The sequence below is a fragment of the Halomonas sp. MMSF_3323 genome, assembly GCF_030733595.1.
Taxonomy (GTDB): domain Bacteria; phylum Pseudomonadota; class Gammaproteobacteria; order Pseudomonadales; family Halomonadaceae; genus Halomonas; species Halomonas litopenaei.
On record NZ_JASHIT010000029.1, the window covers coordinates 1 to 57,671 of the forward strand.

General features: G+C 66.0%; 48 protein-coding genes (1 of these 48 running past the window's edge). 32 read left to right on the forward strand and 16 right to left on the reverse strand.

The window, feature by feature from the left end; all coding sequences use genetic code 11:
• Positions 1 to 16: 16 nt before the first annotated feature.
• The 3 genes from nosZ to RBB39_RS14880 are packed head-to-tail and all read right to left on the reverse strand — an operon-like array spanning position 17 to position 4,473.
• On the reverse strand, positions 17 to 1,903 hold the full coding sequence (nosZ, locus tag RBB39_RS14870) for a TAT-dependent nitrous-oxide reductase (protein ID WP_239452571.1): 1,887 nt from the start codon (positions 1,901 to 1,903) through the stop codon (positions 17 to 19).
• A 1-nt stretch (position 1,904) separates the two neighbouring features.
• A complete protein-coding gene (locus RBB39_RS14875; protein ID WP_306169176.1) occupies positions 1,905 to 4,100 on the reverse strand; it encodes a NosR/NirI family protein in 2,196 nt (731 codons plus the stop codon).
• Between the two features lie 55 nt (positions 4,101 to 4,155).
• Positions 4,156 to 4,473, reverse strand: a complete 318-nt coding sequence (locus tag RBB39_RS14880) for a cytochrome c (RefSeq protein ID WP_045993538.1) — start codon at positions 4,471 to 4,473, stop codon at positions 4,156 to 4,158.
• 398 nt (positions 4,474 to 4,871) lie between these two features.
• Between RBB39_RS14880 and hemN the strand changes: the two genes are divergently transcribed.
• The 3 genes from hemN (at position 4,872) to RBB39_RS14895 (ending at position 9,461) form a co-directional block, all read left to right on the forward strand.
• Positions 4,872 to 6,257: an oxygen-independent coproporphyrinogen III oxidase gene (gene hemN, locus RBB39_RS14885; protein ID WP_045993537.1), complete on the forward strand. Its 1,386-nt coding sequence runs from the start codon at positions 4,872 to 4,874 to the stop codon at positions 6,255 to 6,257.
• 234 nt (positions 6,258 to 6,491) lie between these two features.
• Positions 6,492 to 8,603 carry an adenosylcobalamin-dependent ribonucleoside-diphosphate reductase gene (locus RBB39_RS14890; RefSeq protein ID WP_045993536.1) on the forward strand — a complete coding sequence of 704 codons (2,112 nt, stop codon included), beginning with the start codon at positions 6,492 to 6,494 and terminating at the stop codon, positions 8,601 to 8,603.
• A gap of 81 nt (positions 8,604 to 8,684) precedes the next feature.
• Positions 8,685 to 9,461: a hypothetical protein gene (locus RBB39_RS14895; RefSeq protein ID WP_045993535.1), complete on the forward strand. Its 777-nt coding sequence runs from the start codon at positions 8,685 to 8,687 to the stop codon at positions 9,459 to 9,461.
• A 152-nt stretch (positions 9,462 to 9,613) separates the two neighbouring features.
• Here the strand turns inward: RBB39_RS14895 and RBB39_RS14900 are convergent, their stop codons facing one another.
• Positions 9,614 to 10,525, reverse strand: coding sequence for a hypothetical protein (locus RBB39_RS14900; RefSeq protein ID WP_045993534.1), 912 nt, complete (start codon positions 10,523 to 10,525; stop codon positions 9,614 to 9,616).
• On the reverse strand, positions 10,522 to 10,710 hold the full coding sequence (locus RBB39_RS14905) for a hypothetical protein (RefSeq protein WP_045993533.1): 189 nt from the start codon (positions 10,708 to 10,710) through the stop codon (positions 10,522 to 10,524). Before RBB39_RS14905 ends, RBB39_RS14900 begins: the two co-directional genes overlap by 4 nt.
• A gap of 235 nt (positions 10,711 to 10,945) precedes the next feature.
• Here RBB39_RS14905 and RBB39_RS14910 point away from each other — a divergent pair, with 235 nt between their 5' ends.
• On the forward strand, positions 10,946 to 11,506 hold the full coding sequence (locus RBB39_RS14910; protein WP_083970484.1) for an SCP2 domain-containing protein: 561 nt from the start codon (positions 10,946 to 10,948) through the stop codon (positions 11,504 to 11,506).
• A gap of 100 nt (positions 11,507 to 11,606) precedes the next feature.
• Here the strand turns inward: RBB39_RS14910 and RBB39_RS14915 are convergent, their stop codons facing one another.
• The 4 genes from RBB39_RS14915 to RBB39_RS14930 form a co-directional block, all read right to left on the reverse strand.
• Complete coding sequence (locus RBB39_RS14915; protein ID WP_045993532.1) at positions 11,607 to 12,524, reverse strand: U32 family peptidase; 918 nt, start codon at positions 12,522 to 12,524, stop codon at positions 11,607 to 11,609.
• Between the two features lie 11 nt (positions 12,525 to 12,535).
• Entirely contained in the window at positions 12,536 to 13,531 is a 996-nt protein-coding gene (locus RBB39_RS14920; RefSeq protein ID WP_045993531.1) for a peptidase U32 family protein, read from the reverse strand.
• A gap of 370 nt (positions 13,532 to 13,901) precedes the next feature.
• On the reverse strand, positions 13,902 to 15,398 hold the full coding sequence (locus RBB39_RS14925; RefSeq protein WP_045993530.1) for a CoA-acylating methylmalonate-semialdehyde dehydrogenase: 1,497 nt from the start codon (positions 15,396 to 15,398) through the stop codon (positions 13,902 to 13,904).
• Between the two features lie 184 nt (positions 15,399 to 15,582).
• Positions 15,583 to 16,863 (reverse strand): aminotransferase class III-fold pyridoxal phosphate-dependent enzyme, encoded by a 1,281-nt coding sequence (locus tag RBB39_RS14930; RefSeq protein ID WP_239452573.1) that lies wholly within the window; start codon positions 16,861 to 16,863, stop codon positions 15,583 to 15,585.
• A gap of 670 nt (positions 16,864 to 17,533) precedes the next feature.
• Here RBB39_RS14930 and RBB39_RS14935 point away from each other — a divergent pair.
• The 3 genes from RBB39_RS14935 to RBB39_RS14945 are packed head-to-tail and all read left to right on the forward strand — an operon-like array spanning position 17,534 to position 20,609.
• Positions 17,534 to 18,505, forward strand: coding sequence for a tripartite tricarboxylate transporter substrate binding protein (locus tag RBB39_RS14935; protein ID WP_045993528.1), 972 nt, complete (start codon positions 17,534 to 17,536; stop codon positions 18,503 to 18,505).
• Between the two features lie 46 nt (positions 18,506 to 18,551).
• The gene (locus RBB39_RS14940; RefSeq protein ID WP_045993527.1) at positions 18,552 to 19,091 is read left to right on the forward strand and encodes a tripartite tricarboxylate transporter TctB family protein; all 540 of its coding nucleotides are present in this window, start codon (positions 18,552 to 18,554) and stop codon (positions 19,089 to 19,091) included.
• Between the two features lie 3 nt (positions 19,092 to 19,094).
• The gene (locus RBB39_RS14945) at positions 19,095 to 20,609 is read left to right on the forward strand and encodes a tripartite tricarboxylate transporter permease (RefSeq protein ID WP_045993526.1); all 1,515 of its coding nucleotides are present in this window, start codon (positions 19,095 to 19,097) and stop codon (positions 20,607 to 20,609) included.
• Between the two features lie 204 nt (positions 20,610 to 20,813).
• Here RBB39_RS14945 and hmpA read toward each other — a convergent pair whose 3' ends face one another.
• A complete protein-coding gene (gene hmpA, locus RBB39_RS14950; protein WP_124805204.1) occupies positions 20,814 to 21,998 on the reverse strand; it encodes an NO-inducible flavohemoprotein in 1,185 nt (394 codons plus the stop codon).
• Positions 21,999 to 22,488: 490 nt separating this feature from the next.
• Between hmpA and norR the strand changes: the two genes are divergently transcribed.
• From norR to RBB39_RS14990, 8 genes are all read left to right on the forward strand, one after another.
• Complete coding sequence (gene norR, locus RBB39_RS14955) at positions 22,489 to 24,078, forward strand: nitric oxide reductase transcriptional regulator NorR (RefSeq protein ID WP_221621218.1); 1,590 nt, start codon at positions 22,489 to 22,491, stop codon at positions 24,076 to 24,078.
• Between the two features lie 186 nt (positions 24,079 to 24,264).
• On the forward strand, positions 24,265 to 25,449 hold the full coding sequence (locus RBB39_RS14960; protein WP_045993524.1) for an NnrS family protein: 1,185 nt from the start codon (positions 24,265 to 24,267) through the stop codon (positions 25,447 to 25,449).
• A 6-nt stretch (positions 25,450 to 25,455) separates the two neighbouring features.
• On the forward strand, positions 25,456 to 25,845 hold the full coding sequence (locus RBB39_RS14965; RefSeq protein WP_045993523.1) for a SirB2 family protein: 390 nt from the start codon (positions 25,456 to 25,458) through the stop codon (positions 25,843 to 25,845).
• 286 nt (positions 25,846 to 26,131) lie between these two features.
• Positions 26,132 to 26,584 carry a cytochrome c gene (locus RBB39_RS14970; RefSeq protein WP_045993522.1) on the forward strand — a complete coding sequence of 151 codons (453 nt, stop codon included), beginning with the start codon at positions 26,132 to 26,134 and terminating at the stop codon, positions 26,582 to 26,584.
• An 82-nt stretch (positions 26,585 to 26,666) separates the two neighbouring features.
• A complete protein-coding gene (locus RBB39_RS14975) occupies positions 26,667 to 28,007 on the forward strand; it encodes a cbb3-type cytochrome c oxidase subunit I (protein ID WP_045993521.1) in 1,341 nt (446 codons plus the stop codon).
• Between the two features lie 52 nt (positions 28,008 to 28,059).
• Positions 28,060 to 28,887: a CbbQ/NirQ/NorQ/GpvN family protein gene (locus tag RBB39_RS14980; RefSeq protein ID WP_045993520.1), complete on the forward strand. Its 828-nt coding sequence runs from the start codon at positions 28,060 to 28,062 to the stop codon at positions 28,885 to 28,887.
• A gap of 8 nt (positions 28,888 to 28,895) precedes the next feature.
• Positions 28,896 to 30,881, forward strand: a complete 1,986-nt coding sequence (locus RBB39_RS14985; RefSeq protein WP_045993519.1) for a nitric oxide reductase activation protein NorD — start codon at positions 28,896 to 28,898, stop codon at positions 30,879 to 30,881.
• Between the two features lie 5 nt (positions 30,882 to 30,886).
• Positions 30,887 to 31,087: a hypothetical protein gene (locus tag RBB39_RS14990; RefSeq protein ID WP_052704412.1), complete on the forward strand. Its 201-nt coding sequence runs from the start codon at positions 30,887 to 30,889 to the stop codon at positions 31,085 to 31,087.
• 40 nt (positions 31,088 to 31,127) lie between these two features.
• Here RBB39_RS14990 and RBB39_RS14995 read toward each other — a convergent pair whose 3' ends face one another.
• The 6 genes from RBB39_RS14995 to RBB39_RS15020 all read right to left on the reverse strand — a co-directional run bounded on the left by RBB39_RS14995 (position 31,128) and on the right by RBB39_RS15020 (position 34,721).
• A complete protein-coding gene (locus RBB39_RS14995) occupies positions 31,128 to 31,475 on the reverse strand; it encodes a hypothetical protein (RefSeq protein WP_045993517.1) in 348 nt (115 codons plus the stop codon).
• Positions 31,472 to 31,891 (reverse strand): hypothetical protein, encoded by a 420-nt coding sequence (locus RBB39_RS15000; protein ID WP_052704407.1) that lies wholly within the window; start codon positions 31,889 to 31,891, stop codon positions 31,472 to 31,474. Before RBB39_RS15000 ends, RBB39_RS14995 begins: the two co-directional genes overlap by 4 nt.
• Positions 31,892 to 31,896: 5 nt before the next feature.
• Positions 31,897 to 32,463: a cytochrome c oxidase subunit 3 gene (locus RBB39_RS15005; RefSeq protein ID WP_045993557.1), complete on the reverse strand. Its 567-nt coding sequence runs from the start codon at positions 32,461 to 32,463 to the stop codon at positions 31,897 to 31,899.
• Positions 32,464 to 32,561: 98 nt separating this feature from the next.
• On the reverse strand, positions 32,562 to 33,032 hold the full coding sequence (locus RBB39_RS15010; RefSeq protein WP_052704406.1) for a hypothetical protein: 471 nt from the start codon (positions 33,030 to 33,032) through the stop codon (positions 32,562 to 32,564).
• Positions 33,033 to 33,048: 16 nt separating this feature from the next.
• On the reverse strand, positions 33,049 to 34,374 hold the full coding sequence (locus RBB39_RS15015; protein ID WP_275041605.1) for a cytochrome D1 domain-containing protein: 1,326 nt from the start codon (positions 34,372 to 34,374) through the stop codon (positions 33,049 to 33,051).
• On the reverse strand, positions 34,371 to 34,721 hold the full coding sequence (locus RBB39_RS15020; protein WP_052704405.1) for a cytochrome c: 351 nt from the start codon (positions 34,719 to 34,721) through the stop codon (positions 34,371 to 34,373). The genes RBB39_RS15015 and RBB39_RS15020 overlap by 4 nt, the downstream gene beginning before the upstream one ends.
• A gap of 663 nt (positions 34,722 to 35,384) precedes the next feature.
• Between RBB39_RS15020 and RBB39_RS15025 the strand changes: the two genes are divergently transcribed.
• The 17 genes from RBB39_RS15025 to RBB39_RS15105 all read left to right on the forward strand — a co-directional run.
• The gene (locus tag RBB39_RS15025; protein ID WP_083970485.1) at positions 35,385 to 37,109 is read left to right on the forward strand and encodes a nitrite reductase; all 1,725 of its coding nucleotides are present in this window, start codon (positions 35,385 to 35,387) and stop codon (positions 37,107 to 37,109) included.
• A 62-nt stretch (positions 37,110 to 37,171) separates the two neighbouring features.
• Positions 37,172 to 37,663 carry an Lrp/AsnC family transcriptional regulator gene (locus RBB39_RS15030; protein ID WP_045993516.1) on the forward strand — a complete coding sequence of 164 codons (492 nt, stop codon included), beginning with the start codon at positions 37,172 to 37,174 and terminating at the stop codon, positions 37,661 to 37,663.
• Entirely contained in the window at positions 37,660 to 38,196 is a 537-nt protein-coding gene (locus RBB39_RS15035) for an Lrp/AsnC family transcriptional regulator (RefSeq protein WP_045993515.1), read from the forward strand. The genes RBB39_RS15030 and RBB39_RS15035 overlap by 4 nt, the downstream gene beginning before the upstream one ends.
• Before the next feature lie 16 nt (positions 38,197 to 38,212).
• Entirely contained in the window at positions 38,213 to 38,749 is a 537-nt protein-coding gene (locus tag RBB39_RS15040) for an Lrp/AsnC family transcriptional regulator (RefSeq protein WP_239452570.1), read from the forward strand.
• Positions 38,724 to 39,272, forward strand: coding sequence for an AsnC family transcriptional regulator (locus RBB39_RS15045; protein ID WP_045993514.1), 549 nt, complete (start codon positions 38,724 to 38,726; stop codon positions 39,270 to 39,272). The genes RBB39_RS15040 and RBB39_RS15045 overlap by 26 nt, the downstream gene beginning before the upstream one ends.
• On the forward strand, positions 39,260 to 40,438 hold the full coding sequence (gene nirJ, locus RBB39_RS15050) for a heme d1 biosynthesis radical SAM protein NirJ (RefSeq protein WP_045993513.1): 1,179 nt from the start codon (positions 39,260 to 39,262) through the stop codon (positions 40,436 to 40,438). The genes RBB39_RS15045 and nirJ overlap by 13 nt, the downstream gene beginning before the upstream one ends.
• Before the next feature lie 13 nt (positions 40,439 to 40,451).
• Entirely contained in the window at positions 40,452 to 41,255 is an 804-nt protein-coding gene (gene cobA, locus RBB39_RS15055) for a uroporphyrinogen-III C-methyltransferase (protein ID WP_045993512.1), read from the forward strand.
• Positions 41,252 to 42,859 (forward strand): nitrite reductase, encoded by a 1,608-nt coding sequence (locus RBB39_RS15060; RefSeq protein ID WP_083970483.1) that lies wholly within the window; start codon positions 41,252 to 41,254, stop codon positions 42,857 to 42,859. The genes cobA and RBB39_RS15060 overlap by 4 nt, the downstream gene beginning before the upstream one ends.
• Before the next feature lie 282 nt (positions 42,860 to 43,141).
• Complete coding sequence (locus RBB39_RS15065; RefSeq protein ID WP_045993511.1) at positions 43,142 to 44,179, forward strand: amino acid ABC transporter substrate-binding protein; 1,038 nt, start codon at positions 43,142 to 43,144, stop codon at positions 44,177 to 44,179.
• Between the two features lie 155 nt (positions 44,180 to 44,334).
• The gene (locus RBB39_RS15070) at positions 44,335 to 45,510 is read left to right on the forward strand and encodes an amino acid ABC transporter permease (protein ID WP_157033075.1); all 1,176 of its coding nucleotides are present in this window, start codon (positions 44,335 to 44,337) and stop codon (positions 45,508 to 45,510) included.
• Between the two features lie 159 nt (positions 45,511 to 45,669).
• Positions 45,670 to 46,746: an amino acid ABC transporter permease gene (locus tag RBB39_RS15075; protein WP_045993550.1), complete on the forward strand. Its 1,077-nt coding sequence runs from the start codon at positions 45,670 to 45,672 to the stop codon at positions 46,744 to 46,746.
• A 77-nt stretch (positions 46,747 to 46,823) separates the two neighbouring features.
• Positions 46,824 to 47,552 (forward strand): amino acid ABC transporter ATP-binding protein, encoded by a 729-nt coding sequence (locus RBB39_RS15080; RefSeq protein WP_045993549.1) that lies wholly within the window; start codon positions 46,824 to 46,826, stop codon positions 47,550 to 47,552.
• A gap of 283 nt (positions 47,553 to 47,835) precedes the next feature.
• Positions 47,836 to 49,173: a VOC family protein gene (locus RBB39_RS15085; RefSeq protein ID WP_045993509.1), complete on the forward strand. Its 1,338-nt coding sequence runs from the start codon at positions 47,836 to 47,838 to the stop codon at positions 49,171 to 49,173.
• Positions 49,174 to 49,422: 249 nt separating this feature from the next.
• Positions 49,423 to 50,184: a sulfite exporter TauE/SafE family protein gene (locus RBB39_RS15090; protein ID WP_045993508.1), complete on the forward strand. Its 762-nt coding sequence runs from the start codon at positions 49,423 to 49,425 to the stop codon at positions 50,182 to 50,184.
• 160 nt (positions 50,185 to 50,344) lie between these two features.
• The gene (locus tag RBB39_RS15095) at positions 50,345 to 53,194 is read left to right on the forward strand and encodes an HD domain-containing phosphohydrolase (protein ID WP_045993507.1); all 2,850 of its coding nucleotides are present in this window, start codon (positions 50,345 to 50,347) and stop codon (positions 53,192 to 53,194) included.
• 140 nt (positions 53,195 to 53,334) lie between these two features.
• Entirely contained in the window at positions 53,335 to 56,205 is a 2,871-nt protein-coding gene (locus tag RBB39_RS15100; protein ID WP_045993506.1) for an HD domain-containing phosphohydrolase, read from the forward strand.
• A 208-nt stretch (positions 56,206 to 56,413) separates the two neighbouring features.
• Positions 56,414 to 57,671, forward strand: the 5' portion of a protein-coding gene (locus RBB39_RS15105) for a D-alanyl-D-alanine carboxypeptidase (protein WP_045993505.1). Its footprint extends 287 nt past the window's final position; 1,258 of the gene's 1,545 nt are visible here — the first part of the coding sequence; it begins with the start codon at positions 56,414 to 56,416; the stop codon falls past the right edge of the window.

Consider the following 57,671-nt stretch of genomic DNA (forward strand, 5'->3'; position numbering starts at 1 on the left):
TCGGCACGGCCGCTCCTCAGGCCTTCTCCACCAGCATGCGACCGAACATTTCCATGTGCATCGCGTGGCAGAACCAGTTGCAGTAGTACCAGTGCACACCGGCGCGTTCGGCGGTGAAGGTGACGCTGGACGTCTGTTGCGGACCGATCTCCATGGACACGCCATGGTTGACCATGCAGAAGCCGTGGGTCAGGTCTTCGACGGTATCCAGGTTGGTGATCACCACCGTGACCTCGTCACCCTGCTTCACCCTGAATTCGGTGATGCCGTACTGGGGCGCGACAGAGGTCATGTAGACGCGCACCTTGTTGCCGTCGCGGATGACCTTGTTGTCGCTCTCCAGGGTGATGCCGTCGGCCGCGGCCATGGCGCGGGTGGGTGCGAAGAACGGATCCTGGCGATCCCACACCTGGATCGGGTTGAGCTGGTCGGCGCGCATCATGATGGCGTCATGGGGCTCGGCGTAGGTCGGGCCGTCGTGGACCAGCTTCATGGTGTCGCCGGAGATGTCGATCAGCTGATCGTTTTCCGGGTGCAGCGGTCCCACCGGCAGGAAGCGGTCCTTGGAGAACTTGCACAGCACCACCAGCCACTTGCCGTCGGCATCGCGGGTCTCGCACAGGCTGGCGTGGTTGTGGCCCGGCTGATAGTGCACGTCGAGCTTCTGGTGGATGTAGTTGACGTCCTCGCCGTTGTAGGCGCGGATCGCCTCCTCGATGTTCCACTTGGCCACCTGGCTGTCGATGAACAGGGTGGTGTAGGCGAAGCCGCGACCGTCGAAGGTGGTGTGCAGCGGCCCCAGGCCCAGCTCCGGCTCGGCGACCACGCTGTCGCGGGGCTCGATCTCGTCGGCGAACAGCGCCGGCAGCTTGTCGATGGCGATGATCGACACCGTCGGCGACAGCTTGCCGTTGGCGATGAAGTACTTGCCGTCGGGTGAGGTATTCAGGCCATGGGGATTCTTGGGCACCGGAATGTAGCGCGTCAGCGGTGAGCCCTTGCGTCCGTCCAGCACCGGCACCGGGGAGTCGCCCAGGGTCTCGAACTGGCCTTTCTCGACGGCGGCCTCGATGGCTTCGACGTCGTACACCACCACCCAGTCACGCTCGGCACGCATGCTGTCGGCCAGGGTCATGCCCTTCTCGGAGTTGTAGCAGGTCGAGGCAACGAAGCGGCCGGTGTAGTCGGCGTCGGTGTTGTCCAGGTTGCCATCGACGATCACCTGCCAGGCCACTTCCATGGTCTCGGCGTCGATGGCGTTGAACATGGTGTAGTAGTTCTCGGGATGCTCCAGGTCGCGACCGTCGTTGACCTGGGGGATCGGGAACTCGGCGTTGGCGAAGACGTACTTGGTGAAGGGCACCTTCTGCAGACGCAGGCCGTGGATGGCCTGGACGTTGGGAATAGTGGTGACCTTGTCGGTCTTCATGATGTCGAGGCGGATCCGCGCCACCCGGGTATTGGCCTTGTCGTTGATGAACAGGTACTTGCCGTCATAACGACCGTCGGTGAGCGAGGCGTGGGGGTGGTGGGCGTCACCGTTGTGGAAACGCGCGGACTCGCCGAGGATATGCCGGGACTCGTTGGTGATGCCCCAGCCGGTGGCGCTCTCGGTGTTGAACACCGGAATGCGCATCAACTCGCGCATGGAGGGGATGCCCAGCACCCTCACTTCGCCGGAGTGGCCGCCGCTCCAGAAGCCGTAGTATTCGTCGAGTTCACCGGGGGCCACCATGGCATCGCCTTCACTGGCGCGGGCACTGCGGCTGCCGAGCAGGGCGCTGGTGCCAACACCGCCGACCACTCCGCTGGCAAGGCCGGCGCCGGCGACGCCGGTCACCGCACTGTTGCGTAGAAAGTGGCGTCGGGCCAGATTCTGGATACTGCGGGAATCGTCACTCACTTCAGTTCTCCTCAAGGCAGGGTATACGCCGCGGGTCGCCGTCCTGGCTTGATCCGCGGGGTTCTGCGTCACCCACGTCGCCGTGCGTCCTCGCCGCATTCCGTTCCAGGCGCTTTCTGCGCTTGACCCGGGGCGGACAGCGACGGTCGTCGTCGTAGGTGATCTGGCAGTCCAGGCAGTAGTGGCACTCCGAGGCCTCGATGCGACCGTCGGGATGGATGGCCACCAGCTCGCAGTCGTTGGCGCAGATCTGGCAGGGGGTGCCGCACTGGCCATGGTGCCGCCTTAGCCAGTCGTAAAGGCGCAGGCGACCGGCGATGGCCAGGCTCGCACCCAGCGGGCAGACGTAGCGGCAGTAGGCCTTGTGCATGAAGGCCGAGCTTGCGATCAGTGCCACGGCGTAGAGCACATAGCCCCAGTCGCGCAGGAAGTGCAGGGTGATGGCGGTCTTGAACGGCTCGACCTCGGCCAGCCGCTCCGCCTGTCCCAGGTCGTAGAAGGACACCCCGACCAGGCCAAACAGGATCAGGTACTTCACCACCCACAGCCGCCGGTGCACGGCGAAGGGCAGCGTCAGTTGCGGCACCTTCAGGTGACGGGCGAGCTGGTTGACCAGGTCCTGCAGCGCGCCGAAGGGACACAGCCAGCCGCAGAAGATGCTGCGGCCCCACAGCACCAGAGTGACCGCCACGAAGACCCACAGCACGAACATCAGCGGATCGATCAGGAAGGCCGACCAGCTGAAGCCATGGATGACGGAATGGATCAGCGCCAGCACATTGACCACCGAGAGCTGGGCCAGCGAGACCCAGCCGATATAGACCAGGGTGTAGAGCAGGAAGGCCTTGCGCAGCGGGCGCAGCAGGCGCGGACGACGCGCCAGGGCGTCCTGGAACGCCAGGATCAGTGACAGCGTCACCAGTCCAGCACCAAGCCCGATCAGCTCTAGCCGACTCTGCTGCCACATCTCGAGCCACAGCGGGGCGGGCTCCACCGGCTCGGGACGCTCGATAAAGGCCTCGGGCAGCGCCTGGTCGAGATGAAAGCGGGTGAACTCCTGGGTCAGCGGCCCCGAGGCCCGGCGCACCAGCAGGTTTAGCCGCCAGGGCGTGCCCGGGTCGAAGTGGGCGTCCTCGTGGATCACGAAGATGTCGCGTTCGCTGAGTGCGGGGGCTCCGTCGATGGCCAGGCGCGGCAGGCGGCGCTGGTCGCTGTCGTGGAAGCTGATCGAGGCGTTGCCCTGGACCAGCTCGATACGATCGAAGATGCCGCCGCGCACGTAGCCCGACCCCTTGTAGGAAAAGCTGCCGTCGGCGAGCAGGGCAACGGCGTGTTCGCCGGGGGCGAGGCTCGCCATCAACTGGTCGTAGCCGCGCTCGCCGAGCAGATTGCGGCCAACGCTCGGCGCATTGAGGTAGCCCAGGTAAAGATCGATGAAGGTGGCGTCGCGGGGCGAACGCTGGCCGCTCAGGTAGTGCTCCGCAGGGGTGCCGACGAAGGCGTCATCGACCTCTCCCTGGCGCAGGGTCAGGTGGCCCAGTGCCCCCTGGTCGAGCAGGCCCTGCCAGTCGGCGGGCGCGTAGATCTCGTCGCGCACGCGGGCGATTGGCGCTGCCGCGGGGTCCTCGATCAGCCCCAGGGCGGCGGCGACCAGGCGTCCTGCCCGCATGATGGTGTCGTTGACCACGATGACGGTCACGGTGGCGCCGGAGATGGCATCGACGTCCTCTCCCACCTCCAGGCGCGACGTCACCGAGGTACCCAGGTGCTGGCCGGCGAAGTCGTCCAGGCGCTCTGACGGGATACCGACCAGCATGATCGGCTCGGAATGATTGAGTACCTTGGCCAGGCGCAGGCTGGCGGAAGGATCGATGGCGATCAGCAGGTTGACCGGCTTGCCCGAGTAGGCGGGGATCGGCGCGACCTCGGCGCTCTCGAAGGCGTAGCCGACCAGTTCGTCGCCACGGTAGAGCGCATTGACCGGCCACGGCAGGTCGGTCACCGGCTCGACCCTGTCGGTGCCGGGAAAGGCCTGCTGAAACAGCGCGAGGTCACCCTTGGCGCTGCCAAGGTCACCGAGATACTGATCGAATTCCAGCGCCAGGGCGGGCAGGCTCAAGCACATCGCCAACAGCACGACAAGCAGGCGCAGGGGAGAAGACCAGTGGCGGGGAAAATGGCGGGGGGCTTGGGTCATGGCATGACCTCGAGGCGCAAAGCGCCCCGAGGACGCTTCGCGCACCAGGGTGGGATCAGGGCGTCAGCGACGAGAAGTAGGCGGCGATGTCGGCGATATCCTGATCCGACAGGGCCGCCGCCTGGGGCGCCATGATGGCGGACATGCCACCACCGCGCTGACCCTCGCGGTAGGCCTTGAGCGCGCTTTCCAGGTACGGAGCGTTCTGACCCGCCAGGTTGGGATAGATCGGTCCGGTGGCCTTGCCGTCAGTGCCATGGCAGGCGGCGCAGGCGCCGATCTTGGTTTCACCGGCGGCGGCGTCGCCGGCGGCCTGGGCGTTGAGACTGAACAGACAGGCGGCGCCAAGCGCGGCCAGGGGGATCCATTTCATGATGAGCGCTCCTCGGTCTTGGGGCGTGATACCTGACGCAAGCGGCGTGCGGCTTGGGTCAGGCATCACGGTTTGTGCGGGATGTCCCTTGGGACTCTCGAGTATTGGAGCGCTCAGCGACAATACCCTATGACGTTGGTCAACTTTAGGCGGGGAGAGGTACGTCTTCCGTACTATGCTTGATCGGGATCACTGGGATGGCAGGGGCATCATTGCGGTTGGCTCGCGTTTGCACTACCTCGGGCGAGAACACGCCACAGGGGCAAGCGCCGTGATGCCGCTGCCGTGATTTGATGCAGATCATGTCTGGCTTCGTCTTGCCGGGACGGGCGGATTCGACGTGCGACAATGCCGACAGATGCCGCCGTCGGGCGGTCGTGTCACGAGGGGCCTTGTCGATGTCATCCGATGTTTTGCCGTTTCAGCGTGCGCTGGTCGAGAAGTACGACCGTCCAGGGCCGCGCTACACCTCCTATCCCACCGCGCCGCACTTCCACGACGGTTTCGGTGTCGCCGACTATCGCCAGGCGGTCGAGCGCAGCCAGCAGGGGGAGCCGAAGCCGCTGTCGGTCTACGTCCATGTGCCCTTCTGCGAAAGCCTCTGCTACTACTGTGCCTGCTCCAAGATCATTACCCACAATCGCGAGCGTGCCGCTGAGTACCTGGCGCTGCTCAAGCGCGAGATCGCCCTGCAGGCGGCGCTGTTCGACGAGACCCGGGAGCTCAACCAGCTGCACCTGGGTGGGGGCACCCCGACCTTTCTGTCCAATGACCAGCTCAAGGGGCTGATCGACGCCCTGGCGCGCCACTTCCGGTTCGCCCCGGAGCAGCGCCGGGAATTCTCGCTGGAGGTGGATCCGCGTACGGTGACCCCCGCCCAGATCCATGAACTGCGCGAGATGGGCTTCAATCGTCTGAGCTTCGGCGTCCAGGACTTCGATCCGCTGGTGCAGAAGGCGGTCAACCGCGTGCAGAGCGAGGCCCAGGTGGCAGCCCTGGTGGACGCCGCCCGGGACGCCGGCTTCGCCTCGGTGTCGGTGGACCTGATCTATGGGCTGCCGCTGCAGACCCGCGACAGCTTCGACGCCACCCTGGCCAAGGTGGTGGCGCTGAGACCCGACCGCATCGCCGCCTACAGCTACGCCCACCTGCCGTCGCTGTTCAAGGCCCAGCGGCTGATCCGCGACGAGGACATGCCGCCGCCCGGGCGCAAGCTCGAGTTGCTCGAGCTGACCATCGAGCGGCTGACCCAGGCGGGCTACGTCTATATCGGCATGGACCACTTCGCCCTGCCCGAGGACGAACTCAGCAGAGCCCGTCACGACGGTACCCTGCAGCGCAATTTCCAGGGCTACTCGACCCACGCTCAGTGCGACATGATCGGGCTCGGGGTCACCTCCATCGGCAAGGTCGGCGACGCCTACAGCCAGAACGTCAAGACCACCGCCGAGTACGCCGAGCACCTCGAGGCCGGGCGGCTGCCGGTGTTGCGGGGCTATCGGTTGAGCGACGAAGACCAGCTGCGTGCCGAACTGATCACCTCGCTGATGTGTCACGGCGAGGTGCGCTTCGCCGAGTTCGAAGCCCGTCACGCTATCGACTTTCGCACGCATTTCGCCAGCGCCCTCGACCAGCTCGACGAGATGCAGGCCGACGGCTTGATCGAGATCAAGCAGCAAGCGCTCAGGGTACTGCCGGCAGGACGCCTGATGATGCGCAACGTGGCCATGGCCTTCGATGCCTACCTGGTCCCCGGCAGCGGGCGCTTCTCGCGCACCGTCTAGCCGGCTCTATCGCGGCTGCCCCGGGGCGAGACGCCCGGGGTAGGCCGCGCTACCTTTCATGCGCCAAAGCCGAATTAACGATCGGGTCTTCCATGGCCCGATTTTTCGTTTATATTGTGCCGCCGGTCGAAAATTTTACTATATCTGGTAGGGTGCCCGAGCTTATCCGGAGCGCGCATCCGCCCCTTTACGACCCCGTTTATTTGCCGGTAACTTCATCGGAGACAAGCTTTCATGACCACATCCGCCAAGGCCGCCGCCCTGTCGCAGGAGGTTCCCATGCAGGGCCCCTCGTATGACATCTGGGACGCCAAGTATCGCTTGAAGGACCGCCACGGCCAGCCCGTCGACGCCGACCTTCAGGCCACCTGGGACCGCGTGGCCAAGGCGCTGGCCGCCGTCGAGGGCGACGCCGCCGACAAGTGGCTGCCGAAGTTTCGCTGGGCGCTGGAAAACGGCGCCGTGCCGGCAGGCCGGATCACCTCCAACGCCGGAGCCGAGGGCTACAAGCCCGCGGTCAGCCTGATCAACTGCACGGTATCGCGGACCATTCGCGACTCCATGCACGACATCCTCGACAGCGTGGTGGATGCGGGCATGACCCTCAAGGCCGGCTGCGGCATCGGCTACGAGTTCTCCACCCTGCGCCACAAGGGCGCCTTCGTGTTCGGCGCCGGTGCCGGCACCAACGGCCCCCTGGCGTTCATGGATATCTACGACAAGATGTGCTTTACGGTGGCCTCCGCCGGCGGCCGTCGTGGCGCCCAGATGGGCACCTTCGACGTCGGTCATCCCGACGTGCGCGACTTTATCGAGGCCAAGCGCGAGGCCGGTCGCCTGCGCCAGTTCAACCTGAGCCTGCTGATCACCGACGAGTTCATGGAAGCGGTGAAGCAGGACGCCGACTGGCCGCTGGCCTTCCCGCTGCACGAGGGCGAGAAGGGCGACGTCGATGACAGCGAGCTGATCTACCGCGACTGGCCGGTGATCGAGGACGGCTACACCCAGGACGCCGAAGGTCGCGTGGCCTGCCGCGTGGTCGAGGTGATCAAGGCCCGCGAGCTGTGGGACACCATCATGCGTTCCACCTACGACTACGCCGAACCCGGGTTCATCCTGATCGACCAGGTCAATCGCATGAACAACAACTGGTTCTGCGAAGAGATCCGCGCCACCAACCCCTGCGGCGAGCAGCCGCTGCCGCCGGAGGGCGCCTGCCTGCTGGGGTCGGTCAACCTGACCCGCTTCGTGATCGATCCGTTCGGCGACAAGCCGCGCTTCGACTGGGACAAGTACCGTGAGGTGGTGGCGATCTTCACCCGCATGCTCGACAACGTGGTCGAGATCAGCGGCCTGCCGCTGTCCGGCCAGCGCCGCGAGATCGAGGCCAAGCGCCGCCACGGCATGGGCTTCCTCGGCCTCGGCTCGACCATGACCATGCTCAAGATGCCCTATGGCTCGGCCGAGTCGCTGGGCTTCACCGAGGAGGTCAGCCGAGTGCTGGCCGTGGAGGGCTGGAAGCAGGCGCTGGAGCTGTCCCGCGAGAAGGGCATGGCCCCGATCCTCGAGCAGGAGTTCGAGCTGACGCCGAAGATGCTTCGCGAGCGTCCCGAGCTCGGCCGCGACGGCTATGAGGTCGGCGACAAGGTGCCCGGGCGCATCCTGCACGCGCGCTACAGCCGCTATATGCAGAAGATCGCTGAGGTCGAGCCGCAGCTGGTGGCGGAGCTGGCAGAGCACGGCGCGCGCTTCACCCACCACTCGTCGATCGCCCCCACCGGGACGATCAGCCTGTCGCTGGGCAACAACGCCTCCAATGGTATCGAGCCGTCGTTCTCCCATCGCTACTTCCGTAACGTGATCCAGGCCGGCAAGAAGACCAAGGAGCAGGTCGAGGTGGTGTCCTTCGAGCTTGCCGCTTACCGTCACTTCATGCACGCCGACGCGGTGGAAAGCGACCTGCCCGAGTACTTCATCACCGCCGACGCGGTGACCCCCAAGCAGCACGTGGCGGTGCAGGCCGCGGCCCAGGCCTGGGTCGACTCGGCGATCTCCAAGACCGTCAACGTGCCCACCGACTTTGCCTTCGAGGCGTTCAAGGACCTGTACCTGGACGCCTACCAGAGCCGCCTCAAGGGCTGCACTACCTTCCGCTTCAACCCGGAGGCCTTCCAGGGCGTGCTGGTGCGCGAGGATGACCTCAAGAACACCACCTATATCTTCGAGCTGGAGAACGGCGAGACCCTCGAACTCAAGGGCGACGAGACGGTGATCTACGACGGCGAGGAACACAACGCCGCCAACCTCTACGACGGCTTGAAGGAGGGGACCTATGGCAAGTGGTAATCGGACCAGCGGCGAGCCGCAACATCATGCCTGGGTCGTGAGCGTGTCACGCCCGCATCATCTTTCTGGAGGAGCCCGCTGATGGCTGTCGAAATCAATTCCAAGATCGTGGGCTACCGCGTCAAGAGCGAGGAGGCCGCCCCCGCGCCGGCCCCGCTGCCCGAGGAAAACCCGCTGACCATGCGCATCCCCTCGCGCCCCGAGGGAACGCTGGAGGCAGTATCCGAGAAGATCTCCTACGTCGGCGCCGAAGGCCGCAAGAAGGTCTACCTGCTGGTGTCCTTCATGCCGGTGGAAGGCGTGCTCAACGGCCAGCGGGTGATTATCGAGCGCCCGGTGGAGTTCTTCTTCCCCTCCGGCCAGCTGTCCAGCGAACACCAGTGGATCACCGCCACCATGCGCAGCCTGTCGCTGGCCGCCCGCGGCGGCTACGTCACCCAGGCGGTGGCGGATCTGCGCAAGGTGGCCTGGGACAAGGGCCTGGTGCGCTGCGGCATGAACCGCTGGAACAAGCCGATGTTCCACGACTCCGAGGTCGCCGCCATCGCCTGGTCGATCCAGCAGATCCTCTATCGTCGCGGCTTCCTCGACATCGACGGCAACCAGATTCCGGTGGAGGAGCTGGTCAGCCGCTACGCCCGGCGCCAGGCCTCCGGCCACGGCTGGTACCCCGCCGAGGTCGAGGACGAGACCCCGAGCGGCGCGGTCGAGCCGCTGGATGGCAAGCCTGCCGAGTCCGCCGCCGAAGGCGCCAGCCCCGCCGTGGTCGGCAACTGCCCCGAGTGTCGCGGCGAGCTGATCATGATGGACGGCTGCCCCACCTGCTACGCCGGCTGCGGCTGGTCGAAGTGTGGCTAGTCGACGTTTGGTTGGAAAGCACGACTAGAATACGTGGCTAGAAAGCACGGCTGGCGCGCGAACAACCCAGCGTCACAACGATGGGCCCTTCGGGGCCCATCGTTGTGTCTGGAGGGGTGGTTTTCGTTCAGCCAGCGTCGTGACAGCAGGCGCTATGACGCCCCAGGCGGCTGAGCCTGGCCGGAGCGGGTGGTGTTGTAGACGGGGTGGCCGCAGGGGCAGTGGTGGTTGATGAACCGGCTGCGGAAAAAACGGATGTCGAACTCCCGGACGTAGCTGGTCTTGTGGGCGGCCAGCACGATGTCAAAGGCGTAGTCGCGGTGGGCCTCGCCCCGACTCTGGGCGTCCAGGTAGGGCGTGTAGTCGGTGGTGATATGCAACTGGAGATGGGCTTCGCACAGATGCCCGGTGAAGTAGGGCAACACACGTATCTGGCTTTCCTCCTTGGGCGCCGAGGGTTCGGGCATGCCAGTCACGTTGCCGATGATCACCTTGCGAGAATCCAGCACGAACATGCAGAGGCCGCTGCCGGTGCCAAGCAGGCTGCCAAGGTAGAGGGTTTCGGCATGGTCACCCTCTATCAGCTTGCGCATGGCGTGGACGGTGAAGCGATAGCTCTGCCAGTGGCACCACTGTGCTGCTCGTTGCAGTCGGTGATAGACACTAGCCCCGACGCTGCGACGCGCAAACCCGGCCAGGCGCTGGCGCAGACGGGATTGGCCCAGATAGAAGGCATAGTACCAGGCCACCAGTTTCGTAAACGCCAGGCAGATGATCGCAATAGTGAGGGTAACCAGCGACGTCTGAAGGAAGGGCTCGCCGAAGGGCTCGCCTTGGGTGTCTGGGTAGGCGTAAGGAGAAGCGGAGGGGGCAGAGAAAGCGTGCAGGAGGTAAAGCACAGCGAAGACCGGGAGGGCGGCCCCAAAGCCGGCGATGGCGCTGCGCAAGGTCAGCTGTTGTCCGTTGGCACGAATGACGTAGCGTCGCCAGGAAGGGATCGAATGGCATAGCAGAAAGCCGGCCACCAGCAGGACGAAAGGTGGCAGCAGCTTGATGCCGCTCATTCCGGCTTGCTGTCCCTGCGATCGAGGCTGCGGCGAAGGGCTCTGACGTTGCTCTTGACCTTGCGCGACCGCACCAGCTCGGCGCTGTCCACGGAGACGGCGCCGCGATGCGATATCTTCATGCTACGCAGGTGGCCACCCTCTTTGGCCTTGAGGTAGCCTTCGAAGCTGGTTTCGATGGACATCGTTGCTCCTTTTCCGCTTGTGAACTCAATGCTCTGCGGAACCTGGGTGAAGCCAAGGGGCCGAACCCGATGATGTCAGCAGTGTAGCAGAGTTCCCATTTCGACCCCGGCATTCGGCTGTGTCAGAGCGTTCAACGAGCGCTACACCAGAGGGCTTGATGGGCGTCATGAACCGAGGGCGACGGTATCGCTAGCATGACCCGGCGGCGTCGTGCCGCTTGACCAGGAACCCGTCATGTCGCTGTCGCCGCTCGGCTCGCTGTCGTTGCCTTCTCTTGCCCTTCCTGCCCTGCCCACCCTTCCTTCGTTGCCGTCGTCGTTGACGTCTGGCGCCTTGACCCGGGTGCCCCATCGTCTGCATCTGTCACTGATGCGCCGTCTCGGCCCGCTGCCCCTGCCGCTGTTGCGCACGAGTCTCGAGCCCTGGCTCAACCGCACCCTGGCCGAGCCACTGGCCGACGGTGAGTTCGACGTGCTTGAAGGGCGCCGGGTGTGTCTGTCCATCGATGATCTGGCGCTGGCGGTCACCCTGACCCTCACGCACGGTCGCCTGCAGGTCACCGACGCGCCCTGGGAGGTGAAGGTGGCGGGGGGCTGGCGCGAGTTCGCCTGCCTGGCCAGCCGCGAGGAAGACCCGGACAGCCTGTTCTTCCAGCGCCGGCTGTGCCTGGAGGGCGATACCGAACTGGGGCTGACGGTGAAGAACCTGCTGGATGGGCAGGAAATGGAACTGCTGCATCCCTACCTGCTCGAGGCGCTGGGCCAGCTGCAGCGCTGGCTGCCTCGCCAGGCCTAGGCGCCTGGTTACCGCCTGCTGGCTGGCGGGTTGAGCCATCTAGCGATGGAGGCCGGCGAACCGGCCTCCTGAGTGAGGTGGTGTGAGAGGGAAGGGGCTTTCAGTCTTCCAGTACCGGCGCCAGATCCATCCCCGCCTGGCCGTGCCAATAGCCATTGCACAGCTCGGCGTCCACCAGCGCCAGCGGCGAGGGCGCCGAGTAGCGTCCTTGGCGGGCCAGGTCGAAGTCCGCCACCACCTCATCCATCCCCTCTGAACGCGGACTTAGCCGGGCCGTGGTGACGCCCATTGTGGCCATCTCGGCAAGCTCGTGGCGCAGGTCCTGACAGGCCCCGGACAGGGTCTGGATACCGTTCAGGGTGAACAGTCGACGGCTGTCGTCCTGGGTGGTCAGCGACAGCCCTTCCGGATAGTCCTGGCAGACGAACTGGCAGCGATCCTTGGGGTGCTGATGGTGACGCGCGGTAAAGCAGCGCGACGACCAGGCCAGCGGCAGGTGGCCGTAGGCCAGCACCTCGCAGTCCAGCGCCAGCCCCGCCTCGCGGGCGTCAGACAGCAGCCGGGCCAGGTCGGCGCCGGGCAACTCCACCGGGGCGACGAAGCGGAACATGCCGGCGCGCTTGAGGATCTCCAGGGTCGGCACATTGTAGAGGTTGAGCGCCGGGCCGCCGACGAAGGGCAGGCCCGCCTCGGACAGCCGGTGCACCGCGCTCATGTCGTTGGCCTCGACCAGGAAGTCGCCGTTGTCGCACAGCCTGGTCAGGTCGCGCAGGTCGGCGTTGGACTCGATCAGGGTCTGCGAGCCGAGGATCACCTGCTTGCCGGCGGCGGCGAGCTGGTGGCCGATCTCCAGCCAGTCGGCGAGCTTCATGTCGCGCCGCCGGGAGCACACGGTTTCGCCCAGGGTGACGCTGGTCAGCGGCCAGTGGCAGGCCTGTTCATAAAAGGCGAAGTAGCGCTCGCGGGTCCAGTAGAAGGACACCGGGCCAAGGCTCAATTCCAGTGAAGCAGCGGTCATCTCGCCTCCTGTCATTTCCAGTCGCGCTCGTAGGCGCCGAGAGTATGGGTGGAGCCTTCGGCCAGCGGCGCCAGGGCGGCGCTCCAGTCGGCCTGGGGGCGATAGTCGTCGCCGGCCCGGTCCAGATGGTCCAGCGCCTGGCGCCACACGCGGGTGACGCTGGCCACATAGGCCGGACTGCGCTGACGACCCTCGATCTTGATCGCCTTGATGCCCAGCGCCGCCAGCTGGGGCAGCAGGTCCAGGGTGCTGAGGCTGGTCGGCGCCTCGATGGCGTGGCCGACGTCGCCCTCGACGTTGAAGCGTCCCTTGCACAGGGTCGGGTAGCCGGCCTGTTCGTCGGCGCGGTAGCGATCGATCAAGACGCCGTTCAGGCGCGATTCGCGTCCGCTGGCGGTCTCTTCCCAGCGCACGTGGGCCGCCGGCGAGCACACGCCGTGGGTGTTGGGTGATTCGCCGGTCAGGTAGGACGACAGATAGCAGCGGCCCTCGGCCATGATGCACAGGCTGCCGAAGGCGAACACCTCGAGCTCCACCGGGCTGTGGCGGGCCAGGTCGCGCACCTGGTGGATCGACAGCACCCTGGGCAGCACCGCGCGACGGATGCCGAACTCGCGGTGGTAGAAGGCCAGCGCCTCATGGCTGGTGGCGGAGCCCTGCACCGACAGGTGGCGGGGGGTGTCCGGGTGGCGCTCGGCGGCGTAGGCCAAAAGGCCCGGGTCGGCCAGGATCAGGGCGTCGACCTGAAGCGAAGCCGCCTGGTCCACCGCCGCGCGCCACTGGGCCAGGCTCGACTGCTGCGGGTAGGTATTGATCGCGCAGAACACCCGGCAGCCCCGGGCGTGGGCGTAGTCGATACCCTCGCGGGCGCGCTTGTCGGTGAAGTTCAGCCCGGCGAACTGGCGGGCGTTGGTGGCATTCTGAAAGCCGAAGTAGACCGCGTTGGCGCCCTCGTCCACGGCGCGCTTCAAAGCGGGCAGGCTACCCGCGGGACAGACCAGTTCCATGTCGATCTCCGAGCGAAGAGAGGCGCCATGCTAGCCCCGCCCGGACACCGCCGGCTTGATGCGTATCAGTGTCCGCCAATGAAGTGGGGGATGGAGCGAAGGGATGACGCGCTGCACCGGGGCCGGGTGTGGACAACCTGGCGATGGTGGGAATCCGACTTGCGGGTCAGGCGTGCAGATAAAGGTGGCGATGAGCTTGTGAGTCGTTCTGTGGATAACCCTGTGTGGCACCTTGTGAAAAGCGGTGGGCAGGCGGTGCAGGGGCTGTGGGCAGCGGTGTATAAGTCGCCTGTCAGTGGTGGATCAGCGGCTCGCTCGCTGTGGTAAACGAAAACGGGCCCCGCAGGGCCCGTGGCATTCTTGCCGGAGCCTACTGACCGCCGGAGGGGAAGTGGAACTCCGCCTGGGTGGTCTCGAAGGGCGAGGGCCAGCGCTGTGACACCGCCTTGCGACGGGTGTAGAAGCGCACCGCGTCAGGGCCGTAGGCGTGCAGGTCGCCGAACAGCGAACGCTTCCAGCCGCCGAAGCTGTGGCTGGCCACCGGCACCGGCAGCGGCACGTTGATACCCACCATGCCGACCTCGATGGCGTCGGTGAAGCGGCGCGCCGCCTCGCCGTCACGGGTGAACAGGCAGGTACCGTTGCCGTACTCGTGGGCGTTGGTCAGGGCGATGGCCTCATCGAGGCTGTCGACACGCACCACGCACAGCACCGGGCCGAAGATCTCCTCGCGGTAGATGGTCATCTCCGGGGTGACCCGGTCGAACAGGCAGCCGCCGACGAAGAAGCCGTTCTCGTGGCCCGGGACCACCAGCTCGCGGCCGTCGGCCACCAGGGTGGCCCCTTCCTGCACGCCCTTCTCGATATAGCCGAGCACCTTGTCGCGATGCTGGGCGGTGACCAGGGCGCCCATGTCCAGGCCCTTGTCGGTGCCGGGGCCGATCTTCAGCGCGGCGATCTTGGGGCCCATGGCCTCGATCAGACGGTCGGCGGTGTCATCGCCGACGCATACCGCCACCGAGATCGCCATGCAGCGCTCGCCGGCGCTGCCGTAGGCGGCCCCCATCAGGGTGTTGGCGGCGTTGTCGATATCGGCGTCGGCCAGCACCACGGCGTGGTTCTTGGCGCCACCGAGGGCCTGCACCCGCTTGCCGCTCTCGGCGCCACGTCGGTAGATGGTTTCGGCGATGGGGGTCGAGCCGACGAAGGACACGGCCTTGATCTCGGGGGCGTCGAGCAGCGCCTCGACGGTCTCGCGGCCGCCCTGGACCACGTTCATGATGCCCTGGGGCAGGCCGGCTTCCTCGAGCAGGCGGGCGACCGCCAGGGCGGCGGACGGGTCCTTCTCGGAGGGCTTGAGCACGAAGGCGTTGCCGCAGGCGATGGCCATCGGGTACATCCACAGCGGTACCATCGCCGGGAAGTTGAACGGGGTGATGCCGGCCACCACGCCCAGCGGCTGGAAGTTGGAGAAGGCGTCGATGGACGGCCCCACGTTGTGGGAGTACTCGCCCTTGAGCAGCTCCGGCACGCCGCAGGCGTACTCGACGTTCTCGATGCCGCGCTTGAGCTCGCCCATGGCGTCCTCGAGAGTCTTGCCGTGCTCTTCGCTGATCAGTCGCACCAGACGATCGGCGTCACGCTCCAGCAACGCCTTGAAGCGGTACATCACCTGGGCGCGCTTGGCCGGCGGGGTATCGCGCCAGGCCGGGAAGGCCGCCTGGGCGGCGTCGATGGCGGCCTTGACGGTGTCGGCGTCGCCGTCGGCGACCTGGCGAATGGTCTCGCCGGTGGCCGGGTTGGTGACCGGCAGATGGCGGCTGGCCTCGAGATCCTGACCATTGATCCAGTGATTGACGTTGTCCATCGAGGGTCCTCAAGTGTCGAAAGGGCGGACGGGCATGGCCCGTCCGCGCTGTGGATAACGCTGTGAACAGTGGGTGTAAAGGTTGTCCACAGGCTGTCGGTTTCAGGTGGATAAGCCGGGCGCTCGGTACCGGCAAGCGGCCCCAGGCGAGCGGACTTAGTCGAGCGGCCCCAGTCAAGCGGACTTAGTCGAGCCGGTCGAGGGTCTCGGCGACGGCGTCGAACAGGCGCTCGAGCTCGGCCTCGGTGGTGGCGAATGGAGGGCCGAACTGCAGGGTGTCGCCGCCGAAGCGCACATAGAAGCCGGCCTCCCACAGCGCCAGGTGAGCGTCGCGCGGGCGGATGGCCGGATCGCCGTCGCGCGGGGCCAGCTGGATCGCCCCGGCCAGGCCGAAGTTGCGGATGTCGACCACATGGGAGCGGCCCTTCAAGGCGTGCAGGCGATCCTCGAAGGCCGGGGCGATGGCCCTGACCTGGGCCGGGAAGTCCTCGCGCTCGAGCAGGTCCAGCGCGGCCAGGGCGGCGGCGCAGGCCACCGGATGTCCGCTGTAGGTGTAGCCGTGGGGAAATTCGATGGCGTGCCCCGGGCCGCCGGCGTGCATGAAGGTGTCATGGATCTCGCCAGAGGCGATCACCGCACCCATCGGCACGCAGCCGTTGGTGATCTGCTTGGCCACCGTCATCAGATCCGGGGTGACGCCGAAGGCCTCGGCGCCGGTGCGCGCACCGCTGCGACCGAAGGCGGTGATTACCTCGTCGAAGATCAACAGGATGTCGTGGGCCGAGCAGATCTCGCGCAGCCGCTCGAGGTAGCCCTTGGGCGGCACGATGACCCCGGCGGAGCCGGACATTGGCTCGACGATCACCGCCGCGATGTTGGAGGCGTCGTGCAGCGCGATCTGCTCGAGCAGCGCATCGGCAAGCTCGGCCCCGGTCTCGGCCTGGCCCCGGGTGAAGGCCTGGTTCGGCTGCAGGGTGTGGGGCAGGTGGCTCGAGTCCAGCAACTGACCGAAGTGCTTGCGGTTGCCGCCGATGCCGCCAAGGCTGGTGCCGCCGATGTTGACCCCGTGGTAGCCCTTGGCCCGGCCGATCATGCGGGTCTTTTCCGGGCGACCCTTGAGTCGCCAGTAGGCCTTGGCCATCTTCAGCGCGGTATCGGCGGACTCGGAGCCGGAATCGGTGAAGAACACATGGTCGAGTCCCGTCGGGGTCAGGCTCGCGACCTTCTCGGCCAGCTTGAAGGCCAGCGGATGGGACACCTGAAAGCTCGGCGCGAAGTCGAGACTGCCAAGCTGGTGGGCCACCGCCTCGCGGATCTCTTCACGGTTGTGCCCGGCGCCACTGGTCCACAGACCCGACAGCGAATCGAACACCCGGCGGCCGCGGTCGTCGATGAAGTAGCGGCCCTCGGCGCCCTGGATCATCCGCGGATGCTGGTGGAAGTCCTGGTGGGCGGTGAACGGCATCCAGTAGTGATGGTTGAGCCCGGCCCCCGCAGGTCGCTCGGCGTGGGCGTCGGGATGGGTATCGAGGGTGTCGAAGGTCAGCATGGCGATTCTCCAGTCAGGGCCGCAGGGCGGACATGGACTCAGCATGGACCGGAAGTCAGGTTAATAAAATCATGCTCTGCTTTCGTTCAGGTTGGGTTTTGCTAACGCGATTGCTGGCTCGGCACCATGGTCTCCATGACAGGGACCAGGTGCATTGTCAGTCGAGGCCCTCCAGCCTTGGCTGGGGCGACGGTGCCTGCGGGTCCTGGCGGTGCGGAGCTGCTGTCCTGGCGCGTCTAGACAAGGTCATGCTCCAGCGTGGCGGTAAAGTCTTTATCGCACTCGAGGACCGCGCCTTCTTGTGGTGCCCAGTTGATGAAGCGCCTTCTTATGGCGCCCGATGCCGCGCCGACAGACGGATATCCCTCACTAAAGTCGCATTTCGCAGTCGTCATGCTCTGGCTATCTTGGGTACACGAATACTTTGTATGATGTAATACCTTAAGTGCAAAAGCCGAAGTAGTCGTCACAAGAGCAGCAACCACAAGAGCAGCAGTCCCCACAGGAACGGCCACACCGCGTTGCGTCGGCCGTCCCCGCAAGCCAACAACAAACACTGCCCTGACGGTGGCAAGGAGTGGATGAGATGCGCAAGTCGATGAGCATGACCCTGGGTGGCCTGGCGCTGGTCGCCAGTGCCTCGGTCGCGGCGGACTATCCGGAGCGCGACGTTCGCATGATCGTGCCCTGGGGCGCCGGCGGCGGTACCGACGGTATCGTGCGCAAGATCTCCAACCTGGCCGAGGAGCCGCTGGGGGGCACCGTCTACGTCGAGAACATCGAAGGCGGCATGAGCGCCAACGGCCTGGTGCAGGCGCTGGGCGCGCGCCCCGATGGCTACACCCTGATCGCGCTGACCTACGACAGCGTCGTCACCATCCCGTGGCAGGGAATGCTGGCCGGCTATGATATCGACAAGCTGGATCTGATCGCGCGGATCACCAGTGAGCCGGACGCCGTCGTGGTGCCGGAGGATTCGCGCTTCGATAGCCTCGAGGCATTGATCGAAGCCGCCAGGGCCGCGCCCGGGGAGATCCGCGCCGGTATTCAGAACATGGGCTCGCGGACCCACCTGACGCTGCTGCAACTGCAGGACCAGGCCGAGGTGGAGTTCAAGATCGTCTCCTATCCCGGTGGTGCGGCGCCCCAGAAGGAGGCCCTGCTCAACGGCGAGGTGGACCTGGCGCTGACCAGCCTCGGTGACTTCGAATCGCTGATCTCGGCGGGTGACGCCCGTGGCCTGGTGGAGTTCACCGACGTCCAGAGCGAGAGCTTCCCCGACGTGCCCCCGGCAACCGAGCTGGGCTACGACATCCAGATGGGCAGTTTCGTGATCCTGGCGGCGCCTGCCAATACGCCGGACGACGCCGTGACGGCCCTCGAGGCGGCCTATCAGCAGGCCTACGACAGCGAGGAATTCCAGACCTGGCTGGTCGACGTCGGTGTCACCCCCAACTGGCTGGGCACCGATGAGGTCGAGGACTGGGCCGAACAGACCCAGGGTGAGCTGTTCGCACGCATGGACGAGCTGAAGGAAGCCGGCCTGATCGGCCAGTAAGCCCGCGCCGCCACCGCGGTGGCGGCTCTTTTCCGGAGGACTCCCGATGAAATCGCTCTCCCGCCTGGGGACCTGGCTGACGGGGCCGACAGGTGTCGTCGTCTGCCTGTTGGCCCTGACCCTGATCTATCTGCTCGAGGCGTTCAAGATCGCCCCGCCCATCAAGAACGGGGCCCTGACCGCCTCCTTCTTCCCGGTGGCGCTCGCCGTGGTCATGCTGCTGGCGCTGGGTGGCGTGATCCTCGCCGATCGACGCGAGGCGGCCAGTGGCGAGGCTGGTGGCGAGGCCGGCGCCGGGGAAAGCGACGAGGGAGGCGACGACCATGGAGATGCAAAGGTGGCGGCGTGGCGAGGGCCGGTGGCGGTCACCCTGCTCACCGCCGTCTATATCGCCCTGTTTGCCCACCTTGGCTACTTCATCGCCACCTTCCTCTACGCCTTCAGCATGACGCTGGCTTTCGCCACCGGGCGGCCCTCGCCGCAGGCGCTTGGGTTCAAGGCGCTGGTGGCCGGCGTGATCACCCTGCTGGGATACGGGCTCTTCGAGCTGGTGTTCCAGGTTCGCCTGCCGACGCCCTGGATCTGACCCATGGACTATCTGATCGAACTCTCCAAGGGCCTTGCCGTGCTGATGCAGCCCGACATCCTGCCCTACCTGATCGGCGGCTACCTGATCGGCACCTTCTTTGGCGCCGTGCCGGGGCTCACCTCGATGCTGGCCATCGCCCTGCTGCTGCCGTTGACCTACAGCCTCGACATCACCGCGGCGCTGGTCGCCTGCGCCGCCATCTTCATGGCCGGCATGTGCAGTGGCAGCATCACCGCCACCACCATCAATATTCCCGGTGCCCCGGCCTCGATGATGACCGCCATAGAGGGCTACCCCATGCAGCAGCGGGGCGAGGGCGCCAAGGCGCTGGGCCATGCCGCCCTGGCGTCGATGATCGGCGGCGCCCTGGGTGCCATCATGCTGATGGTGATGGCGCCGCTGGCCACCGAGGCGGCGCTGCTGATTCGCACACCGGGCAAGTTCTCGCTGATCGCCTTCGCCCTGATCGTGATCGTCATCTCCCAACGTGGGGCCATCTCCAAGGGCCTGGTCGCCACCACCCTGGGGGTGATGGTGGCCACCGTCGGTATCGACGTGATGCAGCCGGTCACCCGCTTCACCTTCGGCACCGGCGTGCTGATGCAGGGCATCGACATCATGCCGCTGGTCATCGGCGCCTTCGCCGTCAGTGAGCTGCTGGTGCAGTCGCAGAACCGCGCCTCGCGCACCGTCGAGGTCGACGCCATCAAGGCCAGCGTCATTCGCCGCCGGGACTTTATTCCACCCTGGCACGAGGTGCGTGAAATCGGCGTCTATCGCTACGTCAAGACCGCCATCATCGGCTACAGCGTCGGCGTGCTGCCGGGCGCCGGAGGCTCCATGGCGGCCTTTGTCGCCTACGCCGAGTCCATGCGCAGCTCACGCCACCCGGAGAAGTACGGCAAGGGTTCGGTGGAAGGCATCGCGGCGGCGGAGGGCGCCAACAACGCCATGTGCAGCGGCGCCTTCGTGCCGATGCTGTCGTTCGGTATTCCCGGTGATCCCACCACCGCCATCGTGCTGGGCGTGCTGGTGATCAACGGTCTGCAGCCCGGGCCGCAGTTCCTCGACAGTCAGCTTGCGCTGGTGGCACCGATGTTCATGGCGCTGCTGGTGGCGGCCCTGGTGATGGTGCCGCTGACGCTCTACGTGCTGGGGCCCTGGTTCGTGCGGATCGTCTCGATCCGCCGCGATGTGCTCTACGCCAGCATCGCGGTGATCGCGCTGGTCGGCTGTTACGTGGCTACCTACTCGATCTTCCAGATGGGACTGGCGCTGGTGTTCGGGGTGCTCGCCTTCCTGCTGCGGCGCCAGGGCTATCCGGTGGCCTGCCTGCTGCTCGGCTTCGTGCTCGGCCCGAGCCTGGAGGAATACTGCCGACGCTCGCTGTCGCTGTCCGACGGCAACCCGCTGATCTTCCTCACCAGTCCCGACAGCCTGTTCTTCCTGGCGCTGACCGGGGTGTTCTACTACTTCATGGTGGTGAGAAAGCCCGAGGCGCGACAGCACGCCTGAGCCTCTGGTTGGTGAAAGACCGCCGCAAGACACGACAAGGCCGCGCCCTCGGGCGCGGCCTTGTCGTGGTGGGCTGAGTGGAACGCGACGGTCAGACGTGCTTGTCAGGCGACGCTACTGGTGTTGCTGAGCGGACGCGAGGGACCGAAGTTTTCATGACGGCGGCGCAGCGCAGACACGTCGAACAAGATAGCCAGCTGCGGCTCAGGCGACGCTACTGCTGTTGCTGAGCGGACGCGAGGGACCGAAGTGCTCGTAGTGACGGCGCTGCTCGGGGATACCCAGTTCTGCCAGATGGCTGTCGATGGCGCTCATGAAGGGCGGCGGGCCGACGAAGTAGCACTGAGCGTCGCCGCCGGGCAGCAGGCGGGCCAGCAGCTCACGCTCGAGGCGGCCCTTGATGTCGCCGCCGTCGCCTTCCTCGTAGGCGCAGACCCGGGTCAGCAGTTGCGGATAGTCTCGGGCAAGGGCCTCGACCTCGCCACGGAAGGCGTGGTGGTCGATGTTCCGGGCAGCGTGGACGTAGCAGACCCGGCGTCCCTGGGCCAGGGCCTGGCGCGCCAGCGGCAGCATCGGTGTCTGGCCGACACCGCCGCTGATCAGCATCACCGGCGCGTCGCCATCGTCCAGGGTCAGCTCACCGGCGGGGGGCAGCAGTTCCAGGGTGTCGCCGACGCGCATCTGCTGGTGCAGGAAGTTGCTGACCAGACCGCCCGGCTCCTGTTTCACCGAGATACGATAGCTACGGCCGTTGGGGCTGCCGGACAGGCTGTAGTGGCGATGCACGATTGCCTCGTCCACCGCCAGACGCAGGCCGATGTACTGGCCGGGCTCGGCGTCGGCCACCGGCTGGCCGTCGACCGGCTCCAGGGTGAAGGAGCGAATCACCTCGCACTCGCGCTGGATCTGGGCGACACGGAACTCGCGCAGTCCACGCCAGCCGCCGGGGCGATCGGCGAAGGCCTGGTAGCGCTCGGCTTCGGCAGCGATCAACAGCGCGGCCAGGTCGTTGTACAGGGCCGCCCAGGCGTCGGCGATCTCCGGCGTCACCACCTCGCCCAGCACCTCGCCGATGGCGGCCATCAGGCATTCGCCGACGATGGGGTACTGCTCGGGCTGGATGCCCAGCGAGACGTGCTTGCTGATCACCGTCTGCATCGAGTCGATGACCTCCTGGGGCTGGCGGCGCAGGCCGACATAGGCCAGCACCCCTCGCGCCAGCGCCTTCGGCTGGCCACCGTCGGCCTGGTGGGCCTGGTTGAACACCGCCTTGACCTCCGGGTAGCGCTCGAACATCAGCGGATAGAAACGGGCGGTGATGGCGTCGAGGTGTTCGGCGACCAGAGGGGCGGTGGCATCGATGATGGCGTCTTGGGCAGCGGTGGTCATGGCGTCTCCTGTCAGGGATATGGCGCAGCGCGCTCCCACTGTGGCAAAAAACCTTCACCGCGTCGGAGGCCTGGCTCGTTTGGGCCTACTTTTTCTCTACAGCTTGTGAACAGAGCATCGGTTGATATGCCTCGACACCTGCGGTGCTTCCACGGGGTCGGGGCGTATCGCTCGTCGCCTTTCTGTACCCTGTATGGAGCAAGCGATATGCCGCTTCGCTTGAGGTGCGCCAACTTGCCACAGTGTGGGTGATCCAGAGCGGGTAATGAGCGGGCAGTGTGGATCCACAGGGCGCTTGTCGAGAGCGCTGGTCACGCTACCCGGCTCCTTTTTTTCTGGCCCGGTTCCCGGCCACGTTTCCGACCCGATTCTGTCCCGGTATTCGCCCTGGGCAGTGGTAACTCTTGCGAATGAAATCGAGATTGCATGTCGATCTGACACTGCAAGTGCTATCGTTTTGACACTGTTGATAGTCAAAAGGACATTCGAGGTGGTCAGCTTTCTACGACGCCTGCGTGCCCTGCTGCAGCGCCTGGGCGATGAGCAGGGCCCCGAGCTCGCCGAGGCCTGGCAGGGCTTGCTCGAATCACTGGTGGCCCCCACCGCGGCGGATGCCAGCGCGTTGCTGGTGGCGCAGGGCTCCGGTCTCAGGCCGGTGGCCACCATCGGCCTGCCCGAGGGCGTGGCCGGCAGGACCTTCGCCTTGAGCGAGCATCCTCGCCTCGCCGCCATCGCCGAGGCGCCGGGGGTCTGCCGCTTTGCCGCGGACTCGCCCCTTCCTGATCCCTACGACGGGCTGCTGGATGACGGTCTTAGCCCTGTCCATGACTGCCTGGGGGTGGCGTTGCGCGACGGTGATGAGCTGATCGGCATGGTCACACTGGACGCCCTGACCCCGGGGGCGCTGGCCGAGCTGGATGACCAGGGCCTGCTGGCGGCGGCCGAGTTGCTGGGCACCTGCCTGCGGCTGTCCCGGCGCCTGGACGGCGCCCGCCTGCAGCTCGCCCTGCAGCGCGATGACCACGGCCAGTTGCCACGTCGGCTGACTGGCTGGCGCAGTGGCGCCATGCGCAAGCTGATGGCCTCGGTGGAGCTGGTCGCCGCCACCGACATGAGCGTGCTGGTGCTGGGCGAGACCGGCGTCGGCAAGGAACGCATCGCCCATGCCCTCCATCACGGCTCGCGACGTGCCGATGGGCCACTGGTGGTGGTGAACTGCGCCGCGCTGCCGGCCTCGTTGATCGAGAGCGCCCTGTTCGGCCATCGGCGTGGGGCGTTCTCCGGGGCAACCAGCGACCATCGCGGGCACTTCCAGATGGCCGACGGCGGCACCCTGGTGCTGGACGAGGTGGGGGAGCTGCCGCTGGAGCTGCAGCCGAAGCTGTTGCGGGTGCTGCAGGAAGGCGAGGTCCAGCCGCTGGGCAGCGATCGGCTCCAGCATGTCGACGTTCGGGTGGTCGCGGTGACCAACCGGGATCTTGCCCTGGAGGTCGCCCAGGGACGCTTTCGCGAGGATCTCTATCACCGGCTCAGCGCCTTTCCGCTGGAGGTACCCCCGCTGCGCCAGCGTCCCGAGGACCTGGCGCTGCTGGTCGGACACTTCCTGGAGCAGAACCGGGTGCGTCTCGGCGTCGGCAACCTGCGCCTGAGCGAGGCCGCGCGGGTGTCGCTGGCGGCCTGGCACTGGCCCGGCAATGTACGTGAGCTGGAGTCGCTGCTGGCACGTGCCTCGCTGTTGGCATTGGCCTCGGTGGACGTGCTCGGGACGCCCGATGCTCGCCGCCGTAGCGTACGCATCGAGGTCGAGCACCTGGGGCTGGCGCCGGCGACAGCCCGGGTCACTGGCGCGCCCGCAGCGCAAGGCGACACGTCTCGAAGCGCCGTGTCGCCGGCCGATCGTCCAGCGGGCGAGGTGCTGGATCGAGAGCCCTCGCTGCGGGAGGCCACCGAGGCCTTTCAGCGCGAGCGCATCCGGCAGGCCCTGGACACTGAAGGCAACTGGGCAGGGGCGGCTCGCCGGCTGGGGCTGGACCCCGGCAATCTGCATCGCCTGGCGCGGCGGCTGGGGCTAAAGGCCTGATTCTGTCCTGGTCATCGCCAAGGGCGTGCGAGGCTGTCGCGGGGTTGGGGCTGGGGTGGGAGATGCAGGGCTTGCCAGGGTGAGTCAGGTTTGCGGCATCGGCAGTGCCTTTGATGTGCATCATGGTGATGTTGTCCAAAGCGGGCCAGACTTCACAAGACCAAGTGAATTACTCAGGTACTCGCCATGTCATCCGTCGCCGCTCGTCTGCCTCTTGCGCGCCTCGCCTTTCGTCCCTTCTTCCTGCTGGCGGCGGCCTTCAGCGTGGTGGCCCTGCTGGTGTGGCTCGCTTTCTGGCACGGCATCTTCGTGCTGTCGCCCCGGGCGGGCATGCTGTGGTGGCACCAGCACGAGATGCTGTTCGGTGTGGTGGGGGCGGTAGTTTCGGGGTTCTTGCTGACCGCGGTGCAGACCTGGACCGGCCTCAGGGGGCTCCATGGCGCCCCGCTGCTGGGGCTCGTCGCACTGTGGCTGGGGGCCCGGCTGGGGCTGGCCTTTCCCGTCTTGCCCCAGGCGCTGGTGATGGCCCTGGACGTGGGCTTTCTGCTGATCGTCTGCGCCGTGATGGCGGTGATGGTGATCCGGGCGAAGCGCTGGCGCAATCTGATCTTCGTGCCGGTGCTGGCGATCCTCGCCGGTGCCAACCTGGGCAGCCATCTGGGCGTGCTCCAGGGTGACCCTGAGCTGGTGCGCCAGTCGTCCTACCTGGCGGTGCTGCTGGTGACGCTGATCATGGGGGTGCTGGGGGGACGGGTGATCCCGATGTTCACCGCCAACCGGCTGGGCCTGAAGCGCCGCCCGGCGCTGCCCTGGCTCGAGGGGATGGCGCTCGGCAGCCTGGCGCTGGCGGTGGTGCTGCAGCTGACGCGCACCCTGGGTGGCGGTCTGCCCGACAGCGTACTGGCGCTGGCGCTGCTGGCGGCGGCGCTGGCCCACCCGCTGCGCCTGATACGCTGGCAAGGCCGCGCCACCGGACGTGAACCCCTGCTGTGGAGCCTTCACCTGAGCTACGCCTTCGTGCCGCTGGGGCTTTTGCTGTGGGCCCTGGGGCTGTGGGGCGTGGGCCGGGCAGAGCTGGGTGTCCACGCCATCACCGTGGGTGCCATGGGCACCATGATGCTGTCGATGATGTCGCGGGTGTCGCTGGGCCATACCGGCCGCCCCATGCGCTGTCTGCCGGGCATCGGCGTGGCTCTGGGCCTGCTGGTGGCGGCGGGGCTGTCGCGCTCGCTGGTGCTGGCGCTGTGGCCCTCGGTCACCCACTGGGTCTACAGCCTGAGCATCCTCCTGTGGTGTCTGGGCTACGCCATCTTTCTGGCCCACTACGTGCCGATTCTCGGCAGTCCGCGTGTCGACGGTCAGGACGGCTAGGCTCAGATGTTACCGCTCTACCTCACCCTCAAGTCCCTGCATGTGTCGCTGGCGCTGGTCAGCGGTGCCCTCTTCGCCCTGCGCGCGCTGTGGTCGGTGGCCGGCTCTTCCTGGCTAAAGCGCCCCTGGGTGCGTGTGCTGCCCCATCTGCTCGATACCCTGCTGCTGGCGGCGGGGCTGTCGCTGATGGTGCTCACCGCCCAGTGGCCTCACCAGACGCCATGGCTGGCGGCCAAGCTGACCGCCCTGCTGGCCTATGTCGGCTTCGGCAGTCTGGCGCTTCGACGAGGTGCCAGCGTTCGAACGCGGGCGCTGTCGGCCTGTCTGGCGCTGCTGATCTTCGTCTATATGCTTGGCGCCGCGCACCGACACAGCGTCCTGTCCTGGCTGGTATAGCCTCTTTATTGCAATGCATTGATTTACCTCAATGGCGTTGGTTTTTTCTCCTGGCAGCGGCGATATTGTCGTCATCTTGTCTCGTCAAATTCATCGTTTATCGCCGATAGTCCAGGCGACTGTTTAAGTGGTTGATGGGGCGAATCAATCAAGAATTTTGGTGATGCATATCATATTCCGAGTGTTTAACTCAGGTATAGAAGAGCGCTCCTCAATACAATGGTCAACGGGGCCAGGGAGGTCTGACTCTCCGGCACCATGGGCCAAACAATGAGGAGACGTGGTCATGGCCGAGGGTCTGACAAAATCCGCAGCACGCAACATCTTCTACGGGGGCTCACTGTTCTTTTTCCTGATCTTTGTAGCGCTGACTGCTCACAGTCATTGGTACATCGTGACGGAGTCCACCAGCGCACTTCCGCTGACCGATTCGGTACGCGAAGGCAAGCATGTGTGGGAAAAGAACATGTGTATCAACTGTCACAGCATCATGGGTGAGGGGGCCTATTTTGCGCCTGAACTGTCCAATGTCTGGACCCGCTATCACGGGCGCGAAAACCCCGAGGCGGCAAGGGCGGGACTGGCGGCCTGGATGCGCGCTCAGCCGCTGGCCGTACCAGGGCGGCGCAAGATGCCGCAGTTCGATCTGAGCGACGAGGAAATGACCTCGCTGATCGATTTCCTCGAGTGGACCGACGCTATCGATGATCAGAACTGGCCGCCCCACGTATCGGGATAGGTCGGTGGGTTCGCGTGACATATCGACAAGATCGCAATGGCGTACCCGTCGCGTGAGGGGAAACCGTGGAGGAACATGAAAAATGAAATATGAAACACAGAAGGTGGCCTACGCCTTCTTCCTGGTGGCGATGGGGCTTTTTGCCCTTCAGCTGGTGTTTGGCATCATGGCTGCGCTGGTCTACGTCTTTCCAGACTTCCTGGCCCAGTTGATGCCTTTCAACATTATCCGCGTCAGCCATACCAATCTGCTGATCGTGTGGCTATTGATCGGCTTCATGGGCTGCACCTACTACCTGATGCCGGAAGAGGCCGAACGGGAGATTCATAGCCCGATGCTGGCCTACCTGCAGCTGGGCATCTTTGTGGTGGCCGGGGTCGCCGCCCTGGTGTGCTATCAGCTTGGCATCCACGAGGGACGTGAATTCCTCGAGCAGCCCTTCTTCGTCAAGGTGCTGATCACGGTGTCCTTCCTGATCTTCCTCTACAACACCAGCATGACCCTGCTCAAGGGCCGCAAGACCACCATCAATCTGGTGTTGATGCTGGGCCTGTGGCTGGCGGCGGTATTCTGGCTGTTCGCCTTCTACAACCCCGGCAACCTGGCGGTAGACAAGGTCTACTGGTGGTGGGTCGTTCACCTCTGGGTGGAAGGCGTGTGGGAGCTGATCATGGCGTCGCTGCTCGGCTATCTGCTGATCAAGATGTCCGGCGTCGACCGCGAAGTGATCGAGAAGTGGCTCTACGTCATCGTCGGCCTGTCGCTGTTCTCCGGGCTGCTGGGCACCGGCCACCACTACTACTGGATCGGTACGCCGGGCTACTGGCAGGCCATCGGCAGCATCTTCTCTACCCTTGAGGTGATTCCGTTCTTCGCCATGGTCGTGTTCGCCTTCGTGATGTTCTGGAAGGGGTCGCGCAACCACCCCAACAAGGCCGCGATGCTGTGGACCATGGGCTGCCCGACGGTCGCCTTCTTCGGCGCCGGCGTGTGGGGCTTCATGCACACCCTGTCGTTCATCAACTACTACTCCCACGGCACCCAGGTCACCGCCGCCCATGGCCACCTGGCGTTCTACGGTGCCTACGTGATGCTGATCCTCGGCGTGATCACCTACGCCATGCCGCAGCTGCGTCGGAGCCAGCCGTTCAACCAGGTGCTCAACATGTGGGGCTTCTGGATCCTGACCTCGGCCATGTGCTTCATGACCTTCACCCTGACCTTTGCCGGTGCGGTGCAGACCCATCTGCAGCGGGTGCTGGGGATGAACTACATGGAGGTGCAGGACCAGCTCGGCCTGTTCTACACCATGCGCCTGGGCACCGGCATCGCGGTGACGATGGGCGCGGTGCTGCTGCTCTACGCGCTGTTCGGTCCGGCCCGTCGGTCGGCCTCTGGCCAGCCGGCGATGTCCGCCAGCTGAACCCGATCGAGGCCGCCGTCAGGCGGCCTCGATGGTCTCGAGGACCCTGTTGATGACCCAAACAACCCTGTCTCGGTGCGCCTTGCACCAGGACCCTGTGCGTGACGACATCCCCTTCTACCAGCCGACCGGCCAGGAGGTCGCGCTGTTCGAGCACGCCTACCGCCAGCGTCTGCCGCTGCTGCTGAAGGGGCCGACGGGCTGCGGCAAGACCCGTTTCGTGCGCCATATGGCGGCACGTCTCGGGCTGCCGTTGCACACCGTGGCCTGCCACGACGACCTGACCGCCTCCGATCTGACCGGACGCTATCTGTTGAAGGGCGGTGACACCGCCTGGTCCGACGGCCCCCTGACCCGGGCCGTGCGCGAAGGCGGCATCTGCTACCTCGACGAGGTGGTGGAGGCGCGCAAGGACGTGACCGTGGTGCTGCACCCGCTGACCGACGATCGTCGTCTGCTGCCGCTGGAACGTACCGGCGAGCGACTCGAAGCGCCGGACGACTTCATGCTGGTGGTGTCTTACAACCCTGGCTATCAGCACATTCTCAAGACCTTGAAGCCGAGCACCCGCCAGCGCTTCGTGGCGATCTCGCTGGACTTCCCCGATGCCGACACAGAGGTCGACATCGTCGCCCATGAAAGCGGCCTTTCGCGTGGGCGCTGCGAGGCCCTGGTCAACCTGGCGGCACGCCTGCGGGCGATGAAGGGCCAGGACCTGGAAGAGGGGGTGTCCACTCGCCTGCTGATCTACTGCGCCAGCCTGATCCAGGCCGGCATGCCGGTGCTCGACGCCGCCCGGGCGGCCCTGCTCGAGCCACTCAGTGACGATCCCGACGTGCTCAAGGGCATCGAGGACGTCGTCACCGCCACCTTCGGATAGCCACGACCATGCTGGAGTTTCTCGAGGTCGAGGAGTTCGTCGGCCGTCATTGGCACCGCTGGGCGTCACGTGCCGCCAGTTATTCTGAATATCCCGAGGCGGCGGTGACCCTCGATGAGGTGTCGCGTTCGCTGGGGGTGCTGTTTCGCGCCAGCGGCGGCGACCCCGGCGTTACCCTGGATGCGATCGGCAAGCGCGCCTCGCGCCATCGTCTGTCGCTGCGTCAGCGCCTGGGCTTCGACGAGGAGGCGCTGGAGGTCTCGCGGCGTGACGACGAGCACCTGCTGCTGCCGCAGCGACTGGCGCTGTTGCCTGAGGTTGAGCTCAATCGCGATCTATATCGCTGGCTGGCCATGTCGCTGGCCGAGCGCCGTCCCGTGGCGCGCTGCGACGATCCACTTGAACAGGATCTGGTGCGCCTGGCCGAGGCGCGGCGCTCAACCGAGGTGACGCTTGCGCGCTACCCGGGCTTCGTCCGGCGCCATGCCCGGCTGTGCCAGGCGCTGCTCGCCGTGCGTCCTCGGCGCCGCGGCCTGCCTCCGCAAGAAGCTGCGGTAGAGACACTGGTCCGGCGCCTGCTGGGCGACGACCGATCCTTCGATAGCGAGGCCCAGACGCAAGACAGTCCCGAAGGCGACGCGCGTCAGTGGTGGTCCTGGTTGCAGGCGGCGGATGACCAAGGGCGCCCGTCGGTGCGCGCGCCACGGGGGTATCGGCCCTTTCTGCCGGTGCCGCTGTGGGGCGAGGCGTCGACGCTCGAGTGCGTCTCGAGGTCGACCGATGAGGATGACGAGGACGAAGAGACGGCTCCGCCCCAGGCCGCCGAGGTGGAAGGTGCCCGGCGCAAGGCCGAGCGCCGCTATCAGGATCAGGCCGAGCGAGACGACCCGCTGATGCTCAATGCCTCGGAAAAGATGCTGTCCTGGGCGGAGATGGTCAACGTCAACCGCCACCTGGATGACGAGGAGGAAGACGCCGCGCGCGAGGCGGCCGACCAGATCGACGAGATCACCTTGAGCCGCAACCGGCGACGGGCTGCCTCACGGCTGAAGATGTCGCTGGACCTGGCGCCCGACGCCGCCTGTGGCGAGTCGCTGGCCGCCGGTTCCAGCGTCGAGCACCTCTATCCTGAGTGGAACTACCGCAAGGGCCGGCTGTTGCCGGCCCACTGCCGGGTGATCGCCGAACCTGCCATCGAGGAGGGCGAGCCCTGGCAGGGCGACGAGGCGGCCACTCGCCGGGTACGCCGGGTGCGCCGCCAGTTCGAGGCCCTGCGGCCTCGGCGAGAGTGGCTGCGGGGCCAGGCGGACGGTGACGAGCTGGACCTGGACGCCCTGGTCCGCAGTCGCTGCGACCTGGCCGCCGGCGGTCAGGCCAGCGACCGCCTGTTCGTCGACGCCAGGCCCCAGGGGCGTGATCTGGCGGTGTCCATCCTGATCGACGTGTCGCTGTCCACCGATGCCTGGCTGGAAAGTCGCCGCGTGCTCGACGTGGCCCAGGAAGCGCTGATGGTACTGGGCCACGGCATCGCCGGCTGCGGTGACGACGTCAGCATCCACAGCTTTACCTCCCAGCGCCGGCATCGGGTCTGGGTCAGGCGGTTGAAGGCCTTCGACGAGGCCATGGGCGAGCGGGTGGAGCGCCGCATTTCGGCGCTGACGCCGGGGCATTACACCCGTATGGGGCCGGCCATTCGCCACCTGGCCAGGGAGCTGGGCCAACACCCCAGAAGACATCGGCTGCTGCTGGTGCTGACCGACGGCAAGCCCAACGACACCGACTACTACGAGGGGCGCTACGCCATCGAGGACACCCGCCACGCGGTGCGCGAGGCGGCGCGAGAAGACGTGCGGGTATTCGGGGTGACCATCGATCGCGAGGCCAGTCGCTATCTCGGTCGCATCTTCGGTCGAGGGGGCTACGCCATCGTGCCGCGTCCGGAGCATCTCGCCCTGGCGCTGCCGGGAATCTACCGACAGCTGGTGGCCCAATGAACGTCATGTCTTCGTCACAGACTCGCTGGCGCCAGCGGCTGGCGCTCGCCACCGCCGGCCTTGCGGCGCTGATACTGTTCACGCCGCTGGCCTGGCTGATCCATCACCGTGACTGGGGCATCGTGCTGATGGCGCTGGTGCCCCTTGCGGTCTGGCTCACCCTGCGGCTATGGCGCCGGCTCGAACGCTGGGCGCTGTGGGGCTGAGTGGTCGGTTGCTCGCCGTTGGCCGTCAGTCGCTAGCAGCTCAGCGCACCAGGTCGTTGATCGCGGTGATCTCGTAGCAGAAACGGGCGCTGCCGGTGCGGTAGGTGTCGACGCGATAGACGCGCTGGCCAAGGGCCACGGCGGGGGATGAGAAGTTCAGCGCACTCTCGGTGCAGTCGCCGTAGCCCCAGCGGATCTGGTAGTGATCATCGCCCGCTCGATCCAGCACGAAGGGGTAGGTCACCAGTTCCTCTTCCGCGCGGTCGCGGGCGAAGCCGTAGACCTGAGTCGAGGTCAGGTCGCCTCGGTCGTTGACCACCGCCACCAGGCGAATGGTCTCGCCGGGGTCTTCCTCGAAGGTCATGTCGATTTCCACGGCCTTGTTCATCTGGGCTCCTGTGCCTGTCGTTCGTTGTGTCGTTCAGTGTGTCGATCAGTGGTGTTATTCGTTGTGGTGCTGTGGATCGAGACCGGGATGGTGGTCGCACCGGAGGTCGCACCGGAGGTCGCACCAGGAGCCTCGATCCAGCGAGGCAGCAGTCCCGCAGCCGCCAGCCCAAGCCCCATCACCCCGACCAGTACCAAGAGTCCCCCTCGCCAGGAGGCAGGGGCAATACGCAGGTTGAGGTAGATGGAGAGAATCTGTTGCGCCTTGACCAGGCTGGCGATGAGCACCAGCGCCAGGGCCCAGAGCGCCAGCGGGCCGCGATGCAGCGCGCCGCTGACCATGGCGATGAGGGTCATGCCCATCAGCAGGGCCCAGGTGCGCCACAGGCGTCTGCGCTGAGTATCCGTGTCATGCATTGTCGTCACCGCACCAGATAGAGCAGGGGATACAGCAGTACCCAGATCAGATCGACCATGTGCCAGAAGGCGCAGACGGTCTCCACGGTGTCCGCTCGCGGGCGCCATATCGCGACGCCCAGCAGGCACAGGCCAAAGATGACGTGGGCGGCGTGGAAGCCGGTCAGGCCGATGTAGAAGGTGAAGAAGTTGCCGCTGTCCGGCAGTGGGCCGGTGAAGAACTCGAGGTGATACTCGCTGGCCTTGATCAGACAGAAGGCCATGCCCAGCGCTGCGGCCAGCGCCAGCCACTGGCGTATCCGGCGCTCGCGCAGGGCGTGGGGTGGACACTGGGACTGCGTGACCGCCATCGCCGCAGCAAGGCCACTGGTCAGCAGCACCAGGGTATTGAGGCCGCCAAGCAGCGGCTCGAGATGGCGTTGCCCGGCGAGAAAACCCACGGGGTCGAGTACCCGCTGCCAGGCAAAGACGCCAAAGAAGGCGGCAAACACCAGCAGCTCACTGATGATCAGCACCCAGATCAGCGGGTTGCCCGGCAGGCCCGACAGCGGCCCCCAGCCAGGATTGGGCAAGCCAGAGCCCGGAACGCCAGAACCCTGAAAACCAGAGCCCTGCAAACCAGAGTCCTGAGAACCAGAGCCCGGCATGCCAGAGGCGCCGCGATCGAGGTTCACCGGTCGCTGTCCGTAAAGCGCACGCGGCAGCCACCCAGCAGCGGGGACAGGGGGCGCGGGACGGGCAGGTGGTGCAACAGCCGGCGGATGCCCAGGGCGCAGCGTCCCACCATCCAGATGAGCGCCAGGGTGAAGCCCAGATAGCCGTAAGCCCAGCCGGTGAGCCCCGGCAGGTCGATGTGGCCGATCAGCCCCCACAGGCCGAGTCCGATCGCCCCGGCCAGCACGCCGTACCAGAAGGTCGCCAGCTGAAAGCGCAGGTGGCTCACCAGCACCGCATCGGTGGGTCTTCTGATGGCCAGCCAAAGATGAGTGACGAGTGCGCTGACGGGGGCGGTCACCACCGCCATGACACTGCCCAGCATCAGGGCGTAGAGCAGCAGCACCTTGCGCTGCCCGGAAGGCGTCGTGACGACGGTTGTCTGTTGTGATTGCGACTGGCGAGTTTCCAGCGAAGCAGGGTGCATGGCGTTCTCCCGCGGCCTACAGGCCGATGCGATGGGCTCGATCGGTGAAGAAGATGCCACTGGGCGACTCGGCCTCCAGGGTCGCCAGGCGCTCGAAGGTGGCGGTGTCATAGACCACCACCTGGTCGGAGTCCCGCGCCGAGATCCAGACCTCCTCGCCGCGCGGGCTGAACTCCATGTGCAGTACCGCCTGGCCTGGGGTCAGGGTGCGGATGACCTCGCCGCTTTCACTGTCGATGACCTGGACCACATCGTTGTCGGGGTGGGCGAAGTTGACCCACAGCTGGCGCTGGTCCGGCCGGCTCATCACGAACACCGGCTGCCCGTGCATCGCAATTCGTCGCTCCAGGCGCCAGTCGTCGAGGTTCGCCATCAGCACCTCGTGGCGACCCACCGCCGGCCACCAGGCGTGGTTGTTGGCGATGGTCCAGCCCTCCAGGTGGGGCATCTTGTACACCGGCAGCTTGTCGTCGCCCTGGCGATAGCCGGACAGGACCGGCTCGACCCCGTTCTCGGGATGCCACAGATCGAGCCGCGCCAGGTGGTCTTCGCCGAACAGGCCGGCCACGTAGAAGCGCCCGATGGGATCGATCAGGGCGTCGTAGGGTTTCTCGCCGATATCGGAGAAGCGGGTGATGGCGGGAAGCTCGCTGGCACCTTGTTCGTCCGCGATAAGCGTCGAGGCGTCGAGCACCTGGATCTCGTTGGCATCCCACAGGCTGTAGACGAAGCGGTTGCCCGGGGCGTCGACCAGGCCGACCACCTTGGACAGCGCCTGACTGCCGTCATCTTGGGTGTAGCGCGCCGCTACCTCGGCCAACAGCTCAAGGCTGTCGGCGTCGAACAGCTTCACGCCGCCCGGCTCGTAGTTGGCCACCGCGATGATGCGGCCATCCTGGGAGATGGCCCCGCCGATGCTGTTGCCGGACTGCAGCACTCTCTTGTCGATGGTGGCGCACACCAGATCCACCTTGGTCAGACCGCCGTCGCGGCCGAACACGTAGGCGAAGCGCTCGTCGCTGGAGAACTTCACCGAAGCGTGGGACAGATCACCCAGCCCCTCGACACGAGTGATCACGCGATGCTGGCGGCGGTCGACCAGGGCCAGGCGGCCATCGGCGCGTTCGACCACGACCCCGAGTCCGCCGGTGGCGAGGTTGGCGCAGCTGGCCTCCGGCGTGCCGGCGTCGGTGCTGTGGGCAATGGCGGCTGAGCCGTGCGGGCTCTGGCCCCAGGCGATCAGGCCGCAGGCCAGGGCCAGGCCAAGCATGAAGCCCGGGGCGTGAAAGCGCCGCAGACCGGCGGCGGCGGGGGGATGGGGCAATGCAGAACGGTGCCTCATGGGAGCTCCTGAGCGTCGGTGTGCTTGAGCGTCTCGGCGATCCAGCGGGCCTCTTCGGCGCTCAGCAGATCGCGCCAGGGCGGCATGGCGGTGCCGGGCAGGCCTTCGAGGATGATGGTGGTCAGGGTGTCGACGTCGTAGACCGCCAGGCGCTCCTGGGTGAGAGCTGGGCCGAGCCCCCCCTTGAGGGTCATGCCGTGACAGGAACCGCAGTCCTGAAGGAGCAGGTTGCCGAGCGCCTCCGGGTCCACTGCTGCGCCGTTGGTATCTGTCGCAGCGCTGGTCTTGTGTATCGACGAGGCGCTGGGCGCTGGCGCCGCCGATGTATCGACAGCCCATGCTCCCATCAGCAGAAGGCAGGCGAGGGCGGCACGCCATCGTGGCAAAAGCACTGAGCACGCATGGCACCTGAAAGGGTGCTGGGAAATAGGTGTTGCCATCGACAAGTGTCCCCCGGCGAAGGTCCCTGTAGGACCCGACAGTGTCCTTGATTCATCGAAAATGTTTATTGATATGGGTCGTCGTTTTATCCCGAAGGTATTGGTGTTTCTTGAAGTGGCAAGCAGTAGTCGAGTTTCGTCCTGCTGTCGATAGCGGCTGGAGCCATTGGATGATGCGCGTCAACGTCTTGATCAAAAAGTACTGAAATGCTCCTTTCGAGGTAGCTCCGAAAGTCTTATTTGGTCATTAAGCTTAAGAAATTAAAGGGGAAAAATTTCTGGTGGTGCGCGGAGGAGTGATTGTTGATAGGGGTCAAGAGTCGGCAAGAGACCCAGTGAAATCGTCGGGAATGCGCGCTTCCATGGTAGGCAGGGCAAACGCGAAGAGAGCGGGCCTCTTCGCCGCCTTCATCTGGAAGGAAGATGTGTCGCTTATCCAGGGAAGGGATTGCCGTACCAAGGGAAATAACTCGCTCAAGAGAAAGCGGAAAACCTGGCGACATTTTCATCTTGTGGCACGACATTGGCGACAGGATGAAAGACACGTGGATCATGACTCGAGGTGAAAAGATGACCAGAAGCGTCACGACTCTCAAGCCCCTTGCCGCAGCGATAGCCATCGTGATTGCAGGCCTGGGAAGCGCCCATGGCGCCGAGAAGAACCTGTCTCCGGAAGAGGCGGCCTACCAGAGCAATCCGTCCGGCGTCGACCCGGCGGCGGTGATGATGCCCGATGAAGAGGGCGCCCCTGCGATGACGCGGGAAGAGTTCGATCACGCCAAGGAGATCTACTTCGAACGCTGTGCCGGCTGTCATGGCGTGCTGCGCAAGGGGGCCACCGGCAAGCCGCTGACCACCGACATCACCCGTGAACGCGGCATGGACTATCTCAAGACCTTCATCACCTACGGCTCACCGGCCGGTATGCCCAACTGGGGTACCTCCGGCCAGCTGACCGATGACGAGATCGAGATGATGGCGAACTACGTCATGCATGAGCCACCGGTACCCCCGGAGTTCGGCCTGGCCGACATGAAGGACAGCTGGACCGTGTTCGTGGCGCCGGAAGATCGCCCCACCGAGCAGATGAACGACCTGAACCTGGAGAACCTGTTCTCGGTGACCCTGCGTGACGCCGGCCAGATCGCCCTGATCGACGGCGACAGCAAGGAGATCGTCAAGGTCATCGATACCGGTTACGCGGTGCACATCTCGCGGATGTCCGCTTCCGGGCGCTACCTGTTCGTCATCGGTCGCGACGCCAAGGTCGACATGATCGACCTGTGGATGGAAGAGCCGACCACCGTGGCCGAGATCAAGGTGGGTCTCGAGGCGCGTTCGGTGGAGACCTCCAAGTTCGAGGGCTACGAGGACACCTACGCGGTCGCCGGCACCTACTGGCCGCCGCAGTTCGTGATCATGGACGGCGAGACCCTGGAGCCGAAGAAGATCGTCAGCACCCGCGGCATGACGGTGGGCACCCAGGAGTACCATCCGGAGCCCCGTGTGGCGGCCATCGTGGCGTCCCATCAGCACCCGGAGTTCATCGTCAACGTCAAGGAAACCGGCAAGGTCCGTCTGGTCAACTACGAGAACCTGGACGCCCTGTCCAGCGTCGAGATCGACACCTCCCGCTTCCTGCACGACGGTGGCTGGGACAGCAGCGGTCGCTACTTCATGACCGCCGCCAACCAGTCCAACCAGATCGTCGTCATCGATGCCAAGGAGCGTGAGCTCGAGGCGATCATCGACGTGGGCAAGACCCCGCACCCGGGACGTGGCGCCAACTTCGTCGACCCCGAGTTCGGGCCGGTGTGGGCTACCAGCCATCTGGGCGACAACACCATCTCGCTGATCGGTACCGACCCGGAAGGTCATCCGGACCAGGCCTGGACGGTGGTGCGCACCCTGGAAGGTCAGGGCGGCGGCTCGCTGTTCATCAAGACCCACCCCGAGTCCGAGCACCTCTACGTGGACACCGCGCTGAACCCCGACGAGGCCATCAGCCAGAGCGTTGCCGTGTATGACGTCAACGACCTGGAAGAGGGCTTCCAGGTGCTGCCGATCGCCGACTGGGCGGATCTCGGCGAAGGACCCAAGCGGGTGGTGCAGCCGGAGTACAACCGTGCCGGCGACGAGGTCTGGTTCTCGGTGTGGAACACCGCCGATCAGTCTTCCGCGCTGGTGGTGGTCGACGACGAGACGCTGCAGCTGGAAGCGGTGATCAAGGACGAGCGACTGGTCACGCCGACCGGCAAGTTCAACGTCTACAACACCCAGCACGACGTCTACTGACGTCCTCGCGGGCCGCTCGCACGGGCGGCCCGCCCCAATTTTTCGCTTTTCGGGAGATGGCCATGGCAACCGACAAGGTGGTCGACGACCTGGACCGCATCGACCGGCGTCTGATCGATCGCTATCAGCGATCGCTGCCGTTGGTGGAGCGTCCCTTTGCGGCCATGGCCGAAGAGCTCGGACTGGATGAACAGGCGTTGATCGAACGCCTGCAGCGTCTGTGTGACCTGGGCGTGGTGGGCCGTGTCGGCGCGGTGTTCGATCACCGCCAGGCCGGCGCCAGCGAGCTTGTGGCGGTGGCCGTGCCGGACCATCGCCGGGAGGCGGTGGCACAGATCATCAACGCCTGCCCCGGGGTCAACCACAACTACTGGCGCGAGCACCGCTACAACCTGTGGTTCGTGGTGACGGCGCCGGACAGCACCAGCCTGGAACTGCGCCTGACGCGGCTGGAGGCCGAACTGGCCACTCCGTTGCTGCGTCTGCCCATGGTCCAGAGCTATCACATCGACCTGGCCTTCGCCCTGCCCTGGGCGGAGCTGGAGGAAGCATGATCGAGGCCGTCACGTCCACCGCTGAGCGCCGTCCGGCGAGCCCGCTGCAGGCTCAGGATCGCCGTCTGATCAGACTCAGGGCCTGTCTGGAACAAGGGCTGCCGCTGGTGCCTGAGCCGTTCAAGGTGCTGGCCGAGCAGACCGGCCTGAGCGTCGAGGAGGTCCGCACCTGGATCGGGCACTGGCAGCACAGCGGTTTCATCAAACGCTTCGGCCTGGTGGTCCGCCATCGCCGCCTGGGCCTCGCCGCCAACGCCATGGTGGTATGGAACCTGCCCGATGATCGCGTCGACGAGGTAGGCCGGCGTCTGGCCGCTGAGCCCGAGGTCACCCTGTGCTACCAGCGGGTGCGTCGCCTCGGCTGGCCCTACAACCTGTTCTGCATGATCCACGGCGTCCGGCGAGTGCGTGTCGAGGCCCAGATCCGTGCGCTGATCCAGCGCCATGGCCTCGAAGACGTCGACCACCAGGTGCTGTTCAGCCGCCAGGCCTATCGCCAGCGCGGCGGACGCTACACGCCCGAGGAACCATGACACCCCCGGAGGAGCCATGAGCTCAGAAACACCGTCCCGGGGTTTTCCCGGCGACCCCGACCGCCATCCACACGACGCTGCCACCGCTCGCCATGACGCGGTGGCTGCGCTGTCTGAGGTAGAGCGTCGGATCATCAACCGCCTGCAGTTGGGTGTGCCCTTGACCCCGGACCCCTACGGCGACCTGGCCTTGGAGCTGGGGCTCGGGGTGCGCGAGTTGCTCGACGCCCTGTCGTCGCTGCTCGATCGAGGGATTCTCAGTCGCTTTGGCCCGATGTTCCAGGCCGAGCGTCTCGGCGGTGCCCTGACGCTGGCCGCCCTGGCTGTGCCGGAAGCCGACTTCGAGCGCGTCGCCGAGGTCGTCAACGCCTTCCCCGAGGTGGCCCACAACTATCGCCGCGAGCACCACTACAACATGTGGTTCGTCATCGCCTGTGATCGCCCCGGCCGCGTCGCCTCGGTGATCGAGGCCATCACCGAGGCCACCGGGCTCGAGGTGATCAACCTGCCCAAGGAGGAGGAGTTCCATGTCCATCTCCACCTGCCCGTCTAGGGGCCGCGACGACGTCTCTGTGCTGGACGACGGCGACCGCGCCCTGATCGAAGCCACCCAGGCGGGCCTGCCTTTGGTGGCCGACCCCTGGGCGGCGGTGGGCGCGGCCATCGGCATGAGCGGCGAGGAGGTGCTGGCGCGCTTTCAGCGACTGCGCCTGACCGGCGTCGTGCGCCGCGTCGCCGCGGTACCCAACCACTATCGCCTGGGCTACCTGGCCAACGGCATGACCGTGTGGGACGTCGATGATCAGCGCATCGATGAACTCGGCCGGCAGCTGGCCGACTGGCCGGGCGTCAGTCACTGCTACCGGCGGCCTCGCCGCTTGCCGGACTGGCCCTACAACCTGTTCGTGATGCTGCACGGCCACCACCGCGACGAGGTCGAGGCCCAGGCCGAGCGGCTGCGTGAATGGCTGGGCGACGCCTGCCGCGACCACCGTATTCTCTACAGCAGCCGCATCCTCAAGAAGACCGGGCTACGGCTCGCCACCGCCAAGGGAGCCTCGCCATGTTCCGAGTGACCCGCTACATCGACAGCCTGCTCGAGCCGACGCCACTGGCGCCTGCCCGCACCCCGCCAGGCCCGGTGGTGATCTGGAATCTGATTCGCCGCTGCAACCTGACCTGTCGGCACTGCTACACGGTGTCGGCCGACGTCGACTTCGCCGGTGAGCTGTCCACCGAGGAGGCGCTGAGGGTGCTCGAGGACCTCAAGGCCTTCCGGGTGCCGGCGCTGATCCTGTCCGGTGGCGAGCCGCTGATGCGCCCCGACATCTTCGAACTGTCGCACCGGGCCAAGGAACTCGGGCTGTACACCGGGCTGTCCACCAACGGCACCCTGATCACCGAGGACAACATCGACGCCATCGCCGATGCCGGTTACGACTACGTCGGCATCAGCATCGACGGCCTCGAGGAGACCCATGACCAGATCCGCCAGCGTCGTGGCGCCTTTCGCGAGTCCATGGCCGCAGTCCGGCTGTGCAAGGAACGGGGCATCAAGGTGGGGCTGCGCTTCACCCTGACCCGGGACAACTACGCCCAGTTCGACGACATCCTGGCGCTGACCGCCGAGCACGACGTCGACAAGTTCTACCTGTCACACCTCAACTATGGCGGACGCGGTCATCGTCACCGTAAGCACGACGCCTGGCACGAGATGACCCGCGACGCCATGACCCGACTGTTCGACCGCTGTCGCGCCGAACTCGAGGTGGGTATCCGGCGCGAGTACGTCACCGGCAACAACGACGCCGACGGCCCCTTCCTGCTGCACTGGGCCAGGCGCCACTTCCCCGAGCGGGTCGCCGATCTCGAGGCGCGTCTGCTCGCCTGGGGCGGCAACGCCAGCGGCGAGTACATCGCCAATATCGACAACCTGGGCAATGTCCACCCGGACTCCTTCTGGTGGGACCACCATCTCGGCAATGTACGTGAGCGGCCTTTCTCGGAAATCTGGTGCGAGGCCGACGACGATCTGATGCAGGGCTTTCGCAGTCGTCCGCGGCCGCTCAAGGGACGCTGCGGCGCCTGTCGCTACCTGCCGATCTGCAACGGCAATACCCGGGTGCGCGCCTTCAAGACCCTGGGCGATCCCTGGGCCGAGGACCCGGGCTGCTACCTCGACGATGACGAGATCGGCCTGACCGATGCCGTCTCGCCAAAGATGATTCTGACGACCGGTTGAACGGGAGATCACCATGTCCTTGCAAGCCCTCTACGACCAGCTCGGCGAAGCGCCGCTCGCCTCCGGCGAGGTGGCCATCGTCGGCGCCGGCCCCGGTGACCCCGGCCTTCTGACCCTGCGCGCGCTGTACCTGCTCAGCCAGGCGGACTGCCTGGTCTATGATCGCCTGGTGTCAGCGGAGGTGCTCGCGCTGGCGCCCAAGGCGGCCCAGCGTTTCTACGTGGGCAAGGCGGCGCGCTGCCACGCCCTGACCCAGGAGGAAACCAACCAGTTGCTGGTGCGCCTGGCGGTGACCGGCAAGCGGGTGGTGCGCCTCAAGGGCGGCGACCCCTTCATCTTCGGGCGCGGCGGCGAAGAGGCCGAGATGCTGGTGGACAACCAGGTTCCCTTTCGCGTGGTGCCGGGAATCACCTCGGCCCAGGGCTGCAGCGCCTACGCCGGCTTTCCGCTGACCCATCGCGACCACGCCCAGGGGGTGACCTTCGTCACCGGGCACGCCCGCGCCGACGGCAGCCTCGATCTCGACTGGCGCTCGCTGGCCAGTCGCCGCCACACCCTGGTGTTCTACATGGGGCTGACCAACGCCGAGCTGATTCGCCGCGAACTGCTCGCCAACGGCCTGCCCGCCGACCAGCCGGTGGCGCTGATCGAACGCGGCACCACCCGGGAACAGCGCCGGGTGATCACCCGTCTGGGCCAGTTACCGGAGACCATCCAGGCCGAGGGGCTCAAACCGCCGACGCTGATCGTGGTGGGCGAGGTGGTGTCCCTGGCCGGGCGACTCGATATGGACGCCATGACGGAGGCGGTGGCATGAACACGGCAAGACTGCTGGGCGCGGCCCTGATCGGGCTGATGCCGAGTCTGGTGCCGGGTTTGATGCTGGGTTTGATGCCAGTATCGGCCGAGGCGCAGGCGACAGATTCGGCGCCGCCGCAGCTCTATCAGGATCACTGCGCCAGCTGCCATGGCGCCGATCGTCTGGGCGCCATGGGACCAGCGCTGCTGCCCCAGAACCTGGGGCGTATCAAGCCCGAAGAGGTTCGTCGGGTGATCGCCGATGGCCGCCCCGCGACCCAGATGCCCGGCTTTACCGACACGCTTGCCGAGGCCCAGGTCGATGCGCTGAGCGACTGGGTGCTGAGTGACCCGCCGGTGACCCCCGACTGGACGCTCGACGATATCCGTGCAAGCCAGGTGGTGTCGCATCCCCCCGGCAGCCTTGGCGACACGCCCGAGTTCGACGCCGATCCGCAGAATCTGTTCGTGGTGGTAGAGACCGGCGATCACCACGCCAGCGTGCTCGACGGCGATACCTTCGAGCTCCTGGCGCGCTTCCCTACCCGCTTTGCCCTGCATGGCGGGCCCAAGTACAGCCCGGATGGCCGCTACGTCTATTTCGGCTCCCGCGACGGTTGGATCACCAAGTTCGATCTCTATCACTTCGCCGTGGTGGCCGAAGTCCGCGCCGGCATCAATATGCGCAATATCGCGGTGTCCGCCGATGGCCGCTACGTGATGGCCGCCAACACCCTGCCGGGCAACCTGGTGCTGTTCGACGCCCACCGGCTCGATCCCATGCGGGTCTATCCCGCCGCCGACGCCGAAGGCAACGGCTCCCGGGTCAGCGCCGTCTACGCCGCGCCGCCGCGCTCGAGCTTTATCGCCGCGCTCAAGGACGTCAAGGAGCTGTGGGAGATCCCCTGGCCGGTGACGCCTGAAGCGGTGGTGGCCACGGGGCATATGGACGAGCCGCTGGATCCCGCGCGCAAGGCTCTGGAGGCCAGGGGCGAGAGCTTCGAGGTCCGGCGTCTGCCGGTGCCGGACTACCTCGACGACTTCTTCTTCGACCCCGAGTACCGCCGCGTCATCGGCGCCTCCCGCGGTGGCGATGGGGCCATGGTCATCGACCTGGACAGCGGCGACAAGCTGGCCGACCTGCCGTTGTCGGGCATGCCCCATCTGGGTTCCGGCATCACCTGGGAGACCGGCGGACGTCGGGTGATGGCGATTCCCCACCTGGCCAAGCCGGAAGTCTCGATCATCGACATGGACGACTATTCGCTGATCAAGACGCTGCATACCGACGGACCGGGCTTCTTCATGCGCAGCCACGAAAACTCCCGCTACGCCTGGACCGACGTGTTCTTCGGGCCCAACCGTGATCGTGTCCACGTGATCGACAAGGACAGCCTCGAGATCGTGCGCACCCTGATCCCGGAGCAGGGCAAGACGTCTGCCCACGTGGAGTTCGACCGTGACGGCGAGACCCTGCTGCTGAGCCTGTGGGAGCGCGACGGCGCGGTGATCGCCTACGACGCCGATACCCTCGAGGAGATCACCCGGGTGCCGATGGACAAGCCGTCAGGCAAGTACAACGTGTGGAACAAGACCCACTACGAAGAGGGCACCTCGCACTAGAGGCCTATGTGAAAAGTGCCTGCGCTCGGCGTCTTTACGGACAACGCCCAAGGACGTGGCGCTGTCCTGATACAAGGCGGGCCTGGTGCAGGAGAAGAGTGCGTCTTGCCCGGAGGGGGCGTGCCAGCGGGCACGCTCCTCCCGGGCCTCTTTTCGATGGGGGCTGCCATCGATCTTCAATCCATCGTTTAAAACAAACGTCGACACCAGCATTGACCACGCCGGCCGAGGCTCGGATAGTGAATGGGCGTACAACGCTCATCCATTACTGGAGTTGAATCCATGCGACACAATAACAAGACGTTGCTGACCCTCTCCCTCGCCGCGCTATCCACAGCGGCGCTGGGCGTGACGAGCAGTGCTTCGGCCGCCACCCTGGACGAAGTCACCTCCCGCGGCGAACTCCAATGCGGTGTCAACGTCGGCCTGTCCGGTTTCTCCTCGCCGGACGAGAACGGCAACTGGCAGGGACTCGATGTGGAAACCTGTCGCGCCATCTCGGCGGCGATCTTCGGCGACGCCGACAAGGTGGTGTTCACCCCGCTGACCGCCAAGGAGCGCTTCACCGCGCTGCAGTCCGGTGAGATCGACGTGCTCTCGCGCAACACCACCTGGACCGCCACCCGGGACAACTCCCTGGGCCTCAATTTCACGACGACCACCTTCTACGATGGTCAGGGCTTCATGGTGGCCAAGGATCTCGGCATCGAAAGCCTCGAGGACCTGAACGGTGCCTCTATCTGTATCCAGTCCGGCACCACCCACGAGCTCAACCTGGCGGACTACTTCCCGGCCAAGGGCATCGACATCAACACCGTGACCTTCGATACCCCGGACCAGACCGCCTCGGGCTTCGCCAGCGGGCGCTGTGACGTGCTCACCTCGGACACCTCCCAGCTCAGCGCCCTGCGCCTGCAGCTGCCGGAACCGGACAGCGTCGAGATCCTCACCGAGCTGATCTCCAAGGAGCCGCTGGGCCCGGTGGTTGCCCAGGGTGACGACCAGTGGTTCGACATCGTCAAGTGGACGGTCTTCGCCATGGTCAATGCCGAGGAACTGGGCATCACCAGCGACAACGCCGAGCAGATGAAGAATGATCCGCCCAATCCCCAGGTGGCGCGCCTTTTGGGTGTCGACGGCACCTACGGCGAGCAGCTCGGTCTGACCAACGACTGGGCCTACAACATCGTCTCCCAGGTGGGCAACTACGGTGAGGTGTTCGCCGATACCGTGGGCGAGAACTCACCGCTGGGCATCAGCCGTGGCATGAACGCCCTGTGGAACGAAGGCGGCATCCTCTACGCCCCGCCGATCCGCTGATACTGTCCGCTGCGACCCCGGCCATGGCCGGGGTCGTCCGACCCATGACGGATAGAGCGACGACGTCGCGCGCCGGCCCCCTCGCCGTTCGCGGGTGAATGCCCACGGCCGCGAGACGGGCCGGAGGCAAGCGTCGTCCAGCAAGAGGCTCGCCCATGTCCACGCCCCCTATCGAACGGACGCCGCTATGGCGGCGTCCTGCCTTTCGTGCGCTGATCATCCAGGCGCTGCTGCTGGCAGGCCTCGCCGCGCTGATCGCGATGATGATCGGCAATGCCCTGACCAATCTTGAGGCCAGGGGCATCACCACCGGTTTCGACTTCCTCGGTGAGCGCGCCGGGTTCTCGATCCCCCAGACCCTGATCGACTACTCCGGCGACAGCAGCTATGCCCGCACCTTCGTGGTGGGGCTGCTCAATACCCTGCTGGTGTCCGGGCTCGGCATTCTGGCCGCCACCCTGATCGGCTTCGCCGTGGGTATCGCCCGGCTGTCGCCCAACTGGCTGCTGGCTCGCCTGGCGGCGGCCTTCGTCGAGACCTTCCGCAATATTCCGCTGCTGGTGCAGATCCTGTTCTGGTACTTCGCCGTGCTCCAGGCCCTGCCCAGTCCGCGCCAGAGCATGTCGCTGCTCGAGGCGTTCTTTCTCAATGTGCGCGGGCTGATCGTGCCGGTGCCGGTGCCCGAGCCAGGCTTCGGCCTGACCCAGCTGGCGCTGGTGGCAGCGATCCTGGCGGTGGTGGCCCTTGGTATCTACGCCAGACGGCTGCAGCAGCGTACCGGCAAGGCGCTGCCGGTGTACTGGCTCGGCAGCGCCCTGATCATTGGCCTGCCGCTGCTGGTGTTCGTGGCCAGCGGCAGCCCGCTTGCCTGGGACGTGCCGTCGCTCAAGGGCTTCAACTTCTCCGGCGGTATCACCGTGATCCCGGAGCTGATGGCACTGTGGCTGGCGCTGTCGATCTACACCGCCTCCTTTATCGCCGAGATCGTGCGTTCAGGGATCCAGTCGGTGCCCAAGGGGCAGATCGAGGCGTCCCGGGCGATCGGCCTGCCGGGCAACATCACTTTGCGCAAGGTGGTCATCCCCCAGGCGATGCGAGTGATCGTGCCGCAGCTCACCAGTCAGTACCTGAACCTGATCAAGAACTCGTCGCTGGCGACCGCCATCGGCTATCCCGACCTAGTGGCGGTGTTCGCCGGTACCAGCCTCAACCAGACCGGCCAGGCGATAGAGATCATCGCCATGACCATGGCGGTCTACCTGACCATCAGTCTGGTGGTGTCGGCGTTGATGAACGTCTACAACGCCCGGACCCTGCTCAAGGAGCGCTGAGATGAATACGCCAACCATGCGCTCTGCCATGAGCCGCTTGCCTGTCTTCGTTGGAGGACTGCTGCCATGACCGAGCGTCCCACACCTCCTTCCCAGTCCCCGGTGCACCCCCCGAGTGAGCCCGAGGTGGCGCCGGCTGCCGCGTCCACCGAGCATTCGATGATCGCCGCCCGGCCGGCGCCGGTGGCGCGCCATGGTGTCACCGGCTGGCTCCGCAGCCGGCTGTTCTCGACCCCGCTCAATTCGGTGGTCTCGCTGATCACCCTGGCGGTGCTGGTATGGGCGCTGTCCCCGCTGGTGCAGTGGGCGCTGATCGACGCCGACTGGATCGGCACCACCCGCGAAGCCTGTACCGGCGAGGGCGCCTGCTGGGTGTTCATCAGCGCCCGCTTCGAGACCATCGTCTACGGCTTCTACCCCGAGACCGAGCGCTACCGCGTCGATATCACCCTGGCGCTGCTGGTGGCCACCATCGCCTGGCTGATGATTCCCCGACTGCCGGCCAAGCGCTGGGTGGTGATCTTCGCCCTGGTCGGCTTTCCGGTGATCGCCTGGCTGTTGCTGCTGGGAGGCCACTTCGGCCTGCCGGCGGTGCCCACCCGTGAGTGGGGCGGGCTGATGCTGACCCTGACCGTGGCCATCGTCGGTATCGTCGGCTCGCTGCCGCTGGGGGTGATCCTGGCGCTGGGCCGGCGCTCGCAGATGCCACTGGTGCGCAGCCTGTCGGTGGTGTTCATCGAGTTCTGGCGCGGCGTGCCCTTGATCACGGTGCTGTTCATGGCCTCGGTGATGCTGCCGCTGTTCGTGCCCAGCGAGGTCGAGTTCGACAAGCTGCTGCGCGCACTGATCGGCATCATGTTCTTCTGGAGCGCCTATATGGCCGAGGTGGTGCGTGGCGGCCTGCAGGCGATCCCCAGAGGCCAGGAAGAGGCCGCCAAGGCGCTGGGCCTGGGCTACTGGCGGCGGATGGGCCTGATCATCCTGCCCCAGGCGCTCAAGCTGGTGATCCCGGGCATCGTCAACACCTTCATCGCGCTGTTCAAGGACACCTCACTGGTGCTGATCATCGGCCTGTTCGACCTGCTGGCGATCATCCGTGCCGGGCTCACCGACACCAACTGGCTGGGCTTCGCCACCGAGGGCTACGTGTTCGCCGCGCTGATGTTCTGGATCTTCTGCTTCGGCATGTCACGTTACAGCCAATATATCGAACGGCGTCTACATACCGGCCATTGACGGCCCACAACAACAAATTTGATCGGGAGGCAGCCATGTCTGCTCAAGCGGCGACCACGGCGGATTCGAACACGCCGATGATCGAGATCGACGGCCTCAACAAGTGGTACGGGGACTTCCACGTGCTGCGCGACATCGACCTGACCGTGCAGCCAGGGGAGCGCATCGTGGTGTGCGGGCCCTCGGGGTCCGGCAAATCCACCCTGATCCGCTGCATCAATCACCTGGAGGAACACCAGCAGGGCCGCATCACCGTGGGCGGGGTGCACATGACCCAGGACGTCAAGCGCATCGAACAGATCCGCCGGCACGTCGGCATGGTGTTCCAGCACTTCAATCTGTTCCCTCACCTGTCGGTGCTCGACAACTGCTGCATCGCCCAGACCTGGGTACAGAAGAAACCCCGGCGCGAGGCCGAGGCCACCGCCATGGAGTTTCTCGAGCGGGTGCAGATCGCCGACCAGGCCCACAAGTACCCGGGCCAGCTGTCCGGCGGCCAGCAGCAGCGCGTGGCCATCGCGCGCGCGCTGTGTCTGCGCCCGGAGGTGATGCTGTTCGACGAGCCCACCTCGGCGCTGGACCCGGAGATGATCAAGGAGGTGCTGGACGTGATGATCGAGCTGGCCCGGGAAGGCATGACCATGCTCTGCGTGACCCACGAGATGGGCTTCGCCAAGACCGTGGCCGACCGGGTGATCTTCATGGATCAGGGCCAGATCATCGAGCAGGCGCCGCCCCAGGAGTTCTTCAACAACCCGCGCTCGGAGCGTACCCAGCTGTTCCTGAGTCAGATCCTGGGGCACTGAGGCGCCCTGGCCGCGCGCTTGCTCGCGCAGAGCGCGGCAAGGCGGACGGGGGCGACAGCAGCGGGGCACATAAGCTGGAGGACTGGTAGCGCGGGGTGGCTCCCATGGCGTCGCTGCGAGAAAGACTGCGCCGATAAAGGCGCGGAGTGTCGAGAGCGATGGCGGCGACCACCGCCGTGGCATTCCTTGAAGGAATACAACCAGCGATAATTTTCGTTTGTCGCCGCCTCCCCGCTCTGGTCTTATCGGTGGCATCACCGCCTGCCAACCGATAGGAGCCCGGATGTCTTCCGACTTTGTGACCGCCGACGAGATTCGTGACCGCTTTGCCTCTGCCATGTCGGCCATGTACCAGGCCGAGGTGCCCCAGTACGGCACCCTGCTGTCACTGGTCGAGCAGGTGAATCGGCAGACCCTCGAGGCTGATCCGGCGCTGGCCGAGCGGCTCGAGGCCAGCGGCGAGCACGCTCGCCTGGGCGTCGAGCGTCACGGTGCGATCCGGGTGGGCACGGCCGAGGAACTCGCCACCCTGAGGCGCCTGTTTGCGGTGATGGGGATGTTCCCTGTGGGCTACTACGACCTGTCCGAGGCCGGGGTGCCGGTGCACTCCACCGCCTTTCGCCCGGTCACCGACGAGGCCCTGGCACGCAATCCCTTCCGCCTGTTTACCTCGCTGCTGCGCCTCGAGCTGATCGAGGACGTCGAGCTGCGCACCCTGGCCAGCGAGATCCTGGCCAAGCGCGACATCTTCACTCCGGGGGTGCGTGAACTGATCGCCACCTTCGAGCAGCAGGGTGGCCTCACCGAGGAACAGGCCGAGCGCTTCGTCGCCGAAGCCCTGGAGACCTTCCGCTGGCACCAGGACGCCACCGTGGACCGCGCCACCTACGAGCGGCTGCACTCGGCCCACCGTTTGATCGCCGATGTGGTGTGCTTCCGTGGCCCGCACATCAACCATCTGACCCCGCGTACCCTGGACATCGACGAGGCCCAGCGCCGGATGCCCGAGCATGGCATGACGCCCAAGGCGGTGATCGAGGGCCCGCCCCGGCGCGCCTGTCCGATCCTGCTGCGTCAGACCAGCTTCAAGGCGCTGGAAGAGACCACCCGTTTCGTCGGTGACGCCGAGGGTAGCCATACCGCCCGCTTCGGCGAGATCGAGCAGCGTGGTGTAGCCCTGACCCCCAAGGGCCGGGCGCTCTATGACCGCTTGCTGGGCGAGGCCCGCAAGGCGCCCCAGGGGCTGGACAACGCCGCCCATCAGGCTCGCCTGGCCGAGGTCTTCGCCGACTTCCCTGATGACGAGACCACCCTGCGCCGCGAGGGCCTGGCCTACTTCGTCTACCGTGCGGTAGACGAGTTCGACGGTGACACCTCTGTGGAGGTACAGATCGCCGCCGGCAAGGTGGTGGCCGAACCGCTGACCTACGAGGACTTTCTGCCGGTGTCGGCGGCGGGCATCTTCCAGTCCAACCTGGGCGGTGAGGAGAGTGCGGTGGGGCAGGGCAACGCCAACCGTGACGCCTTCGAGGCGGCGCTGGGGGCCTCGGTGCGCGATGAACTCGAGCTCTACGCCCGCCGCGAGCGCGAATCCCTGGCGGCGCTTGGCCTGAAACGCTGATCCTGATGATTGGCCTGAGCCTCTTCTCTGTATCAGCCGCTGAATGTGCCCATCGCTGATCCTGTCGTCACGGCTCTTGCCTTCACGGAAAGTACCCGCGCCGATCGATCTTCCGCCCGGAAGATCGATCGGCGTTGGCGTTGGCGTTGCGGGTAGCGAGGCGATGTTGGCGGGCAGGTCGTCAGCGAGTGCGAGCCGTGGCACACAAAGGTAAGCTTCTGGCTTTTCTTGTCTCAGGAGTTTGTCGCCATGGAGTGGCTCGCCGCTATCTCGCCGCTGTCCCCCGTCGTCAGTCTCGGCCTGATCCTGCTGTCCGGTGTCACCTCGATGATCAGCGCGTCGCTGGGCGTGGGCGGCGGCACCCTGTTGATCATGACCATGGCCCAGGTGATGCCGGCGGCGGCGCTGATTCCGGTGCATGGCATGGTCCAGCTGGGCTCCAACGGCGGACGCCTGGCCATGAGCTGGCGGCACGTCCACTGGCCGCTGCTGGCGACCTTTGTCCCCGGTGCCCTGGTCGGCGCCCTGGTGGCCGGCTGGCTGCTGATCCGCCTGCCCAGCGGGGTGCTGGAACTGTCGATTGCCGCCTTTGTGCTCTATACCCTGTGGGGGCCGGGGCTGCCCAAGCGCGCCCTGGGCCGCCTGGGCACCCTGATCGCCGGCGCCGTCACCACCCTGTTGTCCAGCTTTGTCGGCGCCAGTGGGCCCATGGTGGCGGCCTTCGTCAAGCAGCACGGCAACTCCCGCCAGGGCACGGTGGCCACCTTCGCCGCCTGCATGACCTTCCAGCACCTGACCAAGGCCTTCGTCTTCGGCGTCGCCGGTTTCCTGTTCGCCGACTGGCTGTGGTTGATCCTGCTGATGATCGGCGTCGGGGTGCTGGGCACCTGGCTTGGACTGCGCCTGTTGCATCACGTGTCGGAGCGGCGTTTCGACACCGGATTCCGGGTGGTGTTGACCGCGCTGTCGCTGCGTCTGGTGTGGCTGGGCATGACGCGGCTGCTGACCTGAACGTCTGGGCAGGCACGGCCGCCATGGGCGAGGGTCAAGACGAAAGATGTGGGCGAAGTAGTGCATAGGGGGTAGTTGCCCCCCGCTCCAGAGCGGCTGAATTGGCATAGAGTGATAGGTAGTCGTCACTGCTGGTCGACTGCCACCCTCGAGTCCTTCAATGCCTCTATTTGCCCGCCGTGAACTCCCGATCCAATGGCTTATCGCTGCCTCCATCGTCGGCATGACGCTGATGATGGCCGGTCTGCTGCTGTGGCAGTCGTGGGATCAGGCTCGGGACTCGCTGGTCGAGGCGCTGCAGCGATCCAGCCAGCAGCTGTCGGCGACGGTGGAGGTCAAGACCCGCTCGCTGATCGAACCTTCCAGGGCGATGCTCGGTGTGCTGAGCAGAGAAACGAGCATCGAGAACTTCGACAGTGCCCGAAGCGATCATCTACTGCCCATGCTGGCGGCGGTGGTCGACGCCCAGGAGGTGCTGGGAGGCGCCTACATCGGCTCCGACAACGGCGACTTTCTGATGGTTCGCGCCATCGAGCGACTGTCGCCCGGGGCAGTATCCGACTCATTGAATCTGGCCGGTGGCACTTACCTGGCGCTGATCCTGCACGGCGACAGGCGGCAAGGCATGGCTGGCTACTGGCAGGTACTCGACGATGAGGCGAGGGAGCTACGTCGCATCGCCATCGAGAGCCACGGCCTGGACCCGCGCGATCGACCCTGGTTTCGTCAGGCGCTGGACGAGCACGGCCCGCAGCTATCGGCGCCCTATACCTTCTTCACCAACGGTGAGCAGGGCGTCACCCTGTCCCAGCGATCCCGTGATGGACGCGCCGTGCTTGGCATCGACATGACCTCCGCGGATCTCGGTAAGGAAATCCATGCGTTTGCCACCACCCAGGGGTCACTGCTGGCCATCACTACCCCCGAGGGCGATGTGCTCGCCCACAACGCGGACAAGGATGCGGCGCTGTTGCCGGGGACCTCGCTGGAGGATCTGGGCGAGGCGCCGTTGATCGAGCTCAAGGATCAGGGGGTGCTGGCGACGCCGGTCCGTTACTTCTGTGGTGAGCAGTACTGGTGGGGGCTGGCGCTGCCCTTCGACATGCTCGGCAGTCGACTGGCCTGGCTGCTGGTGGCCATGCCGGAGCGGGAGCTGATGGCGAGCCTGCGTGAATCCCTGTGGCACCGTCTGTTGCTGTCGCTGGGGCTGGTGACGCTGATGGTGCCACTCGGCATCCTGCTGGGTCGCCGACTCGGGCGCCCACTGCGCGAACTGGGTGAGCAGGTACGGACCATCTCCGAGTTCGACCTCGATGCCTATCGCGGGGTCGACTCCCGGGTGCGCGAGGTGGCTCACCTGTCCGGTGCGCTGGACACTCTGGTGCATCGCGTCGGCGAGTTTCGGCGCATCAATCGCATGCTGGGACGCGAGCGCCGACTCGACGTGATGCTCGACGGCATCCTCGATGAGCTGTTGAACGTCACCGGCAGCCACCACGGGGTCATCTATCTGGCCAATGAGGACAGTTCCGGCCGCCTGTCGCCGGTCGCCGAGGCGGGTCAGGGATGGGGCGATGCCTCCTTGCCGGCGACGCTCGAGGTCGACCAGGACTCGGGCCCTCTGCTGGAGGTGCGGCGAGCGCTGGAGGCGCAAGGGTATCTGGTGCAGTCGCTGCGCGACCGCGCCGGCAAGCGTCTCGGGATACTGCTGCTGGCGCACCGGGACGGTGGTCAGGATGATGACCAGTGGCGCACCTTCGTCGCCGAGGTGTCATCGGTGGCGGCGGTGGCCATCGACATGCGCCGCCTGCTCGAGGGCGAGGCGCGTCTGCTGGACGCCATGATTCAGCTGGTCGCCAGGGCCACCGATGCCAAGTCACCCCACACCGGTGGACACTGTACCCGGGTACCGCAGCTGGCGGAGATGCTGATCGATGAGGTGGACCGGGCGCGCCAGGGCCCTTTTGCTGCGGTTCACCTCAGCGAGGAAGAGCGCGCCACCTTCCACCTGGCGGCCTGGCTGCACGACTGCGGCAAGCTGACCACCCCAGACCACATCATGGAGAAGGCCACCAAGCTCGAGACCCGTTACAACCGGATCCACGAGATCCGTACCCGCTTCGAGGTGCTGTGGCGAGACGCCGAACTCGATTACTGGCGCGCCATCGCCCAGGGGGGCGAAGCAACAAAGCTTGACCAGGTACTGCAGCGTCGGCGCCAGGAGCTGCAGGAGGCCTACGCCTGCGTCGCCGAGGCCAACCATGGCCGCGAGGCGATGAGCGAGGCCGACTGCCAGCGCTTGAAGACCATCGGCGAGTGGCGCTGGCTGCGTTACTTCGATGACCGCCTGGGGCTGTCGCGGGCCGAACTGGACAACATGGCCGAAGAACCCCGTCGCGCCTTGCCTTCAGAAGAATGTCTGCTTGCCGATCTGCCCCGTCATCGCATTGCCTGGCAGCGTCCCTGTCCCCCGGTGCATCCCGAGGACCCCGACAATCACTGGGGCTTTTCGATGGAGCCGCCGTCCCTGGCGGAGCATCAGGGGGAGCTCTACAACCTGTGCATCGCCCGGGGCACGCTCAACGACGTCGAACGCTTCCGCATGCAGGAGCACGTGATCCAGACCATCATCATGCTCGAGTCTCTGCCCTGGCCCGCTCACCTGAAGCGAGTGCCGGAGATCGCCGGCAATCACCATGAGCGCATGGACGGACAGGGGTATCCGCGGCGGCTGCGACTCGGCGAGGCCAGCCTGGAAGAGCGGATCATGGCGCTGGCGGATGTGTTCGAGGCGCTGACCGCCTCCGATCGTCCCTACAAGAGTGGCCTGCCGCTGTCCCGCGCACTGGAGATCCTGGCTGACATGGTCAAGGACGGCCACCTGGACCCGGCGGTCTTCGAGTTGCTGCTGGATAGCGGCGTGTGGCGGCGCTACGCCGATACCTTTGTGGCCGACCGACAGATCGACCAGGTCGATATCGATGCCATCCGGGCCCGAGCTCGGCGTTGACCTAACGTGGAGCCTGCCGCTGTGTTCGGGATACGCGTCTGCAGATCTGCACATATAGTGGAGAGAGCGCTACCCCTTTCGGCTTAGGGCGTTTCGTCACGCTTGAAAGTCCCGTTTGCCTCGTCACGAGAGGTCCGACCATGTACCGCCATCGACTCGTCATTCCGGTGCAGTGGCTGATCGGTATCGTTATCGTCGGGGTGATGGTGGTGATGGCGGTGGCGCTGCTGGGGTTCTCCTGGCACCAGTCCCAGCGCACGCTGGGGGCGACCCTGGAAGAGACCTCGGCCCAGCTGGTCGACACCCTGGAGGCGCGTACCCAGGCGCTGGTGAGGCCGGCACGGGTGGCCATCGACATGCTGGCCAACGGGGCCCCGGGCGAGGCCGACGACTGGGACGGCCGGCTGGCAGCGTTGCCGCTGATGAGGGCGGCGCTGGAAGCCCATCGACTGGTCGACGCCGTCTACATCGGCTATGGCAGCGGCGACTTCCTGATGTTTCGCGCGGTGGATCGCATGCTCGAGAGCAAGCGACCCGACCTCGTCAACAACGACGGCCAGGACGCGGCCTACCTGGCGCTGGTGGTGGATGCACGCCCTGGCCAGCCACCGCAGAGTGAATGGCATCTGTTCGATCCATCGCTTGCTCCGCTCGGGCGCGAGCGACTCGACCAGTACTTCTTCGATCCGCGCAGCCGTCCCTGGTTTCAGCAGGCCCCCGAGGGTGACGCCCCTTTCCTGACCGCTCCCTATGTGTTTTTCAACACTGGCGAAATCGGCATCAGCATGGCGCGCCGCAGCGGTGACGCCGTGGTCGGCCTGGATGTCGCCTCGCGGGACCTCGGCGTCGGCCTGGATGACCTGCGGTTGACGCCGCAGACACGCATGGCGGTGGTCACCGCCTCCGGCCAGGCGCTGGCGACCACCCTGGACGCCACACTGGATCCTGGGCTCGGCAACGCCCGCCAATTGTCCTCTTTCGAGGATCTGGCCATGCCGGTGCTGGCGCAATTGTTGAGCACGAACGTCGACCAGCCGCCGCGGCGGTTGTCCCATGACGGTCGCCAGTGGTGGGGGCTGGTGCTGCCCTTTGTCACCCTGGGGGGCGAGGCCACGCGGCTGATGGCAGCGGTCCCGGAAGACGAGCTGACCTCCGATGTGCGCCAGATGATGCTGGAGAGTTCGTTGCTGGCGGGGGCCGTGACACTGGCCTTGTTGCCGCTGGGGGTGCTGCTGGGACGACGACTGGGGCGTCCATTGCGGGAGTTGTCCGGACAGGTCGAGGCGCTCGGGCGCTACGATTTTTCCGCCTGCGACGGTGTCGGCTCGCGGGTGACCGAGGTGCGCGGGCTCAGCGTGGCACTGCGCCGGCTGGCGCGTGGTATCGAGGGCTTTGGACGCATCACCCGGGTGCTCAACAGCGAGCCACGCCTGGATCGCATGCTGACCAGCATTCTCGAGGATCTGCTGCGCGGCACCGGCAGTCGCGCCGGGGCCATCTACCTGGCCGATGAACAGGACGAGGGACGCTTCGCTCGGATCGCCAGGGAGGGGGAGGCGAGGGACCCCGATGCGGACCCACGGAGTCGGGAGCTGCGACTGCAGGAAGGCTCCGAGGCCGAGCTCGAGGCGCTGATCGAGCGCTTTGAGGCGGCCGGCTATCTGTTGCAGCCGCTGCGTAACCGGGAGGGAGCGACGCTGGGTCTGCTGGCGTTGGCGCGGCGCTCGCTGGACGATGACGACGCTCACTGGCGTGCCTTCGTCGCCGAAGTGTCGGCGGCGGCAGCGGTGGCCATCGACCTGAGGCGACTGCTGCGCGGTGAGGCGCGTCTACTGGAGGGCATCGTCCAGCTGGTGGCCCATGCCATCGACGCCAAGTCGCCGCATACCGGAAGCCACTGCTCGCGAGTGCCGGTACTGGCAGAGATGATCGTCGAGGGCATCGATCGCAGCGAGCACGGGGTATACGCCGAGACTCACTTCGACGCGACCCGCCGCAGCGCCTTCCATCTGGCGGCCTGGCTGCATGACTGCGGCAAGCTGGCGATTCCCGACGAGGTGATGGAAAAGGCCACCAAGCTCGAGGCCCGCTACGACCGTATCCATGAGATTCGCACCCGCTTCGAGGTGCTGTGGCGCGATGCCGACGTGGCCTACTGGCAGGGGCGCGCCCACGGTGGCGATCCGGTGACGCTGGAGCGACGGCGCCATGCGCGACAGCAGGAGTTGATCGCAGCCTTCGAATGCGTGGCCGAGGCCAATCGGGGGGGCGAGGCCATCAGCGATGAGCTGCTGGAGCGCCTGACCGTCATCGCCGAGTGGCGCTGGTGGCGGCGCTTCGATGATCGGCTCGGGGTGTCGCGAGATGAGCTCAAGCGCATGTCCCGCGAACCCCTGCGCAGGCTGCCCGCGGAGGAGCGCCTGCTGGCCGACCTGCCACGTCACGAGATTCCCTGGCACCGCTCTCGCCCGGCGGTGGCGCCGGACGACCCCGACAATGTCTGGCGTTTCGACATGCGGCCCAGTGAACTGGCCGGCCATCAGGGCGAGCTTTTCAATCTCAGGGTGTCCCGCGGCACCCTCAACGAGGTCGAGCGATTCCGCATCCAGGAGCACGTGGTCCAGACCATCATGATGCTCGAGGCGCTGCCCTGGCCCGCGCACCTGCGTCGGGTCCCGGCCATCGCCGGCAATCATCACGAGCGCATGGACGGTACCGGTTATCCACGCCGACTGGCGATGAAGGACGCCAGCCTCGAGGAGCGGGTCATGGTGATGGCGGACGTGTTCGAGGCCTTGACCGCCGCGGACCGCCCCTACAAGTCGGCCATGACCCTTTCCCGGGCACTGGCGACGCTGGCCGACATGGTGCGGGAGGGCCATCTGGACCCCGAGATCTTCCGGCTGATGCTGGAGCAGCGGATCTACAGCGACTACGCCGAACGCTTCTTGACGCCGGCCCAGCGTGATAGCGTTGATACCGAGGCGCTGCTGGCCCGTGCGGGAGTTTGACCTGACGCAAGCGCGCAGGAGTAGGCCCGCTCCGGCTTTTGCCCAAGTGGACGACGACAAAGGCGCCTGCATGAACGGCTGGTTCGCCCGAAATGGTCTATATAATGCCGAGAATGATGGTGAACGCTCGCCAATTTGGCCTGTACAGGCCGGTCAAGTGGGTCATAATGCCGTCAGTGCAGTCTGGAAATCGCAGGGGTTTGGATAAATGGTGACCACAAGGAATTCCGGGTGGCGTTCGCTGACGATGCTGGTCGCGCTGGTGGTGACCTGTCTGATGGTGGTGCAGTCCGCCCAGGCAGGCAATCCGCGCTACGCAGGCATCGTGGTGGACGCCGAGAGTCATGAGATCCTGTACGCGGAAAACGCCGATGAGCGCCGCTATCCGGCCTCACTGACCAAGATGATGACCCTTTATATGCTGTTCGAGGCTCTGGACGGTCGTACCATGAGTCTGGGCCAGCCGCTGCCGGTCTCTTCCCATGCGGCCTCGATGCCGGCGACCAAGCTGTGGCTCAAGCCCGGTGACAGCATCCCGGTGGAGAAGGCCATCCAGGCGTTGGTCGTGCGCTCCGCCAATGACGTGGCGGTGGTGGTGGCCGAGTCCCTGGGCGGTTCCGAGTCTCACTTCGCCGACATGATGACCCGCAAGGCGCGCAGCCTGGGCATGAATAACACCACCTTCCGCAACGCTTCGGGCCTGCCCAACTCCGGCCAGGTCACCACGGCGCGGGACATGGTCATCCTGGCGCGCCGTCTGATGCTGGACTTCCCCCAGTATTACCCCTACTTCTCTCTTACCGAGTTCACCTGGCGTGGCACTCGTCACACCGGTCACAACCGTCTGCTGACCAAGTACCCGGGCACCGATGGTCTCAAGACCGGCTTCATTCGCGCCTCCGGTTTCAATGTGGCGACCTCGGCCACGCGCAATGGACGGCGCATGGTGGCGGTGGTCATGGGCGGCTACACCGCCGCTTCCAGGGATGAGCAGATGATGAGCCTGCTCGACCGTGGCTTCCTGCGGGCTTCGCTGGTCGACGGTCGTGGTTTCCTTGCCAATACCGACGTCTCCGGTGGCGAACTGATGGCGCCTCGCCAGCGTGGGTTGATCTCTGCGCCGACGCCGAGCCGTGTCGCTCAGGTGCCATCGACCGCGGTGCGGCCGTCACGGGTCGAGACCGTGGTTCGTCCGGCCACGCCGACGCTGGCCAGCCGCCAGTCGGCGACAGCGCCGGTGCGCTTCGAGTCCGCCGCCCCGATCATCTCCGATTCGCGTCGTTCTTCGTCCGGTCCCGACCCGCTGCGCAACCTGATCGACCAGCCGAGTGCCTCGGCACCCGCCCTGGCATCGATTCCGGTGGCGGCCTCGGTGCCCGACGCGGCAGCGGCGAGGCCTGAGCCCAGCCCTGTGTCGAGTTCCGTGTCGAGCGCGCCGTCCAGCGCGCCGTCCAGCGTGGCGAGCA

Coding starts and splice junctions, on each gene's coding strand:
- RBB39_RS14875 (WP_306169176.1), bottom strand. CDS start 4,100: ATGACCCAAGCCCCCCGCCATTTTCCCCGCCACTGGTCTTCTCCCCTG.
- RBB39_RS14880 (WP_045993538.1), bottom strand. CDS start 4,473: ATGAAATGGATCCCCCTGGCCGCGCTTGGCGCCGCCTGTCTGTTCAGT.
- hemN (WP_045993537.1), top strand. CDS start 4,872: ATGTCATCCGATGTTTTGCCGTTTCAGCGTGCGCTGGTCGAGAAGTAC.
- RBB39_RS14890 (WP_045993536.1), top strand. CDS start 6,492: ATGACCACATCCGCCAAGGCCGCCGCCCTGTCGCAGGAGGTTCCCATG.
- RBB39_RS14895 (WP_045993535.1), top strand. CDS start 8,685: ATGGCTGTCGAAATCAATTCCAAGATCGTGGGCTACCGCGTCAAGAGC.
- RBB39_RS14900 (WP_045993534.1), bottom strand. CDS start 10,525: ATGAGCGGCATCAAGCTGCTGCCACCTTTCGTCCTGCTGGTGGCCGGC.
- RBB39_RS14905 (WP_045993533.1), bottom strand. CDS start 10,710: ATGTCCATCGAAACCAGCTTCGAAGGCTACCTCAAGGCCAAAGAGGGT.
- RBB39_RS14910 (WP_083970484.1), top strand. CDS start 10,946: ATGTCGCTGTCGCCGCTCGGCTCGCTGTCGTTGCCTTCTCTTGCCCTT.
- RBB39_RS14915 (WP_045993532.1), bottom strand. CDS start 12,524: ATGACCGCTGCTTCACTGGAATTGAGCCTTGGCCCGGTGTCCTTCTAC.
- RBB39_RS14920 (WP_045993531.1), bottom strand. CDS start 13,531: ATGGAACTGGTCTGTCCCGCGGGTAGCCTGCCCGCTTTGAAGCGCGCC.
- RBB39_RS14925 (WP_045993530.1), bottom strand. CDS start 15,398: ATGGACAACGTCAATCACTGGATCAATGGTCAGGATCTCGAGGCCAGC.
- RBB39_RS14930 (WP_239452573.1), bottom strand. CDS start 16,863: ATGCCGTTCACCGCCCACCAGGACTTCCACCAGCATCCGCGGATGATC.
- RBB39_RS14935 (WP_045993528.1), top strand. CDS start 17,534: ATGCGCAAGTCGATGAGCATGACCCTGGGTGGCCTGGCGCTGGTCGCC.
- RBB39_RS14940 (WP_045993527.1), top strand. CDS start 18,552: ATGAAATCGCTCTCCCGCCTGGGGACCTGGCTGACGGGGCCGACAGGT.
- RBB39_RS14945 (WP_045993526.1), top strand. CDS start 19,095: ATGGACTATCTGATCGAACTCTCCAAGGGCCTTGCCGTGCTGATGCAG.
- hmpA (WP_124805204.1), bottom strand. CDS start 21,998: ATGACCACCGCTGCCCAAGACGCCATCATCGATGCCACCGCCCCTCTG.
- RBB39_RS14960 (WP_045993524.1), top strand. CDS start 24,265: ATGTCATCCGTCGCCGCTCGTCTGCCTCTTGCGCGCCTCGCCTTTCGT.
- RBB39_RS14965 (WP_045993523.1), top strand. CDS start 25,456: ATGTTACCGCTCTACCTCACCCTCAAGTCCCTGCATGTGTCGCTGGCG.
- RBB39_RS14970 (WP_045993522.1), top strand. CDS start 26,132: ATGGCCGAGGGTCTGACAAAATCCGCAGCACGCAACATCTTCTACGGG.
- RBB39_RS14975 (WP_045993521.1), top strand. CDS start 26,667: ATGAAATATGAAACACAGAAGGTGGCCTACGCCTTCTTCCTGGTGGCG.
- RBB39_RS14980 (WP_045993520.1), top strand. CDS start 28,060: ATGACCCAAACAACCCTGTCTCGGTGCGCCTTGCACCAGGACCCTGTG.
- RBB39_RS14985 (WP_045993519.1), top strand. CDS start 28,896: ATGCTGGAGTTTCTCGAGGTCGAGGAGTTCGTCGGCCGTCATTGGCAC.
- RBB39_RS14990 (WP_052704412.1), top strand. CDS start 30,887: ATGTCTTCGTCACAGACTCGCTGGCGCCAGCGGCTGGCGCTCGCCACC.
- RBB39_RS14995 (WP_045993517.1), bottom strand. CDS start 31,475: ATGAACAAGGCCGTGGAAATCGACATGACCTTCGAGGAAGACCCCGGC.
- RBB39_RS15000 (WP_052704407.1), bottom strand. CDS start 31,891: ATGCATGACACGGATACTCAGCGCAGACGCCTGTGGCGCACCTGGGCC.
- RBB39_RS15010 (WP_052704406.1), bottom strand. CDS start 33,032: ATGCACCCTGCTTCGCTGGAAACTCGCCAGTCGCAATCACAACAGACA.
- RBB39_RS15015 (WP_275041605.1), bottom strand. CDS start 34,374: ATGAGGCACCGTTCTGCATTGCCCCATCCCCCCGCCGCCGCCGGTCTG.
- RBB39_RS15020 (WP_052704405.1), bottom strand. CDS start 34,721: ATGGGAGCATGGGCTGTCGATACATCGGCGGCGCCAGCGCCCAGCGCC.
- RBB39_RS15025 (WP_083970485.1), top strand. CDS start 35,385: ATGACCAGAAGCGTCACGACTCTCAAGCCCCTTGCCGCAGCGATAGCC.
- RBB39_RS15030 (WP_045993516.1), top strand. CDS start 37,172: ATGGCAACCGACAAGGTGGTCGACGACCTGGACCGCATCGACCGGCGT.
- RBB39_RS15035 (WP_045993515.1), top strand. CDS start 37,660: ATGATCGAGGCCGTCACGTCCACCGCTGAGCGCCGTCCGGCGAGCCCG.
- RBB39_RS15040 (WP_239452570.1), top strand. CDS start 38,213: ATGAGCTCAGAAACACCGTCCCGGGGTTTTCCCGGCGACCCCGACCGC.
- RBB39_RS15045 (WP_045993514.1), top strand. CDS start 38,724: ATGTCCATCTCCACCTGCCCGTCTAGGGGCCGCGACGACGTCTCTGTG.
- nirJ (WP_045993513.1), top strand. CDS start 39,260: ATGTTCCGAGTGACCCGCTACATCGACAGCCTGCTCGAGCCGACGCCA.
- cobA (WP_045993512.1), top strand. CDS start 40,452: ATGTCCTTGCAAGCCCTCTACGACCAGCTCGGCGAAGCGCCGCTCGCC.
- RBB39_RS15060 (WP_083970483.1), top strand. CDS start 41,252: ATGAACACGGCAAGACTGCTGGGCGCGGCCCTGATCGGGCTGATGCCG.
- RBB39_RS15065 (WP_045993511.1), top strand. CDS start 43,142: ATGCGACACAATAACAAGACGTTGCTGACCCTCTCCCTCGCCGCGCTA.
- RBB39_RS15070 (WP_157033075.1), top strand. CDS start 44,335: ATGTCCACGCCCCCTATCGAACGGACGCCGCTATGGCGGCGTCCTGCC.
- RBB39_RS15075 (WP_045993550.1), top strand. CDS start 45,670: ATGATCGCCGCCCGGCCGGCGCCGGTGGCGCGCCATGGTGTCACCGGC.
- RBB39_RS15080 (WP_045993549.1), top strand. CDS start 46,824: ATGATCGAGATCGACGGCCTCAACAAGTGGTACGGGGACTTCCACGTG.
- RBB39_RS15085 (WP_045993509.1), top strand. CDS start 47,836: ATGTCTTCCGACTTTGTGACCGCCGACGAGATTCGTGACCGCTTTGCC.
- RBB39_RS15090 (WP_045993508.1), top strand. CDS start 49,423: ATGGAGTGGCTCGCCGCTATCTCGCCGCTGTCCCCCGTCGTCAGTCTC.
- RBB39_RS15095 (WP_045993507.1), top strand. CDS start 50,345: ATGCCTCTATTTGCCCGCCGTGAACTCCCGATCCAATGGCTTATCGCT.
- RBB39_RS15100 (WP_045993506.1), top strand. CDS start 53,335: ATGTACCGCCATCGACTCGTCATTCCGGTGCAGTGGCTGATCGGTATC.